Genomic DNA, 56,887 nt, shown 5'->3' on the forward strand with positions numbered 1-56,887 from the left:
GAGGCCAGGCCGCGCCGCACGGCGCCGACGTTCCCGGAGGCGGGGTCGAGGCGCGCGTGCAGCACCACCCCGTCGCACTCGCGCACCACGTGCACGGTGCGGCCGAGCGTCACCACGATGTCCTCCGGCCACTCGCCGCGCCCCCGCGCGAGGGCACCGGCGGCGCGGACGAGCTGCACGAGCGCGGGGACGTCGTCGCCGTCGGCGAGGCCGGCCTCCGCCAGCACCTCGACGCGCTCGACGTCCACGGCGTGCAGCGCCTGCGCTCCCGCCGCCCGCAGGAGCGCGGTCAGCTGGTGTGCGAGCGGTGGCGGGTCGGGCGGTGGATCGGGTGGCACCGCCTCTGGCGAGTGGGGGTCGCGGGGAGCGGGGAGCATCGCCGCAGCATCCCAGCGCCGCCACGGAGCAACCGCCGTCCACCCGCTCGGCGGTGCCCCCGCTGGGCCGACCGGCACCCGTCACCCCTCGTCGGGCGCGGCCGTCCGGCGGAGGCCCGGTCACGCAGGGTGCACGGATCGGCCCGCCGGACCGGACGGGGGTCACGCTGCGCACGCCCATCGGGTGATGTCGCGTCCGCCGCCACACCGCCCCCGCGGGAGCGCCCGTTGGACCCGACGTTCCCCCCGCCCGGCAGGGAGGACCGGCCAGGGGAGGTGGGACGCGTGCACGGAGCCCACCCGAAGCGCTCCACCCGATCCACCGAACCGGGGGTGCGGCGCGCGGGGTTGCCGGTGCAGCGGTCGCGGCGGGACGCCCGCCCATCGGGTGTCGGCTGGTGGCAGCCGCCGAAGCCGCAGCGGCACCGGGCCCATTCACGGACCAGTGCACACGGGCAGGCGCAGGCCAGGACGGGCGAGGACACGGCCCGCCACCGGGCACCGGACGCCACGGACGTGCTGCCGGTCGTCGACGCGCCGGCCCGCGCGGGCCGGCCGTCCCCGCAGGAGCAGCGGCACGCCCGCCGGGTGCGGCTGGCGCGGCGGGCGCTGTTCGGGACCGCGGCGGCCGTGGTGCTCGGGCCGGTGCTCGCGTTCGCGATCGGCTACCTCGTCTTCTCGGTCCCCAACCCGGACGAGGCGGTGAACAACCAGGTCGCGGTGGTCTCGTTCGCCGACGGGAGCCCGCTCACCCGCCTCGTGCCCGAGGAGGGCAACCGGACCAAGGTGCCGCTCGACCAGGTGCCGCTGCACGTGCGCCACGCCGTGCTCGCCGCCGAGGACCGGTCGTTCTACTCCAACCCCGGCTTCGATCTCACCGGCATCATGCGCGCCGCCTGGAACCAGCTGCGCGGCGGCGAGGGCGGCGGCTCGACGATCACGCAGCAGTTCGTCAAGAAGGCGCTCGTCGGCGACGAGCAGACGCTCTGGCGCAAGTACAAGGAGGTCATCCTCGCGGTCAAGATCTCCCAGGAGCGCACGAAGGACGAGATCCTCGCCGACTACCTGAACACGATCTACTTCGGGCGGGGCGCCTACGGCATCCAGTCCGCAGCCCAGGCCTACTTCGGCAAGGGTGCCCAGGACCTCACCCCGGCCGAGGGCGCGCTGCTCGCCGGGCTGATCCAGTCGCCGTCGCGGTGGGACCCGGCGGTGAGCCCGGAGCGGGCGGTCGAGCGCTGGAACTTCGTGCTCGACGGGATGGTCTCGCAGGGCTGGCTCACGCCGGCCGAGCGGGCGGGCGCCCACTTCCCCGAGACGCACGCCCGCCGTTCCCTCGCCCGGGGCGTGCCCACCGACAGCCGCGGCCACATCGTCAGCGCCGTGACCGCGGAGCTGGAGAACCTCGGGTTCACCGAGCAGGACGTCGCGCAGGAGGGCCTGCGGATCACCACGACGGTGGACCCCCGCCGCCAGCAGCAGGTGGTCGACTCGGCGCACGGCGCCCTCGACGGGCAGCCGGTGAACCTGCGCAGCGCGGTGGTGTCGATCGATCCGCAGACCGGGGGCGTGCTCGCCTACTACGGCGGCGACAACGGGCTGGGCCTGGACTACGCGCAGGTGCGCAAGCTCGCCGGGTCGACGTTCAAGCCGTTCGTCGTGCTCGCCGCGCTGCAGCGCGACCCGCCGGTCGGCCTCGGTGAGGTCTTCGACGGCCGGGAGATCCCCGGCCTGCGAAACGCCCCGGGGGCCGACTGCGACGAGTGCGACCTCAAGCAGGCCATGACGGTGTCGAACAACGTCGTCTTCCACAACCTCGCCAAGGAGATCGGGCCCGAGTCCGTCGCCGCCGCGGCGCGCGCCGCGGGCATCACGGCACCGCTGGACAACCCGACCGAGGGCATCGCGCTCGGCAACAAGGAGGTCTCGGCGCTCGAGCTGGCCTCGGCGTACGCGACGATCGCGGCCGGTGGGGTCTGGCGCCAGCCGCACCTCGTGTCGTCCGTCGTGACCGCCGACGACCGGGTGCTCTACCAGGCCTCGATCGAGGGCGAGCGCCGCTTCCCGGAACGGGTGGCGCGAAACGTCGTCGAGGCGATGCTGAACGTCGCCGAGCACGACCACCTCACCCTCCCGCAGGGGCGGCCCGTGGCGGCGAAGACCGGCACCGTCCAGTCCCGCTTCGAGGGCGAGAACAACGACGCCTGGATGGCCGGGTTCACCCCGTCGGTCAGCACCGCGGTGTGGATGGGCACCGACATGAACTCCCCGATCCGCACGGCCCGGGGCCGCCCGATCCAAGGCAGCAGCCTTCCCGGGGACGTCTGGCAGGAGGTCATGTCCGACGCCGTGGCGGGCACCCCCGTCGAGGACTTCCCCCAGTTCCGGCCGATCGGCGAGCCCCCGTCCCCGCTGGGGCCCAACGAGACGCCCGCACCGTCGGCGCCTCCCGCCCCGCCGCCGGAGCCACCCCCGGTCACCCCGGCGCCCACCCCGGCCCCGGACGAGCCGGACGTCACACCGGACGATCCCGAGCGCCCCGGGATCCTCGGCGATCCCGGGGTGGACCGGCCCTCCGACGACGAGGACTGCTCGGTCACACCTTGTGGCTGACGACGGCGGCGCGTTCCCGGGCTACCGTGGTCGGCGTGGCCGCGCACATCAGCGAGCGGACGTTCGAGGTGGTGGCCTGGCTCTCCGAACGGCACCTCGTGCTCTACGTGCCCGAGATCGAGGCAGCCACCACCGCCGCGGCGATGCCGGACGCCGAGGACGCCGCCCGGTCGCTGATCGTCGACCTCACCGGCCTCGACCCGGCGGCAGTGCGGTGCGAGATCCGGCTCGGCCGGGCGCGCGGAGGGCTCGGCGGGCCACCGATGCCGGCCGTCTAGTGCCCGGACACCGGTACACCCGGCCGGGTTAAGGTCGGCCCATGGCACAGGCAGTGACCGACGCGAGTCGCGAGGTGGCGGACCGGATGGCCGAGGCGGCCGCGGCGTGGCTCGACTCCCTCGACCCCACCCAGCGCGAGGTGGCCGCCGGCCCGCCGCCCGGCCGGGACGACGAGGCCGAGACCGAGCGCACGCGCTGGTTCTACACGCCGACCGACCACGGCGGCCTCACCTTCCACCAGCAGCGGCCCGCGCAGCACCGGCTCGTGATGCGGCTGCTCGCGAGCGGCCTGTCGGAGGCCGGGTACACCACCGTCGCCACGGTGCTCGGCCTGGAGAACGTGCTCGACCGCACCGAGGGCTTCACGGTCGACTTCGGGCGGGAGCGGGGCCGCGACCCGGGCCAGTACTACCTGCGGGTCTTCGGCGAGCCGGGTGGTCGGGACCCGTGGGGGTGGCGATTCGGGGGCCACCACGTGTCGCTGCACAACCTCGTGGTGGACGGGCGGGTGGCCGCCAGCACGCCGTGCTTCCTGGGCGCCGACCCCGCCGTGTCGCCGCTGCTCGGCGGAGCCGCGCTGCGGCCGCTCGGGGCGGCCGAGGACCTGGCCCGCGAGCTGGTGCGCTCGCTGCGCCCCGACCTGGCCGCGCGGGCGGTGCTGCTGTCCCGCGCCCCCGACGACATCGTGGGGGCCAACAGCCCCCGGATCGGCAACGGCGTGGACCGCAACGGGCTGTGGCGCCCCGGCCCGCACACGGACCCCCATGCGGCATCCCCGGCCACCGGCCTGCACGGGGCCGACCAGGAGGCCGTGGCGATCACCGCGGAGCCGAAGGGCGTGCCGGGCGCCGAGCTCGACGCCACGCAGCGGGAGCTCCTCCACGCGCTGCTCGGCACCTACCTCGACCGCGTCCCGCCCGGGGTCTCCCCGCTCCCCCGCTACGACGACCCGGCCGCCCTGGATGCCGTGCACGTCGCATGGGCCGGGTCCACCGCGCCGGGGGAGCCGCACTACTACCGGCTGCAGGGCCCACGGCTGCTCGTCGAGTGGGACAACACGCAGCGCAACGTCAACCACGCCCACGCGGTGTGGCGCGACCCGGAGTCGGACTTCGGCCGGGACGTGCTCGCCGCGCACCGCGCCGCCCATCACGCGTGAGAGTGACACCGGCCGGCCGGCGACTCCGGGAGTGAGCGTCCGGGCCGCGCTCGACCTGCGGCGTACCCCGAACGGTGCCTATACTGCGACGCCCCCGGTTCACGGGCAGTAACAGGGCGGCAAACAGGCGGCAAACAGGCGGCACTGTGCGCAATGTGGCGCATCGGAGGTGGCCCCATGGCGGAGCCCAGCACGCAACTGGCATCCGAACTCCCGAGCAGGTACCTGCCCGCGGTCCCGTACAGCGATCTCCCGGAGCCCCGCAGACTGCGGAACTACCTGGGGGCGAGCGTCATCCTCACCGCCACGGCGCTCGGGTCGGGCGAGCTGGTGCTCTGGCCCTACATCAGCACCCAGGTGGGCCTGGGCCTCGTGTGGCTGGCCGTCCTGGGCATCACGATGCAGTACTTCCTCAACATGGAGATCGAGCGCTACACGCTGATCACCGGGGAGACCGCCGTGACGGGCTTCTCCCGGCTGTGGCTGCCCTGGGGCGGGATCATGGTGCTCGGCGCGATCCTGCCCAACGTGTGGCCGGGCTGGGCCTCCAGCGCGGCCACCGAGTTCACGTTCATCTTCGACCTCGACGACTCGAACGTCCCCCTCATCACCACGATCTTCCTACTGGCCATCGGGCTGGCGGTGACCGTGTCGCCGGTGATCTACCAGACGCTCGAGAAGGTGCAGGGCGTGATGGTCGTCCTCATCCTGGTCTTCGTCGTCGCGGCGATCGTCGTCGCCACGAAGGGCAGCGCGTGGGCGAGCACCGTCACCAGCATCCCGCAGGGCGTGGGGGGCCTGCCCACCTCCATCGGCGTGGTGGGCGCGGCGGCGCTGTTCGGCGCGATCGTGTTCGCCGGGGCTGGTGGGGGCAACAACCTCGTGCAGAGCAACTACCTCCGGGACAAGGGGATGGGAATGGGGATCCGCATCCCCAACATCGTCTCGCCGATCACGGGTGAGGAGGTGGCGGCGCCGTCCCTCGGGTACATGACCCCCTCCACCCCGGAGAACGAGCGCCGGTGGCGGCGGTGGTGGGCCATCGCCAACCAGGAGCAACTCATCACGTTCTGGTTCATCGGGGCCCTGCTGCTGGTCGCGTTGCAGGTGCTCGTCGTCTCGATGCTCGGGGTGAACACGAGCCTCGGCACGGGACTGGGCTTCATCCACGCCGAGGGCCGCGAGCTCGCCCGGATCGTCGCCCCCTGGTTCGGCATCGCCTTCTACGTGGCCGGGTTCCTCATCCTGCTCTCCACCAACATCGGCGTGGTGGACTGGGTCAGCCGGCTCACCGCCGACTCGCTGAAGGTGACCTTCCTCAGGGACAGCGGCTTCTGGAGCGAGAGCAAGATCTACATCACCGTCGTGTGGCTGCTGATCATCGCAGGCTCCGGGATCATCTGGACGGGCATCAAGCCGGTCGCGCTGCTGGTCATCTCCGCGACGGGCGGCGGCTTCGTCATGGCCATCTACTCGGTGCTGCTCATCCTGCTCAACCGGAAGGCGCTGCCGGACTTCGCGCGGCTGAAGGGGTGGCGGCTCCCGATCATGGTGCTGATCGCGCTCTTCTACGTCGCCTTCTCGGTGTTCCTGATCTACGAGATGATCACCGCGGGCCCCGCCTCACTGGCGTAGGCGATGGGAACCGTCCGACGGCTCTGGCTGACGCTCCTGTTCGCGATGCTGATCTTCAGCGTGCTCACGTCGGTCGCGTGGGCGCTGGGGCTCCTGACGTAGCCTGGCCGCGTGGACGGGGAGTACGCCCTGGGGCGGCCGCATCCCGCGCTCGCCCGCTACGTGCTGCGCTACCTCGGCTACCGCGAGCAGAGCAGCACGCCGGTGCGCCGTCGGCAGGCGCCTGCGGCATCGTGCACGCTGATCGTCAGCCTCGGCCCGCAGATCCGCCTGCACGGCCCGGCGGGGCCGTCGGTGCCGGCGTCGTTCCTGGCCGGCATGCACGACGGTCCGGTCCTCACCGAGTTCACCGGCCGGCAGTACGGGCTGCAGGTCGACCTCAGCCCCCTCGGCGTCTTCGCGCTGCTCGGCAGGCCGATGCCCGAGCTCACGAACGTGGCCCCGCAGCTCACCGAGCTCGACGTGCCCGAGCTGGCCGGTCTCCCCGCGCGCCTCGCCGACGAGCCCGGCTGGCCCGGCCGCTTCGCACTGGTCGACGACGTGCTGCTGCGCCGGCTCGACGCCTCCGCCGCACGGGCGGACCCGGAGGTGGTGTGGGCGTGGCACCGGCTGCGCCGCAGCGCGGGCCGGGTCGGGGTGCAGGAACTGGCAGCGGGCACCGGCTGGAGCCGCCGCCACCTGCTCACCCGCTTCCGCGCGCAGGTCGGCCTCGGCCCGAAGACCACGGCGCGGGTGCTGCGGTTCCACCGGGCCACCCGGCTGCTGGCCCCGGCCGGCGTCTACGGCGGCCCGCCGCCGGTGGCCGCGCCGTCGATCTCGGACGTCGCCGCAGCCTGCGGGTACGCCGACCACGCCCACCTGGTGCGGGAGTTCCGCGCGCTCGCCGGATGCACGCCGAGCGAGTACCTGAGCGGGTGGAGCTGACCCACCCGTTCCCATTCGTCCAAGCCGCCGCCCGCGCCCGCTCCTACCGTTCTCCGCATGAGCATCTACGTCACGCTCCGCTACGACGACGCCCGCGCGGCGATCGCGTACCTCACCGGAACCCTCGGGCTCGTCGAGCAGCAGGTCCACCAGGCCGACGACGGCTCCGTCGGGCACGCGGAGCTGAGCTTCGGCGACGGCGTGGTCATGCTGGGCACCCGCCGGAGCCGCCCGGACGGCACCCCGGACCGGTTCGACACGGGTCGGGCGGTCGTCTACCTGGCCCTCGACTCCGCCGCCGCGGTCGACGCCCACCACGACCGGGCGGTCGCCGCCGGCGCCGAGGTCGTGCAGGAGCTGGTGGACCAGCCCTACGGGTCGCGGGAGTACGCCGTGCGCGATCCGGAGGGCAACGTCTGGTCGGTCGGCAGCTACCGGCCGGAGGTGAAGCCGTGACCGAGCGGGACCGGGTGGCGGGGCTGGTCTTCGGCTTCTTCCCGGCGCAGGTCGTGCAGACCCTCACCCGGCTCGGCGTGCCCGACGCGCTCGGCGACGGCGCGTTCGACCTCGACGCGCTCGCCGGCCACGCCGGCGCGCACCCGGACGCGCTCGCCCGGCTCCTGCGCGCGGCCGTCGGGCTGGACCTGGTGACCCGGACCGCGGACGGGGCCTACGCGCTCACCCCCGGTGGGCAGCTGCTGCGCACCGGTGTCCCCGGCTCCATCGGCAACCTGTCCCAGCTGTTCTGCGGCGACGCCGTGTGGCGGGCGTGGGGCGAGCTGGAGTGGAGCGTGCGCACCGGCGAGCCGTCGTTCGAGAAGATCACCGGCCGATCGGCCTTCGCGTACTTCGCCGACGAGCCGCGCATGAACGCCGTGTTCACCGAGGCGATGGCCGAGGGCACGCGGATGGCCGCGCCCGGCATCGTCGGCGCCTGCGACCTCACCGGCGTCACCACGCTCGCCGACATCGGCGGCGGCAACGGAACGCTGCTCGCTGCCTTCCTCGACGCGCACCCGCGGCTGCGGGGGATCCTCTTCGACTCCCCGTCCGGCGCCACCGCGACGGTCGTGGGCGAGCGCTGCGAGATCGTCACCGGCGACTTCTTCGCGTCGGTGCCGGCCGCGGACGCGTACGTCGTGAAGAGCGTGATCCACGACTGGGACGACGAGCGCAGCGTCACGATCCTCTCCCGCATCCGGGAGGCGATGCCGGCACCCGGGGTGGTGCTGCTGGTGGAGCCGATCCTCCGCGACGAGCCGGAGGCGCTGCGCGACCAGCGCATGCTCCTGATGAGCGACCTCAACATGCTCGTGGGCCCGGGCGGGCGCGAGCGCACGCAGGATCAGTTCGCGGACCTGCTCACGGCGGCCGGGTTGCGGCTCACGGACGTGACCCCGGCCGCCGGGTCGGGCTACTCGGTCATGCGGGCGGTCCCGGCGTGACGCCGCTGGAGCGGCTGCGCGCGATCTGCACGTCGCTCCCCGAGGTGACCGAGAAGCTGAGCCACGGGGAGCCGGCGTGGTTCGTGCGCAGGACGTTCGTGATGTTCGCCGACCACCACCACGACGACCGCCTCGCGTTCTGGTGCGCCGCGCCGCCCGGCGCCCAGGAGGAACTGGTGGCGGGCGAGCCGGCGCGGTTCTTCCGGCCGCCCTACGTCGGCGGCCGTGGGTGGCTCGGCGTGTACCTCGACGTGCCCGACGTGGACTGGACCGAGATCGAGGAGATCGTCACCGACGCCTACCGGCAGGTGGCCCCGAAGCGCCTGGCGGCCCGGCTCGACGAGCGCGGAGGCTAAGGTCCCTCGGGATGGACCTTCCGCTGGTCGACGTACCCGGGGGCCGCGTCGAGTACGACGACGTGCCCGGCGATCCCGCACTCGCCCCGCTCCTGTTCCTGCACGAGGGCCTCGGCTCGGTCCGGCTGTGGCGCGGCTTCCACCACCGGCTCGCCGCCGCCACCGGCCGCCGCGCGGTGGCGTTCTCCCGCCTCGGCCACGGCGGCTCGGACCTCCCGCCGGGCAAGCGGACCCCGCGGTACATGCACGACGAGGCGGGCGAGGTGGTCCCGGCGGTGCGCGCGGCGCTGGGGCTGGAGCGGGTGGTGCTCGTCGGGCACAGCGACGGCGGCTCCATCGGCCTGCTGCACGCGCGCACACCCGGCGTGGACGGGCTCGTCGTGCTCGCGCCCCACGTGTTCGTCGAGGAGGCCGGCCTGCGCGGGATCGAGCAGGCCCGCCGCGACTACGTCGAGGGCGACCTGCGCAGCCGGATGGCCCGCCACCACCGCGACCCCGACGTCACGTTCTGGAACTGGAACGACGGCTGGCTCGACGACGCCTTCCGGGACTGGGACATCCGCCCGGACCTGGGCGCGATCACCTGCCCGGTGCTGGGCGTGCAGGGCACGGCCGACCCGTACGGCACGGTGGTGCACGTGGAGGCGGTGCGCGATCGCGCAGCCGGGCCGGTGACGCTCTCGGTGCTCGACTGCGGCCACGTCCCGCACCTGGAACGGCCTGCGGAGGTCGATGCGGCGATCACGGAGTTCCTGAGGGGACTGCCCTAGGGACGCAGCGCGCGCAGGATCTCCACGGCCCGCTCGACGCCCGCCACGGGGTCGGCTCCCGGGCTCCCGATGGCGCGGTCGTAGTTCAGGTCGTAGAACAGCTCGGTGACGCCCTGCTCGGCCAGCCACGCCCCGTCCTCGCGGATCTTGTCGTAGGAGCCCGACAGCAGCCGGTCGGCCGGCCCGTCCACGCGTACGACCCCGCGGACGACCACGCGCACCGCGGACGCGTCCTTCCCCGCCTCCTCGGCGCCCGCGCGGACGAGCGCGACGTCGTCGGCGAGCCGGGTGAGGTCGGCGCCGCTGCTGCTGATCCAGCCGTCGGCGATGCGGCCCGCCCGGCGCAGCGCCGCGGGCACCCCGCCGCCGAGCAGCACGGGCGGGCCGGGCCGCTGCACCGGCTTGGGCAGCATCCGGCTCGGCGGCACCGTGTAGAACTCGCCGTCGAACTCGCTGACGTCGTCGGCCCAGAACGTGCGCAGGACGTCGACGTACTCCACGGTCCGCGGTCCCCTGCGCGCCGTGGACGCGCCGGAGGCGGCGAACTCCGCGGGCGACCAGCCCACCCCGAGGCCGAGGTCGAGCCGCCCACCCGAGAGCACGTCGAGGCTCGCCGCCTGCTTGGCCAGGTAGGCCGGCGGGACGAACGGGAGGTTGATCACCCCGATGCCCAGGCGGATCCGCGAGGTCCGGGCCGCGGCGAACGCGAGTGCCGCGACCGGGTCCAGCACGCTGGAGTAGACCGGGTGCAGGTCCTGGTCCACGGCGACGAGGAGCCGTTGCAGCGTCCAGAGGGACGCGTACCCGAGCTCCTCCGCCTCCCCCGCGACCCGCACGAGGTTCTCCGGGGTGGCCCACCCGCCGGAGATCGGGGCTCCCAGACCGATCCGCATGCCGATCACCCTAGGCCGGTGCCGGGGGCGAGCTCTGCCGCCGCCAGCAGGTCGAGCGCCGTCGCGACCGCTTCCGGGTGCGGCGGGAGCAGCGGCAGCCGCACGTCCGGCGCGGCGACCCGCCCCCGCGCGTGCAGCACGGCCTTGATCACCGACACCCGAGAGCTGCATGCCCGACAGCGTCACGGCCGGTCAGCGACGCGGCACGGTGCCGGTGGCGAGCAGAGCGGCCACCGCCGCAACACCCGCGAGCAGGACGAACACCGCGGGGTAGCCGCCGAGGACCTCGGACAGCGCGGCCCCCGCCCACGGCCCGAGCGCGGTGGCGACCATCGCGGGCGCGAGCAGCAGCCCGTTCAGGCGACCGTAGTGCGACGCGCCCCAGCGATCGCTGACGGCGGTGGCCTGCAGCAGCGTGAACACGCCGCGGGCCGCACCCGCGAGCATCGCGGCGGCGACCAGCACGACGGCGGGTCCGGGGAGCAGCGCGAGCAGCCCGGTGGCGGCCGCGAGGGCGCCGAGGACGAGTACCGAACGCGCCCGCACCCCGGTGCGGCCGGTCAGCGTCGTGTAGCCGAGCCGGCCCATCATCTGGCCGAGCCCGCCGAGCCCCAGCGCCCACGCCGCCTCCGTGGTGGACAGCCCGCGCTCGATGAGCAGCGGCACCTGGTTCACCACCACGGCGAACGCGGCGAACGTGCCGAGGGCGATCGCCGGGACGAGCAGCAGGAACGGCCGGCTGCGTGCGACGGCGTTCGGGGCGCGGTCGTGCGCGCCCGGCCCGCCGGAGGGTTCCGGCGCGGGCCACGGCCCACGCAGCCCGAACAGGTGCGCGGGCACCGTCACGACCGCGAGTACGGCGGCGAGGACGAGGTAGGACTGCCGCCAGCTCAGGTGCGCCACGAGCGCCGCGGTGACCGGCGCGAAGATCGTGCTCGCCAGGCCGGCCAGCAGGGTGAGCGCGGTCAGCGCGGTGACCCGGCGCGGCCCCCACCACCGGGTCAACGCGGCGAACGCGGGCGGGTAGAGCACGCCCGCCATGGCCAGCCCGGCGACCGTCCACGCCACGAAGAACCACCCGACCGTGGGTGCGGTGGCGATCCCGACCACGGCCGGCACGGCGATCACCGATCCGGCCGTCATCACCCGGCGCGGGCCGAACCGGTCCAGCCAGCGCCCCACGGGTATCCCCGCCAGCGCCGCGACCGTCAGCCCCAGGGAGAACGCCGCCGTCACCGTGCCGACGGACCAGCCGGTCTCGGCCACCATCGCCGGGGCGAGCACCGGGAACGCGTAGTAGAGCACCCCCCAGCTGACGATCTCGGTGCCGCACAGCACCGCCAGCACCCGGCGCAGCCCCCTCCTGCCGAGCGTGCCGGCGTCCGCAGTCACCCGTTCAGGCTGCACCGGCCGTCGGCGGCGTGCAGCGTGGACGTCGACCGGGTCGGAGGGGTTGCCGATCGTCGCCTCCGGCGGGGCCGGCCACGGGCGGTGTTCATGTCACGTTTTCGAGCTGATTGCCTTCCCCGCCGCGTTCCGCGGAACGCACCGGAGAGGACCGGGACCACGGAGCCGGCGTCACCCGAAATGCACACATCCGGTCGCTAACCGGCGGGCCGGCACGTCTGTAACGACTCCCCGACGGCACGCGAAGAAGCAGTCGGCTGCCACGTCAGGCACCCGCACCGAGGCCAGGCCACCGCATCGTCGGCCGGCCGCGCGCCGCCCCTTCCGGGCGGGACTCACCCCACTCCCGAGAATCGATGGATCGTGCCCAAGCCTGCGAAAATCGCGTTCAGCATCTTCGGAACAATCGTCGCGATCATCGTCATCGTCGGTATCGCCCAGCCCGGGGATACGGCCACGACCGCGGCTCCGGGCACGGTCACCTCGACGCGCGCGACCGCCACCCCGAGCGCCACGCCCGCTCCGACGACGACCGCCGCGCCCGTTCCCCTCGCTGGGGACGACCGCTTCGTGGCCGACGTGCTCGGCGCGGGCGAGCTTCTCGGCGTCGGCAACGCGATCTGCGAGTCGATCGGTGCGCCGGGCGTCACCCACGCGGGCCTCGTGGCGGAGCTCGGCACGCCGAAGTGGGGGACGGCGGTCGCCGAGGTCGTGGTCGCCGCGGCCGAGGCGGACCTGTGCCCGCAGCGGCGCTACGCGGTGCCGGCGGCCCCCCTGCCCCAGGTGGCACCGGCGCCGTCTGCCCCGGCGACTCCGGCGGCTCCGGCGGCTCCGGCGGCGGAGCCCGAACCGGCGCCGGCGCCGCGGCCGCAAGCCGTTGTGCAGCAGCCCGCACCGAGGAGCGAGCCCGTGCGGGAGGAGCCGTCGTCCGCCGCGTACTTCAAGAACTGCGCCGCGGCCCGGGCCGCAGGCGCCGCACCGCTGCACCGTGGCGACCCCGGGTACCGCGCCGGGCTCGACCGCGACGACGACGGCGTCGCCTGCGAGTGACGCCGACGGCCTGGGCGGGTGATCGGTCGCGTAACCCACCCGGCCCGGGGGTAGGCGACGGGCATGAACACCGCAGGCATCAACACCGCAGGCATCAACGCAACCGAGCCACCCCCGGTGCCACCGACCCCACCTCCCGGCCCGGAGCCCACGCCGCCGCTGCCAGGGCCGGAACCGGCGCCCAACCCGGCTCCGGACCCCGCCCCGCCGGTGCCCGGACCCCCGCCCGGCCCCGGCCCCGTCGACCCCAGCACGTAGGCGAGGCCGCCCTACCGTTGCTGCGCGAGCTGGCGGATGCGCCCGCCGGCCAGCACGGTCTCGACCTGACGTGGCGAGAGCCGGTGGGTCGCGGTGAAGGCGCGGTCGCCGCAGCGGACGGTCAGCCGTGCCGACCCCGGCAGCGTCGCGTGCAGGTCGCGCAGGTGCAGCACGTCGCCGGCGCGGATCGGCTCGAGGTCGGTTGCGTCGGCGGTGAGCGGCAGCACGCCGAAGTTCACCAGGTTCTGCCAGTGGATGCGCGCGAACGACTGCGCGATCACCACCGCCAGCCCCAGGTGGCGGGGCGTGATGGCGGCGTGCTCGCGTGACGAGCCCTGCCCGTAGTTGCGCCCGCCCACCACGGCGTGCGCGCCCACATCCCGGGCGCGGGCCGGGTAGCTCTCGTCGACCGGGGTGAACGCGAAGTCCGCGAGCTTCGGGATGTTGGAGCGGTAGGGCAGGGCGCGGGCCCCGGCCGGTGAGATCTCGTCGGTGGAGACGTCGTCGCCGAGCACGAGCACGACGGGCAGGTCCAGCGCGTCGGGCAGCGGCTCCAGCTCGGGCAGCGCGGAGATGTTGGGGCCGCGCACGAGCTCCACGGCGGCCGCCTGGTCGGCCGGCAGGGGTGCCACGAGCATCGCGGTGTTCACCGAGGCGCGTTCCGGAAGCCGCAGGTCCGGCCGCCCGAGGCCGTGCTCGCGGGCGAAGGCGCGGGGGTCGGTGATCACGCCGGTCAGGGCGGACGCGGCCGCCGTCTCCGGGGAGCACAGCCACACCGCGTCGTCGGCGGTGCCGGAGCGGCCCGGGAAGTTGCGGGGGAAGGTGCGCAGCGAGTTCTGCCCCGATGCCGGGGCCTGGCCCATCCCGATGCAGCCCAGGCACCCCGTCTGGTGGATCCGGGCGCCGGCCGCGATCAGCCGGAAGGTCGCGCCCGACCGGGTCAGGTCGGAGAAGATCTCCCGGGACGACGGGTTCACGTCGAAGCTCACCGACTCGGGCGTCTGCCGGCCGTCGACCATGGCGGCGGCGACCGCGTAGTCGCGCAGGCCCGGGTTGGCCGAGGACCCGATGACGACCTGGTGCACCGGCTCACCCTCGCACTCGCGCACCGGCACGACGTTGCCCGGCGAGGACGGGCGGGCGATCAACGGTTCGAGGCTCGAGAGGTCGATCTCGTCGGTGACGTCGTAGGTCGCTGCGGGGTCGGCGGAGATCGGGCGGAAGGCGTCCGCCCGCCCCTCGGAGCGCAGGAACGCCGCCACGGCATCGTCGGCGGGGAACACCGTGGTCGTGGCCCCGAGCTCGGCGCCCATGTTGGCGATGACGTGGCGGTCCATCGCCGAGAGCCCGGCGAGGCCCGGCCCGTGGTACTCGATCACGCGGTCCACGCCGCCGTCGACGCCGTGCCTGCGCAGCATCTCCAGCACCACGTCCTTCGCCGACACCCACTCGGGGAGCTCGCCCAGCAGCCGCACGCCCCAGATCTGCGGCATGCGGATGTAGAGCGGTTCGCCCGCGATCGCCATCGCCACCTCGAGCCCGCCGACGCCGATGGCCAGCATGCCCAGCGACCCCGCGGCGCAGGTGTGGGAGTCCGAGCCGACGAGGGTAGCACCGGGGACGCCGAAGCGCTGCATGTGGGTGGGGTGCGAGACCCCGTTGCCGGGCTTGGAGTACCACAGGCCGTAGCGGGCGGCGGCGGAGCGCAGGAACGCGTGGTCCTCGGCGTTGCGCTCGTCGGCCTGCAGAAGGTTGTGGTCGACGTACTGGACGCTCGCGTCGGTGCGCGCGCGGTCCAGCCCGATCGCCTCGAGCTCCTGCATCACCAGGGTGCCGGTGGCGTCCTGCGTCAGCGTCTGGTCGATGCGGAGCGCGATCTCCTCCCCTGCGACCGGATCGCCGTCGACCAGGTGATCGTCGATCAGCTTCCGGGCCACCGTCCGCGCCACCATGCCGCCCGCGTACCCGGTGGGCGCCGCCTCAGACGTGGCCGCGGGGCCGGTCGGTACCGTCCGACCTCGTGGAGGCCCCGCTGCCGACGATCGCGACCGCATGGCTGCCCGACGTCGACGTGCTGACCGACCGCCTCGTCACCGCGGTCTTCACCGACCACCCGGCGTGGACCGACTACCGCAGCGTGCCGCCCGAGGACCTGCGGGACGGGTGCCGCCGGTACCTCACGCGGGTGCTGCGCCTGCTCGCGGCGGGCCAGCCCGGCAACACGGAGGACGACCCGGTCGCCGCGGAGATCGGCCGGCAGCGGGCCGAGCAGGGCGTGCCGCTCGAGGTGATGCTGCGGACGTTCCGGCTGGGCGGCCGGGTCGTCTGGGAGGCGCTCCTCGAGCGCACCGACGGCGTGCCGCCCGCGGATCTCGGCGCCGCCGCCACCGCGATGTGGACGGTGGTGGACGGCCTGTCCTCGGCCCTGTCCACCTCCTACCGCCGGACCGAGGCCGACCAGCTGCGGCGCGACGACCAGCGCCGCCACGCGCTGCTGGAGGAGGTCGTGGCAGGCGGCACCACCGGGCAGCGGGTGGCCGACCGGCTCGACCTGCCGCTCGGCGGCGACTACCTCGTGGTGGTCACCGACCTCGAGCCGGACGGCGTGGCCGCGCTGCCCGGCCCGCAGACGGCGCTGTCCGCGCTCGGGGTCCGGTCGGTCTGGCACCTGCGCACCGACACCCTCGTCGGGCTGGTGCCCCTGGAGGGTCACGACGCGCGGTTCGTGCTCACCCGGCTCGACTCGCTCGCCCGGGGCCGGGCCGCGGCCGCCACCACCGCCGACGGCCTCGCCGGCGTGGCGACCGCCCACCGGCTCGCGGTGCTCGCCTTGGGCACCTTGCCCAGGGGTGCCGCCGCGGTCGTCCGGATCGAGGACCGCTACCCCGAGGCGCTGCTCATGCGGTCCCCCGAGCTGCGCAGGCGGCTCGTGGAAGGCTGGCTCGGACCTGTGCTGCGCCTGCCGGCGCGGGAGCGGGACGTGCTGCTCGAGACGCTGACGGCCTGGCTGGAAGCCGACCGGTCGGCCGGTGTCGCCGCGGAGCGGCTGTACTGCCACCGCAACACGGTGCTCAACCGGCTGCAGCGGGCCTCCGCGCTCGTCGGGCACCCGCTGACCGGGCGGCAGGCCTACGTCGAGCTGTCGCTCGCGCTCTCCGCGCTCGAGCTCCCGGACTGAATTGGGCAAAGTGCCCAACTCGAGGGGGCGGGTGCTGGGCGTCGGATCATGGTGCCGGGGTCCTCGCTCCGCGAGGCTGGCGGCGTGGCAGCAACGACGCCCAGGAGCAGAGCCGGCCGGGCCGGGAAGCAGGCGAGCCCGCTCGCCGCGGAGGACCCCGACGTGCTGCGGGACTGGTTCCGCCAGATGGTTCTCGTCCGCCGCTTCGAGGAGCGCGCATCCCAGGGGTACACGCGCGCGGAGATCGGCGGCTACTGCCACCTGAACCTCGGCGAGGAGGCCACCGTCGTCGGCCTGCTCGCCGCGATGCGCCCCGACGACTACCTGTTCACCAACTACCGCGAGCACGGCTACGCGATCGCGAAGGGCATCGCGCCCGGCCGGGTGATGGCCGAGCTCTACGGGCGCACCACCGGCACCTCCAAGGGCTGGGGCGGCTCGATGCACCTGTTCGACGCCGACGCGCGGATGCTCGGCGGGTACGGCATCGTCGGCGGCCAGGTCCCGCTCGCCACGGGCGCCGCGCTCGCGATCGACCACCGCGGCGGCGACGAGGTCGTGGTCTGCCAGATGGGCGACGGCACCACCAACATCGGGGCCTTCCACGAGTCGCTCAACATCGCCGCGCTGTGGAACCTGCCGATCGTCTACGTCGTGGTCAACAACGGCCTCGGCATGGGCACCACGGTCGAGAGGTCGTCGGCCGAGCCGGAGCTGCACAAGCGCGCGGCCGCCTACCGCATGCACGGCGAGCGCGTGGACGGCAACGACGTGCTCGCCGTGCGGGACGCCGCGCGCCGCCTCGTCGAGCGGGCGCGGATCGAGGGGAAGCCCGCCCTGCTGGAGTCGCTGAGCTCGCGCCTCAAGGGCCACTCGGTCGTCGATCCGGCGCGCTACCGCACGTCCTCCGACGTCGAGGCCGCCCGCGCCGCCGACCCGATCGCCCGGTTCCGCGCCGAGCTGCTCGCGGCCGGGATCGCCGACGAGGAAGGGCTCACGGCGCTGGAGGCGCAGGCCCGCACCGAGGCCGACGATGCGGTCACCTTCGCGGCCGCGAGCCCGCACCCGGACGTCTCGACGCTGTTCGACCACACCTACGCCACGCCGGTCGCGAACGAGTCGCGCCGGCTGCCGGCGGACGCCCTCTACCGCTGAGGAACCACACCGTGCCCGTCATGACCTACCGCGAGGCCCTGCGCAGCACCCTGCGCGAGGAGCTGCTGCGCGACGACGACGTCCTGCTCATCGGCGAGGAGATCGGCGTCTTCGAGGGTTCGTACAAGATCACCGCCGGGCTGCTCGGCGAGTTCGGCGAGAAGCGCGTGCGCGACACCCCGATCTCCGAGGAGGGCTTCGTCGGCGCCGCGATCGGCGCGGCGATGCTGGGGCTGCGCCCGGTCGTCGAGATCATGACGATCAACTTCTCGCTGGTCGCGCTGGACCAGATCGTCAACCACGCGGCCAAGATCTACGGGATGTTCGGCGGCCAGACGCCGGTGCCGATGGTCATCCGCACCCCCGGCGGGGGCGGCCAGCAGCTCGGCGCGACGCACTCGCAGAACATCGAGCTGTACTACGCGTTCGTACCCGGGCTCAAGGTGGTGGCGCCCAGCACGCCCGCGGACGCGAAGGCGCTGCTGCGCGCCGCCATCCGCGACGACGACCCGGTGCTGTTCCTGGAGAACCTGGCCCTCTACAACACCACGGGCGAGGTGCCCGACGACCTGCCGCCCGCCGAGATCGGCCGGGCCGCGGTGACGCGTGAAGGCAGCGACGTCACGATCGTCGGCTACTCGCGGATGGCCGCCGTGGCCGCGGACGTCGCCGACCGGCTGGCCGAGGAGGGGATCTCCGCCGAGGTCGTGGACCTGCGCAGCCTGCGGCCGCTCGACCGGGACACGATCGTGGCCTCGGTGCGCAGGACCGGCTGCGCCGTGGTGGCCGAGGACGACTGGCTCACCTACGGCATCGGCGCCGAGATCGCCGCGACGATCTCCGAGGGCGCGTTCGACCACCTCGACGCCCCCGTGCGCCGGGTGGCCGCCGCCGAGGTGCCGCTGCCGTACGCCAAGCCGCTCGAACAGGCCGCGCTGCCCTCGGCCGACTCGCTGCTGACCGCTGTGCGGGAGACCCTCGCCGCCGTCGGCCGGCTCCCCTGAGAAATCGGCCCGGGAGGACCACCGATGCCCGAGATCACCATGCCCCGCCTCTCCGACACGATGGAGTCGGGCGTCATCGCGGCATGGCACAAGCACGTCGGGGACCCCGTCACCGCGGGCGACGTCATCGCCGACATCGAGACCGACAAGGCGATCATGGAGCTGGAGGCGTACGACGACGGCGTGCTCGAGCGCATCATCGTGCCCGAGGGCGGGAGCGCCCCGATCGGCGCGCCCATCGGCCTGCTGGGGGACGGCACGGGCGCCCCGGAGCCGGTGGCCGAGGAGCCCCCTGCCCCCGCCGCCGCGCCGGAGCGGGCCCCGGCCCCCGGCGCGCCGCCCATCCCGCCCCGCGAGGGGCGCCCGCCGGCCTCCCCGCTGGCCCGCAGGCTCGCCCGCGACCTCGGCGTCGACCTGGGAGGCGTGCAGGGCAGCGGTCCGAACGGCCGGATCATCCGCGCCGACATCGAGGCGGCCGCCGCGTCCGCGGAGCCCGCGCCGGCACCGGCAGCGCCCCCGGCCGCCGAAACCGAGGACGTCGCGACCGAGGACGTCGCGACCGAGGACGTCGAGGTGCTGCCGCTGCCGCGGATGCAGCGGGTCGCCGCCGAGCGCCTCACGCGCAGCAAGCAGGAGGCGCCGCACATCTACCTGACGCGCTCCGTCGACGTCACCGACCTGCTCGCGCTGCGCGCCACCCTCAACGAGGCCATGGTCGCCGCGGGCGGGCCGAAGGTCAGCGTGAACGACCTCGTCGTCAAGGCGGTGGCCGGCGCGCTGCGCGGCCATCCCGAGATCAACGTCTCCTACGCGGGCGACACGGTGCGCCGGCACCGCCGGGTGCACGTGGGGGTGGCCGTGGCGGTCGAGTCGGGCCTGCTCGTGCCGGTCGTGCACGACGCCGACCGCATGAGCGTCTCGGAGATCGCCGCGCGGACGCGCGAGCTGTCGGTCAAGGCGCGGGAGCGCAAGCTCCGGCCCGAGGAGATGAGCGGCGGCACGTTCACGGTCTCGAACCTCGGGATGTACGGCATCGAGCAGTTCACGGCCGTCATCAACCCGCCGGAGGCGGCCATCCTCGCCGTCGGCGCCGCCACGGAGGAGCTGCGGCCCCGGGACGGCGTCCCGGTCGTGCGGTCGATCATGCGGGTGACGATGTCCTGCGACCACCGCGTCGTCGACGGCGCCACCGGCGCCCGCTTCCTGCAGGCCCTGACGGCGCTGCTGGAGGCCCCGCTGCGCATCCTGGCCTGACCGCCCGGCGGGATGGCCCGGCGGGATGGCACTGCCGAACCGCGCGCACCGCCGTACCCTGGTCGAACCGATCCAGCGACCCGACGGAGTGTCCGGTGGCGACCCAGACGCGATGGCTCCTGGTCGACGACATCGACGGGAGCCGCCCGGCCACCACGGTCGAGTTCGGCCTCGACGGGGAGTCCTACGCGGTCGACCTCTCGGCGGAGCACGCCGCCGAGCTCCGCTCGGTGCTCGGCGAGTTCATCGCGGCGGCCCGCGCGCGGCACGAGGAGCGGACGCCGGCCCTGCGGCACGCGCCGGACCCCCGGACCACCGTGACCGCTCCCGTGGCATCGGCGGATCCCCCCGCACCGCCGGCGCCGCACGGGGGGCTCACGGACGTCCTGCGGGACCTGCGGGCGGAGGTGCGGCGCGCGCTGTTCGAGATCCTCACGGCGCTGCTCGACATCCTGCGCCGACGGCTCGACGCCCGCCGCGTCAGCCGCGGCGCCACCAGCGCCGGCGTCGGCGGGGCGTGAGCTGCCGGCGCCAGCGGCGCGCCTCCTTCTCCACCCCCTTCTTGACGTCCCGGGCGCGCGGCAGGGCCAGCCGCAGCCCGAGCCGGTAGAGCCGCACCGCCACGTAACCGAGCAGCAGCCCGACCGGCAACAGCACGAGCGTGAGGCTCACCACCACGGCGAGCACCAGCAGCACCGTGGCCACCAGCCAGGCCAGGCAAGCCCCTGCCGTCCGCACCACCCGCATCGGTGACACCGCCCCTCCGATGAGACCTCACTCAGGGAGTCCGGGCATCATCGTTGCGGAGCGCGTGCGTTCGAGCACGCCCGAGTGAACGGGGATTCAGTGGTCCAGGTCCGCAACTCGCCGCCCACCGCGCCGGCCCGGCAGTCCCGCTTGTGGCGCAACCTGGCGCTGGGTGCCGCACTGGCCGCCGCGGTGCTCGTCGTCGTGCTGCTGGTGCTCACGCCCGGATCCACGCCGCCACCACCCGGGCCGACCCCACCCCCTCCGGTCGCCGCCGGGCCGCAGTTCTACGTCGACCCCGCCGGGAACGACTCCAACGACGGTTCCGCGGGCGCCCCGTTCCAGACGATCCAGGCGGCCCTGGACGAGGCCCAGCCCGGTACGACGATCAACCTGGCGCCCGGCGAGTACCACGAGCAGCTCGCCACGCAGCGCGACGGCGCGCCCGGCGCGCCCATCACGATCAAGGGCCCGGAGACCGGCCAGGACCGGTCCGGCCGCTACCAGGCCACGCTGTACGGCACCGACCGCGTCGTCAGCGTCGACCACAGCTACTACGTCTTCGAGGGCTTCACGATCGACGGCCAGGAGAAGCTCAAGGGACGGCAGTTCCCCGAGAACCTGTCGGCGATCACCGCCTTCAAGCAGAGCGTCGCCAAGGACGTCGAGGACGGCCGGCTGGTGTACATCGGTGCGTCCGACGCCTCGCGCGACATCACGGGCATCGAGATCCGCAACATGTTCCTCAACGGTGCGGGCGGCGAGTGCATCCGGTTGCGCAACAACGCCCACGACAACGTCATCGCCGACTCGGTGATCCAGTACTGCGGCCTGTTCGGCAAGAAGAGCGGGGACGGGGGCCGGTTCGAGTTCCACAACGGCGAGGGTGTCTACATCGGCACCAGCCCGAAGTCCGACGGCCAGCCGATGGCCGAGAACGACACGAGCTCCGGCAACCGGGTCACCGGCAACATCATCCGCACGTTCGGCTCGGAGTGCTTCAACGTCAAGGAGAACGCGCACGACAACGTGTTCGAGAACAACCAGTGCTCCGGGAACGTCGAGTCCACCGAGTTCGACGGCAGCAACATCGAGCTGCGCGGGCACGACAACATCGTGCGCAACAACACGATCTCCGGCTCCGAGGGCGTCGGCATCAAGATCAAGAGCGACGGCGAGGAGTACGACAAGGGCGGCAACGTCGTCGAGGGCAACCAGATCTCCGACGTCGCGGGCGAAGCGTTCCAGGTGGAGTCGGACGCCCAGCAGGGGCAGATGTGCGGCAACCAGGTCCAGGCGGCGTCGCTCGGCGAGGACGCGCCCCCGGGGGTCGGCCAGCCCTGCTGAGGCGTGATCGACACAGGTAGTCACGGGATGTGACATCGGGCGTATCTCGTTCGCCCGTTCGGGTGTTGTACGGGCGTGAGAGAACGCACCGGCGGGGCCGCCCGCCTACCGATCGTCGCCGCACTGGTCGCCGTGGCGTGCACGGTGCCCGCCACGGCAGCCCACGCCGCGACGTCCGCAGACGAGATCGACACCGTCGTCGCGCTGGTCAACCAGGAGCGCGCGGAAGCGGGCTGCGACCCCGTCAGCGTCGACGCCCACCTCACCGACGCCGCCGAGGGGCACTCGCAGGACCAGTCGGACATGGGGAAGATGACCCACACCGGCTCCGACGGCTCCTCCGTGGGCGACCGCGCCACGAAGGCCGGCTACGCGTGGCGCAAGGTCGGGGAGAACGTCGCATCGGGCACGACGTCGCCCGAGCGGGTCATGTCGCTCTGGATGAACAGCGAGGCCCACCGGGAGAACATCCTCAACTGCGCCTACGAGGACATCGGCGTGGCCCGTGTCGGCGGCTACTGGACGCAGGACTTCGGCACGCCCGAGTAGACCGCGCCGGGGCGCTCGTGGCCTAGACTCGCCGGTCGTGAGCGCCCCGACCCGCCGGGCCCCGAACGACCTGCTGGTGCACCTGCGCCGGGCCCGCGACCACGTCGACCGCCACTACACCGAACCCCTCGACCTCGAGGCGATCGCCGCGGTCGCCGGTATCAGCAAGTACCACTTCCAGCGGCTGTTCACCGCCACCTACGGGGTCTCCCCGGCGGCGCACCTGTCCCGCCGGAGGGTGGAGCGGGCGCAGGACCTCCTGCGGGCCACCAACCTCACCGTCACCGAGGTCTGCCACGCCGTCGGCTTCTCCAGCCTCGGCTCGTTCAGCAGCCGGTTCCGCGAGCTGGTCGGCGAGTCACCCAGCGAGTTCCAGCGCCGCTGGGCCGGAACCGGCGCCCCGCACATCCCGGGGTGCTTCGTGTTCATGTGGGGCCTGGCCGAGCGGCGCTCCGCAAGCCAGGAGAAGCCACCGGAGGCGCCGGGCTCCTAGGCTTCTCCGCATGATCACAGCCGTCTCCATCGCCAGCGTGTTCGTGAAGGACGTCGACGCCTCCAAGGCCTTCTACATCGACGTGCTCGGCTTCCAGGAGCACACCGACATCACCCTCGGCGAGGGCTACCGGTGGTGCACCGTGAAGAGCCCCACCCAGCCGGACCTCCAGATCCACCTCACGGTGCCCGGCCCGCCGATCCCGGACGACATGGTGGCCTCGATCAACCGCGCGCTCGACGCCGGCAACATGTTCGGCATCGGCGTGAACGTGGACGACTGCCGCAAGACCTACGAGGACCTGCAGGCCAAGGGCGTGGAGTTCATCCAGCCGCCGGAGGAGCGCCCGTACGGCGTGGAGGCCGTCGCCCGCGACAACTCCGGCAACTGGATGGTGCTGGTCGAGCCGAAGGCCTACAGCGCCGCCGACTTCGCGTAGCCCCGCCATGGGCCGGCCGCCCGGCCCGGCGGGGCGTGATCACCGGCGCGTTCCCGCGGCGAGGTCGGCGGCCGCGCGGGCGCGCAGCTCGACCCGCCGGACCTTGCCGGTGGCGTTGCGGGGCAGCGCGTCCGTCCGCACGAGGTACTTCGGGATCTTGTAGCGGGCGAGGTGCGCCTCCAGGTGGGAGCGCAGGTCATCGTCGGTGGGGTCGGCGCCCTCCCGCAGCTGGACGTACGCCGCGCCGACCTCACCCCACCTCTCGTCCGGGACGGCGACGACCGCGGCGTCGGCCACAGCGTCCAGCCGCACCAGCACGGCCTCGACCTCGGCCGGGTACACGTTCTCGCCGCCGGAGATGATCACGTCCTTCTGGCGGTCGACGACGTCGGCCCACCCGTCCGGGCCCACCCGGAGCACGTCGCCGGTGCGGAACCAGTCGCCGTCGACGAACGCATCGGCCGACTCGGCCGGGCGGTTCCAGTAGCCGGCGAACACGTGCGGCCCGCGCACGAGCAGCTCGGCGGGCTCCGCGCCGACCGGCACGCGGGCGCCGTCGCGCAGCATGGCGACCTCGGTGGCGAAGTGCGGGACACCCACGGAGACCGGACGGTCCAGGTCGCCACCACGCGGCACCATGTACACCCCCGGGGCCGCCTCCGTCATGCCGTAGCCCTGTTGGACCTGCACGCCGCGCTCGAGCCACGCCCGCGCGACGCGCTCCTGCACCGGCGAGCCCCCGTAGAGGACGGTGTGCAGCGTGTCGAGCTTCGCACCCTCCCAGCCGGGGTGCTCCACCATCATCTGCAGCATCGTGGGCACCGCGGAGAAGCTGGTGACGCCGACCTCGCCGATCCGGGCGAGCACCGCACCCGCGTCGAAGGCGGCGAGTGGCTCGACGCAGCCCCCCTTGAACAGGGTCGGCAGCGTGACCTGACCGAGCCCGACGCAGTGGAAGAGCGGGGAGATGCAGAGCGCCCGGTCGGTGCTGAGCACGTCGACGTGCGCGAGCTGGTTGATGGTGTTCCAGGTGAGGTTGCCGTGGGTGAGCACGGCCGCCTTGGGCCGCCCGGTCGTGCCGGAGGTGTAGAGCAGGATCGCCGGGTCGTCGAGCGTGACGGCCGGCGGCTCGGCGAGCGGGTCCGCGGCCACGACGGCGGCCTCGTACTCCGGGCCGACCCTCAGGACGGGCGCGGCGAGACCGGTCGCACCGGCCAGGGCGTCGGTGTCGGCGCTGTGCACCAGGAGCGCGGCGCCCGAGTCCTCGAGCATGTACCGGATCTCGGCGGCGGCGAGCCGGTAGTTCAGCGGGACCGCGATCGCACCCAGGAGCCAGGTGGCGAAGTACGTCTCGAACACGCTGATCGCGTTGACGCCGAGGTAGGCGACGCGGTCGCCCGGCCGGACCCCCCGCCCGGCCAGAACGCTCGCGAGCCGTGCGGTGCGGTCGGCGAGCTCGGCGTAGGTGACGGTGCGCTCGCCCTCCACCAGCGCCGGGCGGTCGGGCGCGATCCGGGCGCGCCGCGTCGGCCAGCTGCCGACCGCCGGCGCCGCCGCGTGCCGCAACGCCGCGGTGTCCACGAGGCCTCCCGAATGACAGGCTTCCTGATATCGGGGGCAGCCTAACGTCATCCCGCGGGCGGAACCAGGCCCTCCCGGATCGCCAGCAACGCCGCCTGGGTGCGCGAGGCGAGCCCGAGCTTGCCGAGCAGGTTGCTCACGTGCGTGCGGGCCGTGCGCTCGCTGATCACCAGCTCGGCGGCGATCTCCTTGTTGGACCGGCCCTCCGCCACGAGGCGCAGGATCTCGCGCTCCCGGGCCGTGAGGGCGCGCAGCCCGCTGCGGGGAGCCCGGATCTCCTGGGCGAGGCGGCGGGCGACGGCCGCGTCCAGGAACACCTCCCCACCGGCGGCGGCGTGCAGCGCGGCCGCGATCTCGCCCGGCCCCGCGTCCTTCAGCAGGTAGCCGGCCGCGCCCTCGTGCAGTGCGGCGTGCACGCGCTCGATCTCCCCGAAGCTGGTGAGCACCACGACCTGCACCGACGGGAAGCGGCGCCGGATCTCCGCGATCGCGGCGACGCCGTCCATGCCCGGCATCTGCAGGTCCATGAGCGCCACGTCGGGCAGCCTGCCGTGCGCCGCGAGGTCCGCGAGCACGTCCAGGGCGCCGGCGCCGTCAGCGGCCTCGCCCGCCACCTCGACGTCGTCGAGCACGGCGAGGTAGGCGATCACGCCCCGCCGGACCACCGCGTGGTCGTCGACGACCAGCACTCGCAGGTCCCTGTCCACCGGCCCATCATTCAGGTACGTCAAATGACGCGCCCACCGACGTTGCGGTGGCCGCCCCGGTCGCGCCATTTCCCCGTATCCGCGCAGGTACGCGCGTTCATAGCGTGACTTCGGACGAACGCATCGACCGGCTAGGAAGGCACGCATGAGCGCGAAGAACCTGCAGGACGTCTTGGACCAGGCAGGAGACACCGTCGACCTGCTGCGGAACTCACAGCTGGGCGCCTACATCTACCCGGTCGTGCCGGCCGAGTTCACCAACTTCCGGCGCGAGGTCATCGCCTGGCGCGAGTCGGCCGTGCTGTTCGACCAGAGCCACCACATGGTCAACCTCTTCATCTCCGGCCGCGACGCGCTGAAGTTGATCACCGACAACGGGATCAACAGCACCGCGAAGTTCCGGGTGGACACCGCCAAGCAGTTCGTGCCGGTGTCGCCGGAGGGCGGCGTGATCGGTGACGGCATCCTCTTCCGGCTGGCCGAGGACCAGTTCATCTACGTCGGCCGAGCGCCGGTGGCCAACTACCTGCAGTTCCGGGCCACGCAGGGCTACGACGTCGACATCAAGGTCGACCAGCGCTCCCCCATGCGGCCCTACGGCAAGGCCGTCACGCGCGACCTGTGGCGGTTCCAGATCCAGGGACCGCGCGCCTGGGACGTCATCGAGAAGCTCAACGGCAGCCCCGTCGAGCAGACCCGGTTCTTCACCCTCGGCCACATGAAGATCGGCGGCGAGGACGTCCGCACCCTGCGCCACGGCATGGCCGGCGCCCCCGGCCTGGAGATCTGGGGTCCGTACGACAGCTACGACCGGGTGCGCGAGACCATCCTGGAGGCGGGCCGCGAGTTCGGCCTGGAGCCCTGCGGCTCGCGCGCGTACGCGTGCAACACGCTCGAGTCGGGCTGGATCCCCTCGCCGCTGCCCGCCATCTACTCGAGCGACGGGCTGCGCGACTACCGCGAGTGGCTCGGCCCCGACAGCTACGAGGCCACCAATGCCATCGCCGGCAGCTACGTGTCGGACAAGATCGAGGACTACTACCTCAACCCGTGGGAGATGGGCTACGGGTCGTTCGTGAAGTTCGACCACGACTTCGTCGGCCGCGACGCGCTCGCCGCGATCGAGCCGGAGAAGCAGCGCCGCAAGGTCACGCTCGCCTGGAACGCCGAGGACGTCGCCAAGCTGCTGGCCTCGCCGGTCACCGACGGCCCGGACTACCAGTTCTTCGACCTGCCGAACGCGAACTACGGGCCGTCCAACTTCGACTCGGTGGTCGACTCCGACGGCACCCTGGTCGGGCTCTCGCTCTTCACCGGCTTCAGCGCCAACGAGCGCAAGGTGCTCTCGCTGGCCACCGTCGCCCCCGACGTGCCGCTCGGCGCCGAGGTGCAGGTGATCTGGGGCGAGCCGGACGGCGGCACCCGCAAGCCCACCGTTCAGCCGCACGAGCAGCTCGCGGTGCGCGCCGTCGTGAGCCCGGCCCCGTACGCGGACATCGTCCGCGAGAGCTACCAGCCGGGCTGGCGGTCGAAGGCCGCCTCGGTCTAGACAGCCGCGGTCTGGACAGCCGGGGTCTGGACAGCCGGGGTCTGGACAGGCGGGGTCTGGACAGGCGCAAATCCGGACGCCGTCGGCGGGGTCGCGCACGAGCCGACCCCGCCGACGGGTTTCACCGACGACCGGGAACACGGAGGATCGGGTTGTGGCCACCGTTCGGAGCACCGTTCACGACCTTCTGCGTTCCTGGGACCTGACCACGGTCTTCGGCAACCCCGGCTCGAACGAGCTGCCGTTCCTCGACGGCTTCCCGCCCGACTTCCGCTACGTCCTCGGCCTCCAGGAGGCCGCCGTCCTCGCGATGGCCGACGGGTACGCCCAGGCCACCGGCCGCCCGGCGCTCGTGAACCTGCACTCGGCCGCCGGACTCGGCCACGCCGTGGGCAACCTCGCGAACGCACGCGCGAGCCACACACCGCTCGTGGTCACAGCGGGCCAGCAGAACCGCTCGATGATCGGTCTGAACGCCGTGCTGGGCGAGGCCGACATGGTGCGGGTGCCGGAGCCGCAGGTGAAGTGGGCGTACGAGCCCGCGACGGCCCAGGACGTGCCGCGGGCGCTGTCCGAGGCGTTCCACCGGGCCGCGTTGCCGCCGGCCGGGCCGGTGTTCGTCTCGCTGCCGATGGACGACTGGGGACAGCCCGCCGATCCGGACGTGGCGGCCCTCCTGCCGGGGCGGCGGGTGCGGTGGGCGGGCGCGGCCGACCCGGACGTGGTCGCCGAGCTGGCCCGGCGGATGGCGGCGGCGCGCACGCCCGCGCTCGTCGTCGGGCCCGAGGCGGACGACGAGCGGGCCTTCGGCCGGGTGGTCGCCCTCGCCGAGCGCTGGCGGGCCGCGGTGTGGACCGCACCGACGGCCCCGCGCTGCCCGTTCCCCACCCGGCACCCGCAGTGGCGCGGCCTGCTGCCGCCCAGCATCGCCGGGGTGGCCGAGCACCTCGCGGGCCACGACTTCGTGCTGGTGCTGGGTGCACCGGTGTTCCGCTACCACGCCCACCGGCCCGGCCGGTGGCTCCCCGAGGGCACCGAGCTGGTGGCCGTGGGCTCCGACCCCGGGGCGGCTGCCCGCACCCCGTTCGGGGACGCGCTGGTGGGCGACGTCGCCGCCATCGCCGGACAGCTGCTGCCGGCGCTCCCCGACGACGCGGACCGCGCCCTCCCGGAGCCGCGCACGGTCCCCCACGCCGTACTGCCCGACGACGGCCCGTTCCCCGCCGACGCGCTCTTCGCCGCGCTCACCGAGGCGCTGCCGGCGCGCGCGCGCCTCGTCAACGAGTCCACCGCGAACACCAGCCAGTTCTGGACGCACCTCGACCTGCGCACACCCCGCTCGCTGCTCTTCCCCGCTGCGGGTGGCCTCGGCTTCGGCCTCCCCGCCGCCGTCGGCATGGCACTGGCCGACCCCGAGCGGCCCGTCGTGGCCGTGCTCGGCGACGGCGCCGCGCAGTACGGCATCACCGGGCTCTGGACGGCCGCGCAGCACCGGCTCCCGATCACCTTCCTCGTGCTGCGCAACGGCGGCTACGGCGCCCTGCGCGGCTTCGTCGACAGCCTCGGCGTCCAGAACGCCCCCGGACTGGACCTGCCCGACCTGGACGCCGTGCGCATCGCAGAGGGCTACGGCGTCCCCGCCTGCCGGGTGACGACCGCCCGCGACCTGAAGGCCGCCCTGGCCGAGGTGGCGACGGCCTCCGGCCCGCGGCTGGTGGAGATCCCGGTACCGACGGAGCTGCGGCGGCTGGGGTGACGAGCGGCACCAGCGGGTCCCACTGCTGCCCACCTCCAGGATGATCCCCGGGCACTTCGCGCATCCAGCATGGACTTCGCACAAAGCCGGCCTTGTGCGAAGTGCGTGCTGGGTGTGCGAAGTCGGGCCTCGGTGTCCGGGGCGGCGGCCCCCCAGCTCAGCCGTCGCTCGCCGCGGGCAGCGCCTCGGTGTCCGGGGCGGCGTGGCTCGGCACCCGCAGGACCAAGGTGGCCAGGAGGCTGACGAGGCAGATGGCGCTGAGGTACAGGGCGATCGCGGTGGACGAGCCGTACGCGGCGAAGAGCGCGGTGGCCGCGATGGGCGTGATCGCCCCGCCGATCATGCCACCGATCTGGTAGGCGATGGAGGCGCCGCTGTAGCGCACGCGCACGTCGAAGATCTCGGTGAACAGGCGCCCCTGCGCACCGACGATGAGGCCCTGCACGAGCGCCGCCACGCAGAATGCGACGAAGGCGAGCCCGGCGTTGCCGGTGTCCACCATCGCGAACATCGGCAGTGGCCACACGACGGCCGTGATGGCCCCGATCACGTAGATCGGCTTGGCGCCGTACCGGTCGGCGAGGACGGCCGACAGCACGATCACGGCGATCCACACCACGGTGGAGAGCAGGATGAGCGTGAGCAGCAGGGGTCGCGGGTAGCCGACGACCTGCGTGCCGTACGTGAGCATGTAGACGATCACGGAGTAGCCGATCGCCGGTGGGGCGATGGCGGCGAGGCTCGCGAGCGCCAGCGTCAGCGGGTCGCGCCGGAAGAGCTCGGCCACGGGGACCTTGCTCACCGCCCGGTCCTTCTTGAGCCGTTCGAACTCGGGGGCGTCCTGCAGGCGCCTGCGCACGAGGACCCCGACGATCACGAGCAGCAGGCTGGCGAGGAAGGGCAACCGCCAGCCCCACTCCAGGAACTGCTCGTTCGACAGCGGAGCGACGGCGAGGAAGGCGAGGTTGGACGTCAGCACGCCCATGGGCACCCCGAACTGCGCGAAGCTGCCGTACATGGCCCGCTTGCGCGGTGGGGCGTGTTCGGTGGCGATGAGCACCGCGCCGCCCCACTCGCCGCCGACGCCGAAGCCCTGCGCGACCCGCAGGACCACGAGCAGGAGCGGGGCGGCGATGCCGATGGCTGCGTACGTCGGCAGCACGCCGATCAGGAACGTGGAGCCCCCGGTCAGGACCAGGGTGAGCACCAGCATCGACTTGCGGCCGAGCCGGTCGCCGAAGTGGCCGATCACGGCCGCCCCCAGCGGGCGGGCGATGAACCCGACGGCGAAGGTCCCGAACGCGGCGAGGGTGCCGGCGGCCGGGGAGAACGAGGGGTAGAACAGCTGGCCGAACACGAGCGCGGCCGCCGTGCCGAAGATGTAGTAGTCGTACCACTCGATCGATGTGCCGATGAAGCTCGCCACGAAGATGCTTCTCCGCGACGGGCTGGTGGCAGGTCTGGACGCGGGTGCTGTCACGGCTGCGCACTCCTTCGGACGCCATGTGCTGGGGTGATCCAAGCAAAGCGGGGGGCCGGCCGCACCCGTGCGGGGACGCGTGCCGGATACGTCATCTGTCCCATTCGGGCCTCCCCTCAGGCCTCCCCTCAGGCCTCGCTGTCGGCCAGCCACACGTCGGCGAGGCGGCGGCCCTGGTAGATGGGGCTCGGCCACAGGTCCTGCACCCGCTCGTTCGCGATCGCGTAGTCGTACTTCTGGATCGGGTAGAACGCCTGCCGGATCTGGGACTCCATCCGCACCTGCATCTGCCGGTAGATCTCGTTGCGGGCGGCGTCGTCGACGGTCGCGCGCGACTCGTCGACCATCCGGTTCAGCTCGGGGTCGTCGACGAGGGCGTAGTTCTCGATCGAGTCCGGCTCGAAGTCGCGCCACACCTGGTCGGGCAGGTGGACGCCGCGCAGCGCCTTGGTGATCGCGAAGTCGTGGTTGCGGCGCCGGTCGATCCCGGTGGCCGGGTCCACGATCTCGATCTCGGCATTGATGCCCACTTCGGCGAGGTCGGCCTGCATCCACTGCGCCTCGCGCACGTCCTCGTCGTCGACGCGCTGCACGAGCAGCGAGGTGGAGAACCCGTTCGGCAGGCCCGCCTCCGCGAGCAGCGCCCGCGCGTGCGCGGGGTCGAACGGGCGCAGGCGGAGGACCTCGTCGCGGGTCAGCGCGGCCGGGCTGGTGTCCGGTCGCAGCAGGGAGGTCAGGTTGAAGTGGCCGCGGATGTTCTCGCCCATGCCGACCCAGTCGACCGCCTCCATCACGGCCTGCCGCACCCGGACGTCGTCGAGCGGCTTCACCCTCGGGTTGAGGTAGATGCTGATCGGCGCGCCCGGCGTCTCGGTGACCGTGAAGCCACCGCGCGACCGGAACTCGTCGGCCACGTTCACGTCGCTCGTGACACCGGCGTCGAGCCGGCCGCTGCGCAGGGCGGCGGTGATCGCCGCGGTGTCGGAGAGGATCGGGCGGCGGATCTCGTCGAGGTAGGGCCGGCCGGGGACGAAGTAGTCCGGGTTGCGCTTGAGCACCCATTCCACATCGGGCGTGTGCGAGTCGAGCAGGAACGGCCCGGTGCCGATCGCCTGGGTCTCCAGGTCGTACCGCCCCTCGATCCCCTCCCTGGGCACGACCATGTTGAAGTGGTACGCCAGGTACTCCAGCAGCGGGGCGTACGGCCGCTCCAGGGTGAACACGGCCGTGTGCTCGTCGGGCGCGGTGATGCTCGTGACCGGCTCGAACATCCAGGCGTACTGGGCGGGCGTCCGCTTCACCGCCTCGAACGTGGCCACCACGTCATCGGACGTGAACGGGCGCCCGTTCACCGGCGGGACGTTCTGCCAGCGCACGTCGTCGCGGAGCCGGAACGTGTAGGTCAGCCCATCGGGCGAGATCTCCCACGACTCGGCCAGGTCCGGCACGATCTCGAGCGTGTCCACGTCCGCGCCGGTCCGGAACTCCAGGAGCTTGCTGTAGACGGTGCCCGAGATGACCCCCATCGCCGCCGGGTCGGTCTGGAGCAGCGGATGGATGCTGGTGCTGATCTCAGAGGTCATCTGCACGACGAGACTCCCGCCGGGTCGGGGGTCGCCCACCGGTCCCGACCGGCTGCTCCGCCCACCGCCGCCGCACGCCGAGAGCCCCAGTGCGCCCGACGCCGCGAGGGTGGCCAGCAGGAACGTCCGGCGGTCGACGGGCCTCATGCCAGCTCCCCGTCCATCTCGCCGGTGACGTCCAGCGGGATGAGCGGCAGCGGCCCGGCGAGCTCGGACGCGGGTGCGGGCGCGTAGGCGAAGTTCTTGGCCCGCGCGCCACCGTCGACCACGAAGTCGCAGCCGGTGATCAGGCGGGCGTAGTCGGAGCAGAGCCAGGCGACGGCGTGGCCGATGTCGGTCGGGGTGCCGGTGGTCCCCATGGGTACGAGCGGGGCCCGCTGCCCGGTGAAGCGGGACGGGCGGCGCCACTCCTCGTCGCCGGTCGCGCCCCCGATCCCGTGGGTGCGCGGCCGGTCCAGCACGCCGCCCGCACCGCGTTCCTTGATCAGCTCCGGGTTGTCCGGGGTGGGTGCGGTGGGCGTGAAGCTGTTGACGCGGATGCCGTAGGGAGCGAGGTCCATGGCCGCGGCTCGGACGAAGTTGTTCACCCCGCCCTTGTGGAAGGCGTAGGCGATCACGCCGGCCGAGCCGGACCAGCCGTTGGACGAGGAGATCGCGACGATGGAGCCGCGGATGCCGCGCTCGGCCATGTGCCGGCCGACGTGCTTCGTGTTGAGGAAGTTGCCCAGGCCCGCCACCCGCACGGCGCGGTCGAAGAACTCGGCGCTCTCGTCGAGCACTCCCTTGCCGCCGAGCAGCGCGGCGTTGTTGACGAGCACGTCGATCTGCCCGAACTCGTCGATCACCCGCGCGATGTAGCCGGTGACCTGCTCCTCGTCGGTCACGTCGCCGGGCACCGCGATCGCCGTGCCTCCGTTGCGCTCGATCCGGTCCACCGCGGTCTTCGCGGCCGCGGGGTCGATGTCGTTGCACGCGACCTTCGCGCCGTAGCGCGCGAGCGCCAGCGCGATGCCGCTGCCGATGTTCGGGCCCGCCCCGGTGACCAGGGCGACCTTGCCCTCCAGCGAGATCTCCACGTTGCTCCCCTCTTCAGTTGTCGGCTGGGTCGGCGCTGCGTGCGAGGCTGGGTGCGAGCGCGGCGGGCGGGCGGCCGCCCCTCCACCAGCGGCGGGCGGCCCGGTCGACCACGGGCCGCTGCAGGCGCGGATCGAGGTGGTCGCGCAGGGCGTCCCCGAGCAGGTTGAAGCTGAACACCGCGAGCGACAGCAGTGCGGCCGGCACGAGGATGATCCAGGGCGCGCGCTCGACGTACCGGACCCCTTCGGAGAGCATCGCGCCCCACGACGGGGTGGGCGGCGGGGCGCCGATGCCGAGGAACGACAGCGCCGACTCGGCGATGATCACGCCGGCGAAGATCAGGCTGCCCAGCGTGAGCACCGACGCGACGAGGTTGGGCAGCACGTGCCGCAGGAGGATCCGCGGCACGCCCGCACCGGTCGCGCGGGCGGCCTCGACGTAGCGCTCCTCGCGGATGCGCAGCGTCTCTCCGCGGGCGATCCGGTTGAACGACGGCGTGATCACCACGGTCAGCGCGATCACGGTGTTGCGCACCGACGGCCCCAGCACCACCGCGATGAAGAGCAGCAGCACGATGCCCGGCACGGCCTGCACGGCGTCCATCACGCGCTGCAGCACGACGTCGACGACCCGGCCGAAGTAGCCCGAGACCACGCCGACGGTGGTGCCGAGCACGAGGCTCGCCGCCGTGGTCGCGACGCCCACCAGCAGCGACGTGCGCGCGCCGTGGATCGCGCGGCTGAGCACGTCGCGGCCCAGGTCGTCGGTGCCCAGCGGGAACCGCGCCGACGGCTCCTCGAGGATGTCGCGGCGGAACTGCTCGAGGGGGTCGTGCGGGGCGAGCCACGGCGCGAACAGCGCGGCGAGCACGAACACGGTGATCAGCACGAGTGCGATCGCACCGAGTGGCTGCGCCCGGACGAACACCCGCAGTCGGTCGGTCACGAGAGCGCCCTTCCCGTCCGGATCCGGGGGTCGACCAGCGCGTAGAGCAGGTCGATCACGATGATCGTGATGACGAAGAGGCCGGCGTAGAAAATCGTGCAGGCCACCACGACGGGGTAGTCGCGGTCGAGGACCGCCTGGTAGATGAGCTGTCCCGTGCCGGGGATGGCGAACATCTGCTCGAGGATCACCGTGCCGCCCAGCACGGTGGCCAGCTCGAGGCCGAGCAGCGTGAGCACCGCGATCGTCGAGTTGCGCAGTGCGTGCTTGAACACGACCGTGCGGTGGCGGGCGCCCTTGGCGTGCACGGTGCGGATGTAGTCCGAGCCCAGCGACTCCAGCATCGACGAGCGGGTCATGCGTGCGATCGCGGCCATGCCGCCGGTACCGAGCGCGAGCACGGGGATGGCGATCTGCTGCAGCCAGCCGGCGAAGTCCTCCCCCGGGCCCGCGTAGACGATCGGCGGCGACCACGCGAACCACAGCGCGAGGAACGTGAGCACGAGCAGCCCGACCACGAAGTTGGGCACCGACAGGAACGCCACCGCGAAGACGCGCACGGCGGCGTCCACCGCGGTGCCGCGCGTGACGGCGGCGACGATGCCGAACCCGACCCCGAGCAGGGCGCCGATCACGATGGCGAGCAGTCCCAGCTGCAGCGTGACCGGGACGCGGGCCATGAACAGCTCGGTCACCGGCTCGCCGCCGTAGAACGAGGTGCCGAGGTCCCCCTGCACGGCGCCGGCCAGCCACGACCCGAGCTGCGCCCACACCGGCTGGTCGAGGCCGAACTGCGCCCGCAGCGCCTCGGCCTCCTCCGCGCTCACGCCGGTCTCCTGCAGCTGCAGCGACACCGCGTCGCCGGGCACGAGCCGCATGACCACGAAGACGAACACGGTGACCAGCACCATCACGACCAGGCCGTAGCCCAGCCTGCGGAGCGTGTAGCCGATCACGACGCCTCCCGGCCGGGGAGACTGCGCACCGCGCCCACGAGCGTCTTCGTGTACGCGTGCTGCGGGTCGGCGAACAGGACGTCGCCGTCGCCGCGTTCGACGATCTCCCCGAGGTGCATCACGCAGACCTCGTCGGCCATGTACCGCACGACGTTCAGGTCGTGCGCGATGAACAGGTAGGACAACCCCAGCTCGGCCTGCAGCCGCTTGAGCAGGTTCAGCACCTGGGCCTGCACCGAGACGTCGAGCGCCGACACGGCCTCGTCGCACACGATCAGATCCGGCCCGGTGGCGAGCGCTCGGGCGATGCCGATCCGCTGCGCCTGACCGCCGGAGAACTGGTGGGCGTACTTGTGCAGGTCGCGGGCGCCCAGCCCGACCCGCTCGAGGAGCTCCACCACCCGGTCGGTGCGCTCCCGGCCCCGCGCGAGCCGGTGCACCGCGAGGGGCTCGCCCACGGCCTCGACCACGCGCATCCGCGGGTTGAGCGAGCCGAACGGATCCTGGAAGACGATCTGCATCCGCCGCCGGAGCGCCCGCACCTCGCGGCGGGAGGCGCGCAGCAGGTCGACGCCGTCGAACGAGAGCCGGCCCGACGTCGGGTCGAGCAGGCGCAGCGCGAGCCGCGCCACCGTCGACTTGCCGGAGCCGGACTCCCCGACCAGGCCCACGGTGCGCCCACGCGGGATCGTGAGCGAGACACCGTTCACGGCCTTGACGACGGCGCGGCGCATCCGGAAGTGCTTGACGAGGTCGTGCGCCTCGAACAGCGGGTCACCCGGCACGGGCCACCTCCCCCGCGCTCACGTGCTGCCAGCACCGGCTCGTGCGGCCCGGTCCCAGGTCGTGCAGGGGCGGTTCGTCGGTCGCGCACCGGTCCAGCACCGACGGGCAGCGCGGGTGGAACCGGCAGCCGCCGGGCAGGTCCGACGGATGCGGGACGTTGCCCGCGATCGCCGGCATCGGCAGGTCCCGGGGCGTGGTCGGCGTCGGGATCGACCCGATCAGCGCCCGGGTGTAGGGGTTGCGCGGGTCGCGCAGCACGTCGTCCACCGCGCCCTGCTCCACGACCCGCCCCGCGTACATCACGAGCACCCGGTCGGCCATCTCCGCGACCACCCCCATGTCGTGGGTGACGAAGAGCAGCGCGGTGCCGTGGTCGCGCTGCATGCGGCGCAGCAGCTCGAGGATCTGCGCCTCGACGGTGACGTCCAGTGCGGTGGTGGGCTCGTCGGCGATGAGCAGGGCGGGCTCGCAGGCCAGCGCCATCGCGATCATCACGCGCTGCTGCTGCCCGCCGGACAGCTCGTGCGGGTAGGACCGCACGCGCCGCGCCGGGTCCGGGAGCCCGACCTCGGTGAGCAGCTCGACGGCTCGGCGGCGGGCATCGCGGCGGGAGACCGGGCGGTGGATCCGCAGTGCCTCCGCGATCTGGTCCCCGACGGTGAAGAGCGGGTCGAGGGAGCTCATCGGGTTCTGGAAGATCATGGCGATCTCGGCGCCGCGCAGGCGGCGCAGCCGCTCCGCGCCGGCGCCGACGAGCTCCTCGCCCTGGAACCGGATGGACCCGGCGGTCACCCGGCCGCCGCCGAGCAGCCCGAGCACCGCGAGCGACGACACGCTCTTCCCCGAGCCCGACTCCCCGACGACGGCCAGGGTCTCGCCCGCCGTCACGCGGAACGACACCCCGGACACGGCCTCGATGGGCCCGGACGGCGTCGGGAACCGCACGGACAGGTCGTGCACGTCGAGCAGCGGCGGCGACATGGTCAGCTCGCGTCCGCCGGGTACGTCAGCACGATCGACTCCTCGGGCACCCCGAGCGCCGCGTGCAGGATGTTGCGCATGATCGGCTTCGGGACCAGGCAGTCCTCGCAGGCCTGCGGGCCCGCGGTGATCGTCACCTCGACGCCGTCGCCCGCCTCGGCGACCGCCATCCGGTAGTCGTCCGCCTCCAGGGTGCTGCGCAGTCCGGACAGGGCGTTCTCGTCGATGCTCACGTGCTGACACCTCCTGTGGCGGGGCGGATCGGGTGGGCGGTGCGCGACCAGCCGCCGAAGCCGAACGGGCGCACGACCATCGACATCGCCGCGTTGCGCGCCCCGGCGACGACGATCGGGATCTGGTCGGGGTCGGGCACGACGTGCAGGCCGTGCTCGTCGATGCCCGGCCCCTCCTGCCCGGCGAGGCTCTTGCCGGCGAGCTGCATCTCCGTGTGGGTGCGGAAGGCGTGCTCGGAGATCCACCGCTGCACGTCGGCCTTGGAGAAGCCGCCGTCGGCGAGCAGCTGGGCGTGTTCGACGCCCAGCACGAGGCCCGCCGAGGAATGCCGCCCGATCGCGGCGCCGGTGCGGGCCACCGTGTCCGCGATGTCCCAGAGCACCTGCTCGGGGTCGGAGGTGTGGCGGTTGTCGATGAACTCGCAGGTGCGCAGCAGCAGTGCGGACACCGCGTCGGTGCCGGGCGCCAGCCCCAGCTCGGTGGCGAGGGGCTCCCAGGGGCTCTCGTCCTCGTTCTCGCCGATGCACAGCGTGAACCGCCCGGGGAGCCCCTGGGTCGACTGCTCGAGCTCCTGCGGCCGGATCCCGAAGACGTTGCGCACGACGAGCCCGACGGCGCGCGCGATCGTCGCGTTGGCCCGGAAGCCGGGCCCGAGGACCCCGCCGCCGGAGTTGATGGACAGCTCGGCGCGGATCGGGCCGTTGACGATGATCAGCGGTGCCGGCCCGCTGGTGCTCTGCCAGCCTCCGCCGGTCACCACGCGCTGGTTCATCAGCGCGTCCCACGCGGCCAGCACCACGGGCAGGTACTCGGGCCGGCAGCCCGCCATCGCGGCGTTGACCGCGGCCTGTTCCACGGTGCACTCGCGGCCGAGGTGCGGCACCGCGGCCACGACCTCGTCGCGCGGCCGGGGCGTGGCGGCGAGGAACTCCTCCACCACCTCCGCGGTGACGGGCACGACCGGCAGTCCGTCGGTCCAGCCCTGCGCGTAGGCGTGCTCGATGGCGGCGCGGGCGTAGTGGAGCCGCTCGGTGTCCTCCTTCAGGGCGTCCTCCTTCAGGGCGTCCTCCTTCAGGGCGTCCTCGTGGAGTGCCGTCATCGGGCCACCGCTGGGACGGGCGCCTCGGTGAGCAGCCCCACCAGTTCCGGGAGGGCGAGCCGGGCGCGCTCGCGCACGCCGCCGGCGTCGAGCGGGGCCACCGGGTGCGGCGTGGTGACGTACGGGTAGCCGGGGCTGCCCTGCAGCCTCGCCATCGCGTCGGCGCTCACGCGGAACGCGTCGCTGCAGATCACCGCGGCGGGCACGCCCGCGGCCTCGAACGCGATCCCGTCGGCCACCGCGGCCGCGCTGCACGAGCCGCAGTCGCCCACGCCGATGAGCACGACGTCGCAGCGCTGCACCAGCTCGTCGAGGGTGTCCGGCGGGATCGGGTCGGTGATGCTGGTCTTGCGGGTGCGCACCACGTCCGCGGTGCCGTGCTCGGCGGCGAGCAGCTCGCCGACGGCGTCGAGGAACGGCTCCGCGTTCTTCTTCGGGTTGGCCACCAGGCCGACGACGAGGCCGTCGAGCCGGGCGGGACGCGCGGCGAGCCGCGGCCCGTCCGCGCCGGCCGACGGGACGCCGGTGGGATCGATCATCGCTTCGAACATGGGACCCCCTCGAGGCTGTCGGCTGCGATGGCCCGGCCGAGATGTCGGCCGGACGGGGAGTTGACGCGCATCGGGGGAACCCACTCTCTGACGGCGACGATGCCGGATGTCCGTTTTGAGATGCCCTTCTTGTGTGAGGTCATGAACGCCCGGGCAGCGGCTCGACCTGCAGATGTCCGCCCGGTCCGGCCGCGTCGTCGGACGCGGGGCGGGTCAGATGTCGCGGTTCCCGGCCGGCCGCCGCGGCCCCGTCCACCGTCTCGTCCAGCGGGAAGTGGCATGCCACGCTGTGCCCCGGCGAGCGCTCCCGCAGCGCCGGTTCCCCGGTGGCGCACCGCTCCCGGGCGCGGGGGCAGCGGGTGCGGAAACGGCAGCCGCTGGGCGGGTCGAGCGGCGAGGGCGGCTCCCCGCGCAGCGGAACGGGGCGCCGGGCCCGTCCCGTGGCCGGGTCGAGGCCGGGGACGGACGCGAGCAGGGCGGCCGTGTACGGGTGCAGGGGGCCGCGATACAGCGCGTCGGCCGGTCCGACCTCGGCGAGCTGCCCGAGGTGCATCACCGCCACGCGGTCGCTCACCTGCTTCACCAGGGCGAGGTCGTGCGCGATGAACAGGTAGGACAGCCCCAGGTCGGTCCGCAGCCGTTCGAACAGGTTGAGTACCTGGGCCTGGATCAGCACGTCGAGCGAGGACACCGCCTCGTCGCAGATCACCAGCGCCGGGTCCAGTACGATCGCACGGGCGATGGCCACGCGCTGGCACTGCCCCCCGGACAGCTCCCGCGGCCTGCGCCTCCCGTACACCGAGGGGTCGAGGCCGACGAGGTCGAGCAGCTCGCCGACCCGCCGCCGCCGCCGCTCGGCGCCCTTCACGCCGTACCCCAGCAGCGGCTCCTCGACCAGCTCGGTCACGCGCCAGCGCGGGTTCAGCGAACCGAACGGGTCCTGGTAGACCATCTGCACGTGGCGCCGGGCGGCCACGAGCCTGCGGCGGCGCAGCCGCACGAGGTCCTCCCCCTGGAACAGGACCTCGCCGGACTTCGGCCGGGGAGCCTGGATCAGCGAGCGCGCCAGGGTCGACTTCCCGGAGCCGGTCTCGCCGACGACGCCGAGGGTCTCCCCCGGCTGCACGTCGAACGACACGTCCGACACCGCGTGCACCACCCCGCCACGCAGGCCCCCGGCGCCGCGCACCGGGAACTCCTGGACGATGTTGCGGGCCCGCAGCAGCGGTTCCTTCACCGCACTCATGCCCCCACCTCCGGGTGCCAGCAGGCCCACCAGTGCCCCGGCTCGTGCTCGGTGAAATCCGGTGCCGTCGCGCACTCGTCGGTGGCCGAGCCGCAGCGCGGCCGGAACGGGCAGCCGGCGGGCAGCGCCGCCGGATCCGGCGGCTGCCCCGCCACCACCGGAAGCTCGGTGTGCGCGGGCCGCTCCAGCAGCGGGATCGCGCCCAGCAGCGCGCGGGTGTAGGGCATCCGGACCGACGCGAACAGCGTGGCCGCCGACGCCCGTTCGACGGCCCGCCCGCCGTACATGACGACGACGTCGTCGGCGTAGCTCGCCGCCAGCGCGAGGTCGTGGCTGATCAGGATGACCGCCATGCCCAGCCGCTCCTGGAGCTCGACGAGCAGCTCCATGATCTGCGCCTGGGTGGTGACGTCCAGCGCGGTGGTGGCCTCGTCGGCGATGAGCAGCCGCGGCCGTCCCGCGAGCGCGATCGCGATCATCACGCGCTGCCGCATCCCGCCGGAGAGCTGGTGCGGGTACTCGTGGAAGCGCCGTTCCGGCGCGGGCAGCCGCACCAGCTGCAGCAGCTCGATCGCGCGCACCTTCGCCGCGTTGCGGTCCAGCTGTGCGTGGGCCCGGACGGCCTCGGTGATCTGCACGCCGACCCGCATCGTCGGGTTGAGGGAACGGGCCGGGTCCTGGAACACCATCGCGATGTCGGCGCCGCGGCGGCGGCGCATCTCCCGCTCCGGCAGGCCCACCAGCTCGGTGCCGTCGAACCGGGCCGAGCCGCTCACGCGGGCGGTCGGGGGCAGCAGCCCCATCAACGCCCGCGAGCTCACGCTCTTGCCGGACCCGGACTCGCCGATGATCGCGAGCATCCGGCCCGGCGCGAGGGAGTAGGACAGGCCGTTCACCGCGTGCACCGCGCGTCCGGCGCGGGTGAAGCGCACCCGCAGGTCGGTCACCTCGAGCAGCGGAGCGCTCCCGTGCCCGTCCACGGTCGGCCCGGCGCCGGCCGCCACCCTTCCGGCGGTCACCGGCCGCTCCAGCGCGCGCGGAGGGTCTCGCCGAGCAGGTTGAAGGCGAGCACGGTGACGAACAGCGCCGCGCACGGCCAGACCACGAGCATCGGCGTGGCCGACAGGCTCTGCTGGCCCTGCGCGATCATGTTGCCCCAGCTGGGGGCCGGTGGCGGGATGCCGAGGCCGAGGAACGACAGCGCGCCCTCGATGACCATGACGATCCCCATGCCCAGCATCCCGAAGGTGATCAGCTGCGGGGTGATGTTCGGGGCGATGTGGCGCAGCAGGATCCGCCATCCCGGCGTTCCCGCGAGCTGCGCGGCGGCCATGAAGGGCAACTCCCGCAGCCGCAGCGTCGCGGCCCGGGAGATCCGCGCGAACGCGGGCACCGAGAAGAAGGCGAGCGCGAGGATCGTGTTGGTCTGGCTCGCGCCGAGGCTCTGCGCCACGGCCAGGGTGAGCACCAGCGACGGGAACGCGATGAGCACGTCGAGCACGCGCATGATCACCGTGTCGACGGCCCCCCCGACGTAGCCGGACAGCGCGCCGAGCGTCCCGCCGACGAGCAGCCCGAGCACGTTCACCGCGACCGCCACCACCAGCGAGGACCGCCCGCCGTGCAGGATCCGGGACAGGATGTCGTTGCCGTTGGGGTCGGTGCCCAGCAGGTGCCCCGGCGAGCCGGCGTCGAGGTAGGAGTCGAGCACGCTCCCGCCGACCGGGGGCGGCACCGGCAGCACCAGCGGGCCGAGGAAGCACCCGGCCGCGATGACCACCAGCACCGCGGCGGGCAGCACGACCTCCAGGTTGCGCGCGACGCTCCGCGGCCGCCCGGCCGCATCGGCCTCGGCGCGCGCGGGCACGGCCTCAGCGACTGCCATAGCGGATCCTCGGGTCGAGCACGGCGTAGAGCAGGTCGGCGACGAGGTTGGCGAGCACGGCCACCACGGCGAACACCACGACACAGCCCTGCACGACGGTGGCGTCCCGGGTGTTGATCGCCTGGAGCATCAGCTGCCCCATCCCGGGCAGGGCGAAGATCTGCTCGACGATCACGGTGCCGCCGAGCAGCGTGCCGAGGTTCAGCCCCACCACCGTGATCAGGCCGAACGCGGAGTTGCGGAAGGCGTGGCGCAGGAGCACCTGCCACGGCCCGATGCCCTTCGCCCGCGCCGTCGTGATGTAGTCCTCGCCCTGCAGCTGGTCGACCAGGTCGCCGCGCAGGAAGCGCGTGTAGAAGCAGAACAGCGGGAAGGAGATCGCCGCGGCGGGCAGCGCCATCGAGTGCAGGTTGGCCGCCACGCCCTCGGCCAGCGGCACGAACCCGATCGCCGGGAACAGCGTGAGCTGCACCGCGAAGACCAGTACCAACAGCAGCGCGAGGACGTAGTTGGCCACCGACAGGCCGGTGATGCTGACGAGCATGCTCACCCGGTCGAAGAGGCGGTTCGGCCGGTACGCGGCGAGCAGCGCGACCGGCACGGCCAGCCCGAGGGAGACGACGAACGCGAGCGCCACCAGCTCGCCGGTGACGGCCATCCGTTCCGCGATCTGGCCGGTCACCGGCTGGTTGTTCACCAGCGACGTGCCGAGGTCGCCGGTGACCGCCCCACCGAGCCAGTCGAGGTAGCGCAGCACCGCGGGCCGGTCGAGGCCCATCTCGACCTCGAGCGCCCGGATCTGCTCGGGTGTGGCCTCCGGCCCCAGCAGCTGCTGCGCGGCGTTGCCCGGGATCAGGGCGAGCACCCAGAAGGTCAGGACGCTCACGCCGAGGATGATCGGGACCACCATCAGCAGGCGCCTGCCCACCAGCCGCACGCTCGGCGGCGCGGACCACCGGGCGGGGCGGGACGTGGATACGGCGGTCGCGCTCGTGGTCACTGCTGCTGCACCCTCCACACCTCGTCCCACAGGACTCCGGTGTTGACCACGATCGGGGGGATCTTGGTGGTCAGCCCGGGCCCGTACACCCCCTCCGTCGCGAGGTTGGCCGGCGCGAACGCCAGCCCGAACGGCGCGTAGGCGTGGTCGGCGATGTAGCGGCCGGCGTCGACGTAGAGCCGCTCCCGCTCCGCCGGGTCGACGGTGGACTCGGCGGTGTCGAGCATCGTGTCCAGCTCCGGGTCGTGCACGCCGGTGAACGGCGAGTCGGAGGAGAAGCGGAAGCCCACACCGACGCCACCGGCCGGGTCCCACGCCCCCGCGGTCTGCAGCATCGACTGCCACTCCCCCGAGTTGAACTGCTGCACCAGCGTCGACAGCTCGTAGGTCTCGATCTGGACCTGGATGCCGGCCTGCTGCCACTGGGTCTGCAGTGCGGTCATCACCTGCTCGGCCACGTAGCCGCGCAGCGTCCCGAGGCGGACGGTGAGCCCGCCGAGCTCCGCCACGAGCTGCTTGGCGCGCTCCAGGTCGAACGCCGGGTAGCCCTCGACGGTCTCGTGGTGGAACAGGCCACCGGGCCCGGTGAACGACTGGCTCACCGGGTAGCGGCCGCGGAACACCCCCTGAGCGATCGCCCCGAAGTCGGTGGCGCGGTAGACGGCCTCGCGCGCCCGCTGGTCGTCGAACGGGGCGCGCTGCGTGTTCAGCTGCACGACGTAGGGCGACGTGGCCGGCTGCGCGGTGACCGTGAGCCGGCCCGCCTCCTGGGCCTGCTCGAGCAGCGGCGTCGTGTTGAGGCCCTCGTAGGCCTGCGCCTGCCCGGCGAGCAGCGCCTGGTAGGCGGGCTGGTCACCGCCGATCGACTGGAACGTGAGCCGGTCGAGGTAGGGCCGCCCCTCCTTGAAGTAGTCCGGGTTGCGTGCGAGCTCGAGCTTCGAGCTGAGCTGGTTGGACACGACCGTGAACGGGCCCGCCCCGACCGGCTTCAGCGCGAACTGCTCCTCGCCCATCTGCTGCACCGCGGTGGGCGAGGCGATCCAGTTGACGTTGCTGGCCGGGAACGCGTTGATCACCGCGGCGAACGGGCGGGTGAAGGTGAGCACGACCGTGCGCGGCCCGTCGGTGGTGATCCCGTTCTCGGCCAGCGGCCACGTCGGCGAGCACGTGCACGGGGAGTCGACGTCGCGGCGGAAGTTGAACGCCACCGCCTCGGCGTCGAACGGGGTGCCGTCGGTGAACCGGAGGCCGTCGCGGATGGTGATGCGCACCGTCCTGCCGCCGTCGAGCAGCTCGTAGCCCTCGGCCTGGTGCGGGACGACCTTCGCATCCGACCCGTCGTCGGCGGCCTCCAGCCGGAAGAGCCCGCCGTAGATCGCGCTCATCTGCGAGATGTTGGCGCCGCCCGTGGTGTTCGTGGCCGGGTCGAGCCCGGTCGGCCAGCCGCCCGCGAACGACGCGCTCTCCAGCACCGTGAGCTCGCCGCCCCGCTGCGGTGGCCCGGCGGGCGCGGCCGGGCCCGCCGCCCGGCCACCGCCCCCGCACCCGGCGAGGACGAGGAGCGCGGCGAGCAGGAGCGGCACCACGTGCGTGCGTCGTCTCACCGTGCGTCGTCTCACAAGGACTCCCGTTCGATAGCGGGCAGGACCAGCCACCGCGCGGTGACCGGGCTCACCCCAGGCGCCCGCTCAGCGTCGGGGAGGGGCGATGCGGGGGTGCAGGGAGGTTTCGCGGGACGGAAGAGATGTTCTCCCCGCTGCCGGCACCCCTGTCCCGTCCCCGTCGGGCCTCGGACATATGTCGTAGGCCGCATGAGCGGTCGCGGACGACCTGCGCACAAGGCGCCGCAACCCTTGTGACCCGGCTCCCGCAATGGTGAGACTGGACCCGATCTCCATGACGCAGACGAAGGGGTCGGCGTGGCGAAAGTGCTCACGCGCGAGGAGCGCGTCGCGGCGGGCTCGAGGTGCCCGGAATGCGGGGGTGCGCTCGAGCCGGGGCCGGGGTCCGCGCAGAGCCCGGATCCCGGACGCGAGGACGAGCGGCGCGGGCAGCGCAGGCTCGCGGCCATCGCTCGGGCGGCGTCCAGCGTCGCCGACGCGGCGTCGCTGTCCGTCACCCTCGACGTCGTCGCGAACGAGGTGGTGCAGGCCGAGCACATCGCGGCCGTGCAGATCCTGCGGGTCGAGGGCGGCACGATGCGGGTGGTCGGCAAGGCCGGCTTCACCGACGCGGAGGACTTCACCGACCGGTTCGAGGAGTGCAAGCGCCTCGGCGCGCGGATGATGTTCGTGGAGGCGTTCGAGACCTGCCGCCGCGTCGTCGTCCCGAACCGCAAGGCCGCCGTGATGGCAGACCCGGCGTGGGGCCCCCTGCACCGGATCATGGGCGCCCCCGAGTGGGATGCCTTCGCCGCCGTGCCGCTCGTGGTGCGCGGCCGCGCCGTCGGCGTGCTCAACGCCTTCTACAAGCCCGGCGAGCCCCCCGGCCCCGCGGCGCTCGAGTTCCTCGAGGCGATCGCCGACCAGGCCGCCACCGCCGTGGACTCCGCCGACCTGCTCGCCCGATCCCGCCACGACGCCCAGCTCGCCGAGCGGGCCCGGCTCGCCCGCGAGCTGCACGACTCGGTCGTCCAGCAGGTGTTCTCCATGCGCATGCAGGCCAAGGCGCTGCAGGCCCAGGTCGCGCCGGGCCGCACCGTCCGCACCGAGCGCGTGCGGGCGGTGGCCGACGAGCTGCTCGACCTCGCGCAGACCGCGCTCGCCGACCTGCGCGGCCTCGTGCTCCAGCTGCACCCGGTGGAGCTCGTGGAGCGCGGGCTCGCCGGCGCGGTACGCAGCCACGCGGAGTCGGTGCGGGGCACGTCCGGCCTGGACATCGACGTGGCCGTCGACCTCAGCCCCGACGTCGGCGACCTGCCGGTCGAGCTGCAGGAGGACCTCTACCGGGTGGTGCAGGAGGCGCTGCACAACGTCGTGAAGCACGCGGGCGCGACCCGGGTGTCGGTGCACATCAGCACCAGCGGGCCACCGGACCGGGTGGTGGTCGAGATCAGTGACGACGGGAGCGGGCTGACCGCCCAGGTGCGGGCCGGCGCGCTCGGCCTGGTGTCGATGCGGGAGCGGGCGGAGCGATGGGGCGGATCGATCGAGATCGCCAACACGGGTGGTCGGGAGGGCGGCCGGGGCTGTCGCGTACGGGTCTGCGTACCGGTGGCCGGACCGGCCCCGGCCCGGTGAGGGGCGCCACGGTGAACGGCACGTCGCCGGAGCCGAGTGCCACCGGCGACATCGGTGTGCTCGTCGTCGACGACCACGCGGTGGTGCGCCGTGGGCTCGCCGCCTACCTGGAGAGCGCCGAGGGCATCGAGGTGCTCGCCGAGGCCGTGGACGGCAAGGACGCGCTCGACCAGCTGCACCGCCTCGCCACCGAGGGCAGGCTCCCGCAGGTCGTGCTCATGGACGTGCTGATGCCGCGGATGGACGGGATCGCCGCCATCCGGGCGATGCTCGGCGCGCACCCCGCCGTGCGGGTCGTCGTGCTCACCAGCTTCGGCGAGCTGGAACGCGTGCACGCCGCCCTGGAGGCGGGCGCGTCCGGGTACCTGCTGAAGGACGCCGACCCGGACGAGGTCGCCGCCGCGATCCGCTCGGCCGACCGGGGCGAGGTGCACCTCGACCCCACCGTCGCGGGCCGCCTCACCCGCCGGCTCGTCTCGCCGCCCACCGGGCTCGCCGCCCTCACCGCGCGCGAGCGTTCGATCCTCGCGCTGGTGGCGCGCGGCATGTCGAACCACCAGATCGCGGCGGAGCTCTACATCAGCGAACGCACCGCACGCACCCACGTCAGCCACATCCTCGCGAAGCTGCAGCTGACGTCCCGCACGCAGGCGGCACTGGTCGCCATCCGGGAAGGACTCGTCACCCCACCCAACCCGTGAATCCGACCCACACCGATCCCGACCCTCGCGGAGGTGCGACATGACGCTGAGCCCGGACGTCCCGGCGGCGGCACCGCGGGCCGCAGTGCGGCGCCGTGGCCCGGGGACGGCACGGCCCACCGCGGCCGGGCGCGCCCTGTCGGTGCTCGACGCGTTCGGGCCGCGGCACCGCTGCCTGTCCCTCTCCGAGATCGCCCGCCGCGCCGGGTTGACCCTGCCCACCGCACACCGCCTCACCCGCGAGCTCGTGGACTGGGGCGCGCTCGAACGCGACAGCGCCGGCCGCTACTCGGTGGGCCTGCGCCTCCTGGAGCTGTCCGCGCTGGCCCCCCGCGGCCTGGAGCTGCGCGAGGCGGCGTTCCCGCACGTCGAGGACCTGCACCAGATCACCCGCGGCAACGTGCAGCTGGCCGTCCGGGACGGCATGCAGGTCGTGTACGTCGAGGCGATCCGCGCCCGGGTGCGCAACCCCGTGACCAGCCGCGTCGGCGACCGCTGGCCGATGCACGCCACCGGCACCGGGCTCGTGCTCCTCGCCTTCTCCGAGCCCGACTTCCAGGAGGCGGTGCTGCGCTCGCCGCTGGAGCGGTTCAACCCGATGACGGTGACCGACCCCAACGAGCTGCGCCGCACCCTCGCCCACATCCGCCAGACCGGGGTGGCGGTGGCGCGCGGCCAGATCACGATGCCCGACCTGGTGGTCGCGGTGCCCGTCCTCGATCCGGCAGGCGAGGTCACGGCCGCCATCAGCGTCGTCGTCGAGACGGAGGGCGCCCGCCCGAGAGAACTGGCGGCGGTCCTGAAACAGGCGAGCCGCGCGATCACGCGAGCCCTCTCCCCGCGCCGATAGCGACTTCGCAAATCCAGTACCGACCGCATTCTGCCGGCCCCTCCGCGGCCACTTCGCACACCCGGCCGCCACTTCGCACAGAGCCCGCCTCATGCGAAGGTCGGGCCCGATGTGCTGAGTGGGCTACGAGACCGCCGCCGGTGGCGCCCCGCGCCCAGGGGGCAGGCCCCCGGCCTGCCCGCAATGCATGCCCGCACAATGCGCGACGGCACCGGCGGCCTATCCAGCAGCCGGGGGATCGATTCCCAGCCAGTTCCACGCGTTGTTCCACGTGATCTGCTCCAGCACCTCCGGTTCCAGGTCCAGGGAGCGCAGGGTGCGGCCGGCGGGCTCCTCGCGGGGCATGGCGGGGAAGTCGGAGCCGACGAGCAGGCGGTCGGCGCCGAGCAGGTCCACGAGGTACCGCAGGGCGCGGCGGTCGAACACCATCGTGTCGTAGTAGAAGCGGCGGGCGTACTCCAGCGGCGACGGGCCGTCGGTGTGCGCGATCGCACGTTCCGGCACGGCGGGCTCCTCGTTCCAGGTGCCGCCCCAGAAGTACTGCGCCCTCGGCACCATCAGGGGGAAGCCGCCCGCGGCGTGGCTGAACGAGATCCGCAGGTCGGGGCAGGCGGCCGCGGTGCCGCCCGCGATGATCGACGCCGCGGCCATGGCGCCTTCCAGGCCCACGACGTAGGTGCCCGCGGCCGATCGGGGCAGCCGGTCGGTGGCGGCGGGCATCGCGTGCACGAACACCGCCAGCTCGAGGCGCTGGGCCTCGGTGAAGAACGGGAGGAACCGCTCGTCCCCGATCGAGGCGCCGAGCACGTTGGAGGCGATCTCCACGCCGCGCAGACCCTGGTCCCGCACGGCCTTCAGCTCGGCCGCCGCGGCGTCCGGGTCCTGCATCGGCACCATCCCGAGCCCGACGAGCCGGTCCGGCGCTGCGGCGCACAGCTGCGCGGCGAACTCGTTGACGTGCCGGGCGAGCGTGAGCCCGTCGGCGGCCGGCAGGTCGTAGCGCAGGAGCGGCGGCATCGGGCTGAGCACCTCGGCGTCGACGCCCGAGCGGTCCTGCTCCTCGATGCGGCGCTCGGCGTCGAAGAACGCGTCCCGCGCGCGGAACCGCGTCGCGCCGAACAGCAGCAGCCGGGCGGTGTCGCCGTCGATCGCCGCCATCCGGGGGAAGCACTCGGGAGCGTCGGCCGGGTAGTCGGGGGGCAGCAGGTGGGCGTGGGCATCGACCAGCAACTCGGGCACTCCTGTCACAGGTGGGGGTGGACCGACACGTGCACCGCGGACTCGCCCTGCACCTCGCCGCCGAGCGTCTCGATGGCGAGCGCCGTGTCCTCCAGGCCGAACGTGTGGGTGTGCAGCTTCTCGAGGGGGAACCGCCGCGACTCGATGATCGCGATGGCCTCGGCGTAGCCCCGGGCGTCCACCCCGTAGGCGCCGCGCACGGTGAGCGCCCGGTTGATGATCAGGTCGGTCTTCAGCGGCACCTCGGCGCCGCCCTTCAGCCCGGCGAGCACCACCCGGCCGCCGTGCTTGGCGGCCAGCAGGGCGTGCGTGACCGGCGCGGCGGCCATCGGGGTCAGCTCCAGCACGACGTCGGCCATCGCCCCGTCGGTGATCTCGCGGACGCGCTCGACGGTGTCCTCGGCGTCCGGACCGTCGACGACGACCGTGTGGTCCGCGCCGAACTCCTTCGCGAGGGCCAGCTTGTGGGCGTCGGCCTCCAGGCCGGTGATGATGATCGTCCCGGCGCCCGCCGCCCTGGCCGCGATCACCGCGGCGAGTCCGCGCTGCCCGGCGCCGAGCACGAGCAGCGTGTCGCCCAGCCCGACCTCGCCGAGGTGCACCGCCCAGCGGACGCCGGCGCCGAGCGGGTTGAACATCACCGCGAGCTCGGGCGGCAGGGTCTTGTCCACCTTGTGCAGGACGGCGCCGGGCGTCAGGTACAGGTGCTCGGCGAACCCGCCCCACAGCGAAGGGGCCACGTCGATCCCGGTGACGCCGTGGCCGTACCTGCGGTTGCGGCAGGACTGGTAGCGCCCGGTCAGGCAGTCGTGGCACGACCGGCACGGGACGATCACCTCGAGGGCCACCCGGTCCCCCGGCTGCACCCCCCAGCGCTCGGCGGCCCGGTCGCCGATCTCCTCGATGATGCCCATGGGCTCGTGTCCCGGGATGGTCGGCCCGCGGCCCATGCCCAGGTGCCCGCGGTAGGACTCGACGTCGCTGCCGCAGATCCCGTTCGCCTCGACGCGCAGCAGCCCGTCGTCGGCGCCGATCGCCGGGCGCGGGAACTCGCGCAGCTCGATCTGCCGCGGCGCCACCTGCACGGCCGCGCGCACCATGTCAGTCATCAGCAAGCTCCTTCTTCTCGACCGGCACCGCGGTCGCGGACCAGTCGCTGAACAGGCGCACCACCATCGAGATCCCGGCGTTGCGGGCCCCGGCGACGGCGATCAGCAGGTGGTTGCGCTCGCCGTCGGCGAGCAGGAGGTCGAACCCGTCGGGGCGCTCACCGCTCGCGTGCCGGACGCCGTTGTCGCCCAGGCCGTCCTTCCCGACGTCCGCGAGGTCGCCGACCGTCCGCCCGCACCGCTCGGCGAGCCACGCCCGGACCTTCGCCCGGTCGAACCCGGCCCCGGCGAGCAGCTGGGCGTGCTCCGGGCAGAACACGATCCCGGCCGAGGCGTGCCGGAAGATCCAGGCGCCGGTGCGGGAGATCGTGTCGGCGAAGTCGGCGAGCAGCTGCTCGGCGTCGCCGGTGTGCCGGTTGTCCACGAACTCGGACGTGCGCAGCAGCGTGGCCGACACCGCCGACGTGCCGGCGGGCAGCCCGGCCTCGACCGCGAGGGGCTCCCAGGGGCTCTCCTCCTCGTTCTCGGCCACGCAGATGGACCATCGCCCGGGCAGCCCCTGCGTGGCCTGCTCGAACACGTGCGGGCGGATGCCCAGCGCATTGCGGACGATCAGCCCGATCGCCCGCGGGACGGTCGCGTTGGCCCGGAACCCCGGCCCGAACACACCACCGGCCTTGTTGAACCCCAGCTCGTCGCGCACCGGCCCGTTGACGACGATCAGGGGCGCCGGCCCGCTCGTCGACTGCCAGCCCCCTCCCCTGGTGGCCCGCTCCCGCATCAACGCGTCCCACGCCGCGAGCACGACCGGGAAGTACTCCGGCCGGCAGCCCGCCATGGCGGCGTTGATCGCGGCGAGCTCGACGGTCACCTCGCGGTCGACCTGGGCGAGCCGCCCGATCACCTCCTCCGGCGCCCGGGACGTGGTGGCGAGGAACCGGTCCACGAGCGGCCGCGACGCGGGCACCAGCGGCAGCCCGTCCGACCACCCCTGCTCGTAGCAGTGCTCGATCGCCGCCTGCGCACCGTCCGGGTCGAGCGCGGTGCCGGGCCCGGTCATGCGGTCTTCCCGGTGAGCAGGGCGGCCACGTCCGCAGCGAGCTGCGCCGCCCGCTCCCGCACCTGGTCCGGGGTGAGGATCGCGACCGGGTGCGGCGTGGTGAGGTACCGGTAGCCGGGCGCCCCCCGCAGCGCGGCCATCGCGTCGGCGGTGGCCACGAAGGCGTCGCTGCAGATCACCGCCGCCGGCAGGCCCGCCCGCTCGAACGCCACGCCGTCGGCCGCGGCCGAGGCGCTGCACGAGCCGCAGTCGCCCACGCCGGTGACCACCACGTCGCACTCGCGGGCGTACTCGGCCACGAGCTCGTCGGAAGCCGGCAGGGCGAACGCGGTCTTGGTGCGCCGGAGCGTCACCGCGGCGGCGCCGTGCTCGGCGACCAGCAGCGTGCCGAGCTCGTCGAGCAGCAGGGCGGCGTTCTGCTTGGTGTTCTCCAGCAGGCCGATGCGGGCGCCTGCGAGGTCGCGCCTGCGGGGCGCGAGCGCGAACGGGGCGGCGACGGCGGCCGCGCCGCCGGTGGGGTCGAGGATCGCGTTCGGCCCGGCGATGGGCATGGTCGTCCCTTCGATCTCAGCTGGCGAGGCGGGTGAGCCGGGACTTCATCTCGGAGCGTTCGAGCGAGCCGGGCGGCACGAGCGTGACGGTCGCGCGCACCGAGAGCCGGCTGCGGATGAGCGCCTCGACGTCGCGGGCGAGCTGCTCGCGGTCGCCGGGCTGCTCCCCCCACTCGACCTCCACCGGCAGCGGCGGCTCGACCCGCGGCCCCGCCTGCGGCAGGACGATCTGCACGGCCCCGGTCGTGCGCGGGTGCAGGGTCTGCACGAGGTCGCGCACGGCGGAGGGGAAGACGTTCACGCCCAGCACGATCAGCATGTCGTCGGTGCGCCCGACGCAGCGGATCAGCGGTGCCCCGTCCGCGGCCCGCCCGGTGACGACGACGCGGTCGCGGGTGCGGAAGCGCACCAGCGGGCAGCACTCGCGGTCCACCGAGGTGTAGACGAGCTCGCCGGTGGCGCCCGGCTCGGCGCCCACGGGTTCGCCGCTGTCGGGGTCGATCAGCTCGACGACGACGTGCCGGCCGCCGGTGAACCGCATCCCGCCGCTGCCTGGTGCCTCGCCGAAGAGGACGGGTGCCATGTCGGCGTTGCCGAGCCCTTCGGTGACGGGGGCGCCCCACTCGCTCTCGACGTGCGCGCGGAACGCCGGCTCGCCGCCCCCTGGCTCGCCGCCCACGAACACCTTGCGGAGCCCGAACTCCTTCGGGTCCCGCCCGAGCCCCCGGATGTGCTCGGCGAGGTAGCGCGCGTAGGACGGGGTGGAGTGCAGCGCGGTGACCCCGAGGGTCTCGAGCGCCAGCACCGCCTTCTCCGACGCCCCGGTGCCGATGGGCACGAGCGTGGAGCCGATCCGTTCGAGGGCGTCGCGGATCGGGAGGCCGCCGACGAAGAGCGTGAGCCCGGCACAGTGCAGGACGACGTCCTCGCGGGTGGCGCCCATAGTGCGGAACGCGCGGGCCACCATGTCGGTCCAGGCCGCGGCGTCGCGGCGGGTGACCCCCACCCAGCTGGGCCGCCCGGTGGTGCCGGTCGAGGCGTGGACCCGGACGACCTCGCTCATCGCCACGCCCGCGTGCCGGCCCAGCGGAGGAGCGGCGGCCTGGGAGTCGCGCAGCATCTGCTTGGTGGTGAAGGGGAACTTGCGCAGGTCCTCGAGCGAGGCGAAGGCCGCTGCCGTGACGCCGTGCTCGGCGAGGTGGTCGGCGTAGAGCGGCGAGCGCGCGGGCAGCCCTTCCAGCTGCGCGCGCAGCAGCTCGGTGACGGCGTCGACGTCGTCGGGCGCAACGAGCCCGGTCACCGCTTCAGCCATCGTGGACCACGACGCCGCGGATGTTCTTGCCATCCGTCATGTCCTGGTAGCCCTGGTTGATCTCGTCGAGCGAGTAGCGCCGGGTGACCAGCTCGTCGAGCTTGAGGTCTCCGGAGCGGTAGAGCCCGAGCAGCTTGGGCACGTCGTAGAGCGGGTTGCAGTCGCCGAAGAGCGCCCCGCGGACCTGCCGCTGGTAGCTGATCATCTGCCCGGCGTGCACGGTGACGGCGTTCTCGCCCAGCTTGCCGACGGCGGTGATCGTCACCTTGCCGCCCTTGCCGACGACCTGCACGGCGGCGCTCACGACGTCGGCGGTCAGCACCCCGGGGGTGCAGATCGCGTGGTCGGCCAGCTGGCCCCAGGTCGTCTCCACCACGAAGTCGTGCGCGGCCTTCGCGTCGGCGAACGTGTGGGTGGCCCCGAACACCTTGGCCATGTCCCGCTTGAACTCCACCGGGTCCACCACGACCACGTTCTTCGCGCCCGCGTACCGGGCGCCCTGCACCGCGTTGCTGCCCACACCGCCCGCGCCGTAGATCACCACGGTGTCGCCCGCCCGCACGCCCGCCGCGTGCACGGCCGAGCCCCAGCCGGTGGGCACGCCGCACCCGACGAGGGCGCCGATCTCGAACGGGATGTCGTCGGGCAGCGGGATGCACGCCCACTCCGACACCACCGCGTACTGGGAGAACGAGCCGACGGTGCAGAACCCGCCCAGGTCCTCGTCGCCGAGGTGGAAGCGGAAGGTGCCGTCGAGGAACATCCCGGTCCCGGCGTTGAGGCCCTTCACGCACATGTTCTGGTGCCCGGTCGAACACGGCCGGCAGGCCCCGCACGCCGGGATGTAGGAGCAGACGATCCGGTCGCCCGCCTTCACCCGCCGCACGTCCGGCCCGACCGACTCCACCACGCCCGCGCCCTCGTGCCCGCCGACGATCGGCAGCCGGACCGGGGCATCGCCCTGGGTGATGTGGTCGTCGGAGTGGCAGAGGCCGGCGGCGGCGAACCTGACGCGCACCTCGTGCGCCTTCGGCTCGTCCAGCTGGAGCTCGACGAGCTCCCACCCGGTGCGAGGTTGCCGCGCGATCGCCGCGCGCGTCGTGATGCTCATGCAGGGGCTCCCGTTCGGGTCGGCGCGACGTGCGGCAGCACCTCGGCACCGATCAGCGCGATGTGGTCGAGGTCGTGGATGTCGTAGACGTGCAGGTAGACGGTGTCGGCGCCGGCCTCGGCGAGCTCGCCGATCCGCTCGGTCACCTCGGCGGGCGACCCGATCGCCGCATTGGACCGCATCAGGTCCGACCCGATCACGGCCGCGCGCCGCTCGGTCTCGGCCGGGGTGGCGCCGCACGCGACGGGCAGCACCGCGGAACGGCGCGCGCCCGCCGGGTCGCGCCCGATCGCCTCGCACGCCCGGGCGAAGTTCGCGAACCGTTCCCGCAGCGCGGCGGCGCCACCCCCGAGGGTCAGCGCCGCGTTGAACTCCGTCGCGTACCGGGCGGCGATCGCCGGCGTCCGCCTCGGGCCGCTGCCGCCGACGATGACCGGCGGGTGCGGGCTCTGCGTCGGCCGCGGCGGCGTGCGGTTGTCCGCGACGCGGTAGTGCGTGCCGGCGAAGGAGAACCCGGGCCCCGCCCACAGCCCGGTGATCACCGCGAGCTGCTCCTCCATCCGGTCGAACCGCTCGCGCCGGGGCGGGAACGGGATCCCGAACGCGTGGTGCTCGCGCTCGTACCAGCCGGTGCCCAGCCCCAGCTCGGCGCGCCCCCCGCTCATCTCGTCCACCGACGCGACGATCGCCGCGAGCAGGCCCGGCTCGCGGAACGTCGCCGCGGTCACCAGCGCGCCCAGCCGCACCCTGCTGGTGTCACGGGCCAGCCCGCCGAGCGTCGTCCAGCACTCGGTGGGGCGGTAGTCCGGGTCGTTCGGGTCGACGCCCATCAGGTGGTCGGAGCGGAAGAACGCGTCGAACCCGGCCTCCTCGGTGGCCAGCGCGAGCGCCAGGATCTCCTCGTACCGGGCGCCGTGGCGTGGCTCCATCAGCACCCGGAGGCGAACCGCGGTCATCGCGCGCCCTCAGCGCTCGTGGACGATGACGCCGCGGATGTTCTTGCCGTCGAGCATGTCCTGGTAGCCCTCGTTGACCTGGTCGAGCCGGTAGCGGCGGGTGATCAGCTCGTCGAGCTTGAGGTCGCCGGAGCGGTAGAGCCCCAGCAGCCGCGGGACGTCGTGCAGCGGGTTGCAGGCGCCGAAGATCGCGCCCTGCACGCGCCGCTGGTAGCCGATCAGCATGCCGGCCGGGGCGACCAGGGAGCCGTTGCCGACGGCGGTGATCGTGACCTGCCCGGTCTTGCCCACCACCTTGAGCGCGTTCGCGATGACCTCGTCGTGCAGCACGCCGACCGTGATGATCGCGTGGTCGGCGAGCTCACCCCACGTCGTGTCCACCACGAACTCGTGCGCGGCCGCCGCGTCGCCGAACGTGTGCGTGGCCCCGAAGACCTTCGCCATGTCCTGCTTGAACGGCACCGGGTCCACGACCACCACGTTCTTGGCGCCGGCGTACCGCGCGCCCTGCACGGCGTTGCTGCCCACACCACCCGCGCCGTAGATCACCACGGTGTCGCCCGCCCGCACCCCCGCCGCGTGGACGGCCGAGCCCCATCCGGTCGGCACCCCGCAGCTCACCAGCGCTGCGACGTCGAACGGGATGTCGTCCTGGATGGGGATGCACGAGAACTCCGACACCACCGCGCGCTCGGCGAACGTGCCGAGCACGCACAGCCCGCCGAGGTCCTCCCCGTCGAGGTGGAACCGGAAGGTCCCGTCGGGGAACTCGCCGGTGGCCGCGTTCTTGCCCGCGTCGCACAGGTTCTGCCGCCCCGTCGAGCAGTACCGGCAGGACCCGCAGGCCGGGATGAACGAGCAGACGACGTGATCGCCCACGGCGACCCGGGTCACCCCCTCGCCGACGGCCTCGACCACGCCGGCGCCCTCGTGGCCGCCGACCACCGGGAACCGCATCCGGGCATCGCCCTTCTGGATGTGGTCGTCGGAGTGGCACAGCCCGGCGGCGTGGAAGCGGATGCGCACCTCGTTCGCGCGCGGGTCGTCGAGCTCGACGTCGATGATCTCCCACGGCCTGCGGGGCTCCCGGCAGATCGCGGCGCGGGTGGTCATGCTCATGCCTGTCACGATGCCCGGGCGGGCCCACCGCCTCGACGGGCCTTTCGCAACGTGGAAGCTCGGCCCCGCCCGGTCAGCGCACCGCGGGTTCCGCGGCCTGCAGCGACCCGTCGGCGTCCGTAGACAGCCCCTTCTGGACGCGTCCGAGCACCACCAGCAGCACCACCATGGCGACCGGGAAGAACCCGAACACGAAGAAGGTGCCGCGGGCGTCGAGCCCGTGGTCCATGACGAACCCGGCCAGCCACGGGCCGAGCATCGCGCCGAACTTGGCGACGGACGTCGCCCAGCCCGCACCGTTGGCGCGGATCGCGGGGCGGTAGAAGATCCCGCAGATCGAGATGATGCCGCCGTGCCCGCCGATCACGAAGATGTGGGCCAGGATGATCACGGCGACGTACGTGGCCGCGTTCAGGGGGACGAGCCCGATGAGCATGAGGCAGGGCACCGCGAGCAGCGGCATCCACGCGATCGTCCCGGCGCCGCGGTGGTCGATGAACCGCCCGATCAGCAGCTGCCCCGCCGCCCCGGCGACGGCGGTCCACGCGGCGAGGGTCGCCGCGGCGGACACGCTGAACCCGATCCGCTCGTTGAGGATCGGCCCCCAGAACGCCAGGTAGAACACGATGGCCGACGAGCACATGTACGCCAGCCACACCAGCGGGGTGATCAGCGCGAGCCGGCCGCCGCGGAACAGGTCGGCCGGCCGGAACGGGGCGCGGTCGCGCCCTCCGGTGCCGACGACGAACCGGGCGCCCGCCGGCAGCGTGACGCCCGGCAGCGCGCGCCGCAGGATCGCGCCGATGCGGTGCTGGTGCAGGTCCCTCTGGGCCAGGAACTTGACCGACTCCGGCAGGAACAGCGCCACCGGGACGGCGGCGAGGAGCGACAC

The 56,887-nt window shown here is 73.5% G+C and carries 57 protein-coding genes (1 of these 57 cut by a window edge); 24 read left to right on the forward strand and 33 right to left on the reverse strand.

Annotation, left to right across the window (positions count from 1 at the left end):
* Window positions 1–377 (reverse strand): hypothetical protein (locus ABEA81_RS35635; RefSeq protein WP_345611391.1); only part of this gene is annotated, 377 nt, incomplete at its 3' end.
* 285 nt (window positions 378–662) lie between these two features.
* Between ABEA81_RS35635 and ABEA81_RS35640 the strand changes: the two genes are divergently transcribed.
* The 9 genes from ABEA81_RS35640 (at window position 663) to ABEA81_RS35680 (ending at window position 9,558) form a co-directional block, all read left to right on the forward strand.
* Window positions 663–2,990 carry a transglycosylase domain-containing protein gene (locus ABEA81_RS35640; RefSeq protein ID WP_345611393.1) on the forward strand — a complete coding sequence of 776 codons (2,328 nt, stop codon included), beginning with the start codon at window positions 663–665 and terminating at the stop codon, window positions 2,988–2,990.
* 35 nt (window positions 2,991–3,025) lie between these two features.
* Window positions 3,026–3,268, forward strand: coding sequence for a hypothetical protein (locus ABEA81_RS35645; RefSeq protein ID WP_345611395.1), 243 nt, complete (start codon window positions 3,026–3,028; stop codon window positions 3,266–3,268).
* Between the two features lie 41 nt (window positions 3,269–3,309).
* On the forward strand, window positions 3,310–4,428 hold the full coding sequence (locus ABEA81_RS35650) for a DUF3500 domain-containing protein (RefSeq protein WP_345611397.1): 1,119 nt from the start codon (window positions 3,310–3,312) through the stop codon (window positions 4,426–4,428).
* Between the two features lie 177 nt (window positions 4,429–4,605).
* Window positions 4,606–6,063 carry an Nramp family divalent metal transporter gene (locus tag ABEA81_RS35655; RefSeq protein WP_345611399.1) on the forward strand — a complete coding sequence of 486 codons (1,458 nt, stop codon included), beginning with the start codon at window positions 4,606–4,608 and terminating at the stop codon, window positions 6,061–6,063.
* A 111-nt stretch (window positions 6,064–6,174) separates the two neighbouring features.
* Entirely contained in the window at window positions 6,175–6,987 is an 813-nt protein-coding gene (locus ABEA81_RS35660; RefSeq protein ID WP_345611400.1) for a helix-turn-helix domain-containing protein, read from the forward strand.
* Window positions 6,988–7,044: 57 nt separating this feature from the next.
* Window positions 7,045–7,443, forward strand: a complete 399-nt coding sequence (locus ABEA81_RS35665) for a VOC family protein (protein ID WP_345611402.1) — start codon at window positions 7,045–7,047, stop codon at window positions 7,441–7,443.
* The gene (locus ABEA81_RS35670) at window positions 7,440–8,432 is read left to right on the forward strand and encodes a methyltransferase (RefSeq protein ID WP_345611403.1); all 993 of its coding nucleotides are present in this window, start codon (window positions 7,440–7,442) and stop codon (window positions 8,430–8,432) included. The genes ABEA81_RS35665 and ABEA81_RS35670 overlap by 4 nt, the downstream gene beginning before the upstream one ends.
* Complete coding sequence (locus tag ABEA81_RS35675; protein ID WP_345611405.1) at window positions 8,429–8,788, forward strand: MmcQ/YjbR family DNA-binding protein; 360 nt, start codon at window positions 8,429–8,431, stop codon at window positions 8,786–8,788. The genes ABEA81_RS35670 and ABEA81_RS35675 overlap by 4 nt, the downstream gene beginning before the upstream one ends.
* A gap of 11 nt (window positions 8,789–8,799) precedes the next feature.
* Entirely contained in the window at window positions 8,800–9,558 is a 759-nt protein-coding gene (locus ABEA81_RS35680; RefSeq protein ID WP_345611407.1) for an alpha/beta fold hydrolase, read from the forward strand.
* Here the strand turns inward: ABEA81_RS35680 and ABEA81_RS35685 are convergent.
* The 4 genes from ABEA81_RS35685 to ABEA81_RS35700 form a co-directional block, all read right to left on the reverse strand.
* Window positions 9,555–10,451, reverse strand: coding sequence for a TIGR03619 family F420-dependent LLM class oxidoreductase (locus ABEA81_RS35685; protein WP_345611409.1), 897 nt, complete (start codon window positions 10,449–10,451; stop codon window positions 9,555–9,557). The genes ABEA81_RS35680 and ABEA81_RS35685 overlap by 4 nt on opposite strands.
* A gap of 5 nt (window positions 10,452–10,456) precedes the next feature.
* The gene (locus ABEA81_RS35690; RefSeq protein ID WP_345611411.1) at window positions 10,457–10,609 is read right to left on the reverse strand and encodes a hypothetical protein; all 153 of its coding nucleotides are present in this window, start codon (window positions 10,607–10,609) and stop codon (window positions 10,457–10,459) included.
* 34 nt (window positions 10,610–10,643) lie between these two features.
* A complete protein-coding gene (locus ABEA81_RS35695) occupies window positions 10,644–11,843 on the reverse strand; it encodes an MFS transporter (RefSeq protein WP_345611412.1) in 1,200 nt (399 codons plus the stop codon).
* A gap of 350 nt (window positions 11,844–12,193) precedes the next feature.
* On the reverse strand, window positions 12,194–12,373 hold the full coding sequence (locus ABEA81_RS35700; RefSeq protein WP_345611414.1) for a hypothetical protein: 180 nt from the start codon (window positions 12,371–12,373) through the stop codon (window positions 12,194–12,196).
* A gap of 55 nt (window positions 12,374–12,428) precedes the next feature.
* On the opposite strand from ABEA81_RS35700, the gene ABEA81_RS35705 reads away from it, so the two are divergent.
* On the forward strand, window positions 12,429–12,908 hold the full coding sequence (locus ABEA81_RS35705) for an excalibur calcium-binding domain-containing protein (RefSeq protein ID WP_345611416.1): 480 nt from the start codon (window positions 12,429–12,431) through the stop codon (window positions 12,906–12,908).
* Window positions 12,909–13,177: 269 nt separating this feature from the next.
* On the opposite strand, the gene ABEA81_RS35710 is transcribed toward ABEA81_RS35705, so the two are convergent.
* Complete coding sequence (locus tag ABEA81_RS35710) at window positions 13,178–15,115, reverse strand: aconitate hydratase (protein WP_345611526.1); 1,938 nt, start codon at window positions 15,113–15,115, stop codon at window positions 13,178–13,180.
* Between the two features lie 71 nt (window positions 15,116–15,186).
* Between ABEA81_RS35710 and ABEA81_RS35715 the strand changes: the two genes are divergently transcribed.
* The 5 genes from ABEA81_RS35715 to ABEA81_RS35735 all read left to right on the forward strand — a co-directional run bounded on the left by ABEA81_RS35715 (window position 15,187) and on the right by ABEA81_RS35735 (window position 20,278).
* Window positions 15,187–16,344, forward strand: a complete 1,158-nt coding sequence (locus ABEA81_RS35715) for a PucR family transcriptional regulator (RefSeq protein WP_345611417.1) — start codon at window positions 15,187–15,189, stop codon at window positions 16,342–16,344.
* A gap of 84 nt (window positions 16,345–16,428) precedes the next feature.
* A complete protein-coding gene (gene pdhA / locus ABEA81_RS35720; RefSeq protein WP_345611419.1) occupies window positions 16,429–17,499 on the forward strand; it encodes a pyruvate dehydrogenase (acetyl-transferring) E1 component subunit alpha in 1,071 nt (356 codons plus the stop codon).
* Between the two features lie 20 nt (window positions 17,500–17,519).
* Entirely contained in the window at window positions 17,520–18,503 is a 984-nt protein-coding gene (locus ABEA81_RS35725; protein ID WP_425570799.1) for an alpha-ketoacid dehydrogenase subunit beta, read from the forward strand.
* Window positions 18,504–18,527: 24 nt separating this feature from the next.
* The gene (locus ABEA81_RS35730) at window positions 18,528–19,757 is read left to right on the forward strand and encodes a dihydrolipoamide acetyltransferase family protein (RefSeq protein WP_345611422.1); all 1,230 of its coding nucleotides are present in this window, start codon (window positions 18,528–18,530) and stop codon (window positions 19,755–19,757) included.
* A gap of 95 nt (window positions 19,758–19,852) precedes the next feature.
* Window positions 19,853–20,278, forward strand: a complete 426-nt coding sequence (locus ABEA81_RS35735) for an Lsr2 dimerization domain-containing protein (RefSeq protein WP_345611423.1) — start codon at window positions 19,853–19,855, stop codon at window positions 20,276–20,278.
* On the opposite strand, the gene ABEA81_RS35740 is transcribed toward ABEA81_RS35735, so the two are convergent.
* Entirely contained in the window at window positions 20,238–20,504 is a 267-nt protein-coding gene (locus tag ABEA81_RS35740) for a hypothetical protein (RefSeq protein WP_345611424.1), read from the reverse strand. The genes ABEA81_RS35735 and ABEA81_RS35740 overlap by 41 nt on opposite strands.
* An 84-nt stretch (window positions 20,505–20,588) precedes the next feature.
* Here ABEA81_RS35740 and ABEA81_RS35745 point away from each other — a divergent pair, with 84 nt between their 5' ends.
* The 4 genes from ABEA81_RS35745 (at window position 20,589) to ABEA81_RS35760 (ending at window position 23,332) form a co-directional block, all read left to right on the forward strand.
* A complete protein-coding gene (locus ABEA81_RS35745; protein ID WP_345611425.1) occupies window positions 20,589–21,851 on the forward strand; it encodes a DUF1565 domain-containing protein in 1,263 nt (420 codons plus the stop codon).
* Between the two features lie 75 nt (window positions 21,852–21,926).
* Entirely contained in the window at window positions 21,927–22,400 is a 474-nt protein-coding gene (locus ABEA81_RS35750) for a CAP domain-containing protein (protein WP_345611428.1), read from the forward strand.
* A 37-nt stretch (window positions 22,401–22,437) separates the two neighbouring features.
* On the forward strand, window positions 22,438–22,893 hold the full coding sequence (locus ABEA81_RS35755; RefSeq protein ID WP_345611430.1) for an AraC family transcriptional regulator: 456 nt from the start codon (window positions 22,438–22,440) through the stop codon (window positions 22,891–22,893).
* A 10-nt stretch (window positions 22,894–22,903) separates the two neighbouring features.
* On the forward strand, window positions 22,904–23,332 hold the full coding sequence (locus ABEA81_RS35760) for a VOC family protein (protein WP_345611431.1): 429 nt from the start codon (window positions 22,904–22,906) through the stop codon (window positions 23,330–23,332).
* 39 nt (window positions 23,333–23,371) lie between these two features.
* Here ABEA81_RS35760 and ABEA81_RS35765 read toward each other — a convergent pair whose 3' ends face one another.
* Complete coding sequence (locus tag ABEA81_RS35765) at window positions 23,372–24,913, reverse strand: acyl-CoA synthetase (RefSeq protein WP_345611433.1); 1,542 nt, start codon at window positions 24,911–24,913, stop codon at window positions 23,372–23,374.
* Window positions 24,914–24,960: 47 nt separating this feature from the next.
* Window positions 24,961–25,620 (reverse strand): response regulator transcription factor, encoded by a 660-nt coding sequence (locus ABEA81_RS35770; RefSeq protein ID WP_345611435.1) that lies wholly within the window; start codon window positions 25,618–25,620, stop codon window positions 24,961–24,963.
* A 145-nt stretch (window positions 25,621–25,765) separates the two neighbouring features.
* On the opposite strand from ABEA81_RS35770, the gene ligM reads away from it, so the two are divergent.
* A complete protein-coding gene (gene ligM / locus ABEA81_RS35775) occupies window positions 25,766–27,169 on the forward strand; it encodes a vanillate/3-O-methylgallate O-demethylase (RefSeq protein WP_345611436.1) in 1,404 nt (467 codons plus the stop codon).
* 154 nt (window positions 27,170–27,323) lie between these two features.
* Window positions 27,324–28,925, forward strand: coding sequence for a benzoylformate decarboxylase (mdlC, locus tag ABEA81_RS35780; protein WP_345611437.1), 1,602 nt, complete (start codon window positions 27,324–27,326; stop codon window positions 28,923–28,925).
* A 157-nt stretch (window positions 28,926–29,082) separates the two neighbouring features.
* Here the strand turns inward: mdlC and ABEA81_RS35785 are convergent, their stop codons facing one another.
* From ABEA81_RS35785 to ABEA81_RS35855, 15 genes are all read right to left on the reverse strand, one after another.
* Window positions 29,083–30,351 (reverse strand): MFS transporter, encoded by a 1,269-nt coding sequence (locus ABEA81_RS35785; protein WP_345611440.1) that lies wholly within the window; start codon window positions 30,349–30,351, stop codon window positions 29,083–29,085.
* 182 nt (window positions 30,352–30,533) lie between these two features.
* Window positions 30,534–32,135, reverse strand: coding sequence for an ABC transporter substrate-binding protein (locus ABEA81_RS35790; protein WP_345611441.1), 1,602 nt, complete (start codon window positions 32,133–32,135; stop codon window positions 30,534–30,536).
* On the reverse strand, window positions 32,132–33,064 hold the full coding sequence (locus ABEA81_RS35795) for an SDR family NAD(P)-dependent oxidoreductase (protein WP_345611443.1): 933 nt from the start codon (window positions 33,062–33,064) through the stop codon (window positions 32,132–32,134). The genes ABEA81_RS35790 and ABEA81_RS35795 overlap by 4 nt, the downstream gene beginning before the upstream one ends.
* 13 nt (window positions 33,065–33,077) lie before the next feature.
* A complete protein-coding gene (locus tag ABEA81_RS35800; protein ID WP_345611444.1) occupies window positions 33,078–34,010 on the reverse strand; it encodes an ABC transporter permease in 933 nt (310 codons plus the stop codon).
* Window positions 34,007–34,966, reverse strand: a complete 960-nt coding sequence (locus ABEA81_RS35805; RefSeq protein ID WP_345611446.1) for an ABC transporter permease — start codon at window positions 34,964–34,966, stop codon at window positions 34,007–34,009. The genes ABEA81_RS35800 and ABEA81_RS35805 overlap by 4 nt, the downstream gene beginning before the upstream one ends.
* Window positions 34,963–35,751 (reverse strand): ATP-binding cassette domain-containing protein, encoded by a 789-nt coding sequence (locus tag ABEA81_RS35810; protein WP_345611447.1) that lies wholly within the window; start codon window positions 35,749–35,751, stop codon window positions 34,963–34,965. Before ABEA81_RS35810 ends, ABEA81_RS35805 begins: the two co-directional genes overlap by 4 nt.
* On the reverse strand, window positions 35,741–36,733 hold the full coding sequence (locus tag ABEA81_RS35815; RefSeq protein WP_345611448.1) for an ABC transporter ATP-binding protein: 993 nt from the start codon (window positions 36,731–36,733) through the stop codon (window positions 35,741–35,743). The genes ABEA81_RS35810 and ABEA81_RS35815 overlap by 11 nt, the downstream gene beginning before the upstream one ends.
* A gap of 2 nt (window positions 36,734–36,735) precedes the next feature.
* Complete coding sequence (locus ABEA81_RS35820; RefSeq protein WP_345611450.1) at window positions 36,736–36,966, reverse strand: hypothetical protein; 231 nt, start codon at window positions 36,964–36,966, stop codon at window positions 36,736–36,738.
* A complete protein-coding gene (locus ABEA81_RS35825; protein WP_345611451.1) occupies window positions 36,963–38,066 on the reverse strand; it encodes a hypothetical protein in 1,104 nt (367 codons plus the stop codon). Before ABEA81_RS35825 ends, ABEA81_RS35820 begins: the two co-directional genes overlap by 4 nt.
* Window positions 38,063–38,605: a UGSC family (seleno)protein gene (locus ABEA81_RS35830; RefSeq protein ID WP_345611452.1), complete on the reverse strand. Its 543-nt coding sequence runs from the start codon at window positions 38,603–38,605 to the stop codon at window positions 38,063–38,065. The genes ABEA81_RS35825 and ABEA81_RS35830 overlap by 4 nt, the downstream gene beginning before the upstream one ends.
* Window positions 38,606–38,756: 151 nt before the next feature.
* Entirely contained in the window at window positions 38,757–39,863 is a 1,107-nt protein-coding gene (locus ABEA81_RS35835; RefSeq protein ID WP_345611454.1) for an ABC transporter ATP-binding protein, read from the reverse strand.
* A complete protein-coding gene (locus tag ABEA81_RS35840) occupies window positions 39,860–40,882 on the reverse strand; it encodes an ABC transporter ATP-binding protein (RefSeq protein WP_345611455.1) in 1,023 nt (340 codons plus the stop codon). The genes ABEA81_RS35835 and ABEA81_RS35840 overlap by 4 nt, the downstream gene beginning before the upstream one ends.
* Complete coding sequence (locus ABEA81_RS35845) at window positions 40,879–41,748, reverse strand: ABC transporter permease (protein ID WP_345611456.1); 870 nt, start codon at window positions 41,746–41,748, stop codon at window positions 40,879–40,881. Before ABEA81_RS35845 ends, ABEA81_RS35840 begins: the two co-directional genes overlap by 4 nt.
* Window positions 41,735–42,748, reverse strand: coding sequence for an ABC transporter permease (locus ABEA81_RS35850; RefSeq protein WP_345611458.1), 1,014 nt, complete (start codon window positions 42,746–42,748; stop codon window positions 41,735–41,737). The genes ABEA81_RS35845 and ABEA81_RS35850 overlap by 14 nt, the downstream gene beginning before the upstream one ends.
* Window positions 42,745–44,352 carry an ABC transporter substrate-binding protein gene (locus tag ABEA81_RS35855; RefSeq protein WP_345611460.1) on the reverse strand — a complete coding sequence of 536 codons (1,608 nt, stop codon included), beginning with the start codon at window positions 44,350–44,352 and terminating at the stop codon, window positions 42,745–42,747. Before ABEA81_RS35855 ends, ABEA81_RS35850 begins: the two co-directional genes overlap by 4 nt.
* Before the next feature lie 315 nt (window positions 44,353–44,667).
* On the opposite strand from ABEA81_RS35855, the gene ABEA81_RS35860 reads away from it, so the two are divergent.
* From ABEA81_RS35860 to ABEA81_RS35870, 3 genes are read left to right on the forward strand one after another with little or no spacing between them, the layout of a single operon-like run.
* Complete coding sequence (locus ABEA81_RS35860; RefSeq protein ID WP_345611462.1) at window positions 44,668–45,987, forward strand: GAF domain-containing sensor histidine kinase; 1,320 nt, start codon at window positions 44,668–44,670, stop codon at window positions 45,985–45,987.
* Window positions 45,988–45,998: 11 nt separating this feature from the next.
* Window positions 45,999–46,688: a response regulator transcription factor gene (locus ABEA81_RS35865; RefSeq protein WP_345611464.1), complete on the forward strand. Its 690-nt coding sequence runs from the start codon at window positions 45,999–46,001 to the stop codon at window positions 46,686–46,688.
* A gap of 40 nt (window positions 46,689–46,728) precedes the next feature.
* Window positions 46,729–47,538 carry an IclR family transcriptional regulator gene (locus ABEA81_RS35870; RefSeq protein WP_345611465.1) on the forward strand — a complete coding sequence of 270 codons (810 nt, stop codon included), beginning with the start codon at window positions 46,729–46,731 and terminating at the stop codon, window positions 47,536–47,538.
* Window positions 47,539–47,757: 219 nt separating this feature from the next.
* Here ABEA81_RS35870 and ABEA81_RS35875 read toward each other — a convergent pair whose 3' ends face one another.
* From ABEA81_RS35875 to ABEA81_RS35915, 9 genes are all read right to left on the reverse strand, one after another.
* Window positions 47,758–48,768, reverse strand: coding sequence for an amidohydrolase family protein (locus tag ABEA81_RS35875; protein WP_345611467.1), 1,011 nt, complete (start codon window positions 48,766–48,768; stop codon window positions 47,758–47,760).
* A 14-nt stretch (window positions 48,769–48,782) separates the two neighbouring features.
* A complete protein-coding gene (locus ABEA81_RS35880; protein WP_345611469.1) occupies window positions 48,783–49,886 on the reverse strand; it encodes a zinc-dependent alcohol dehydrogenase in 1,104 nt (367 codons plus the stop codon).
* Window positions 49,879–50,946 carry a hypothetical protein gene (locus tag ABEA81_RS35885; RefSeq protein ID WP_345611470.1) on the reverse strand — a complete coding sequence of 356 codons (1,068 nt, stop codon included), beginning with the start codon at window positions 50,944–50,946 and terminating at the stop codon, window positions 49,879–49,881. Before ABEA81_RS35885 ends, ABEA81_RS35880 begins: the two co-directional genes overlap by 8 nt.
* On the reverse strand, window positions 50,943–51,497 hold the full coding sequence (locus ABEA81_RS35890; RefSeq protein WP_345611472.1) for a UGSC family (seleno)protein: 555 nt from the start codon (window positions 51,495–51,497) through the stop codon (window positions 50,943–50,945). The genes ABEA81_RS35885 and ABEA81_RS35890 overlap by 4 nt, the downstream gene beginning before the upstream one ends.
* A gap of 16 nt (window positions 51,498–51,513) precedes the next feature.
* A complete protein-coding gene (locus ABEA81_RS35895) occupies window positions 51,514–52,797 on the reverse strand; it encodes a phenylacetate--CoA ligase family protein (RefSeq protein WP_345611474.1) in 1,284 nt (427 codons plus the stop codon).
* A gap of 4 nt (window positions 52,798–52,801) precedes the next feature.
* Window positions 52,802–53,920 (reverse strand): NDMA-dependent alcohol dehydrogenase, encoded by a 1,119-nt coding sequence (locus ABEA81_RS35900; protein ID WP_345611476.1) that lies wholly within the window; start codon window positions 53,918–53,920, stop codon window positions 52,802–52,804.
* Complete coding sequence (locus tag ABEA81_RS35905; protein ID WP_345611478.1) at window positions 53,917–54,876, reverse strand: TIGR03560 family F420-dependent LLM class oxidoreductase; 960 nt, start codon at window positions 54,874–54,876, stop codon at window positions 53,917–53,919. Before ABEA81_RS35905 ends, ABEA81_RS35900 begins: the two co-directional genes overlap by 4 nt.
* Window positions 54,877–54,885: 9 nt before the next feature.
* On the reverse strand, window positions 54,886–55,995 hold the full coding sequence (locus tag ABEA81_RS35910) for an NDMA-dependent alcohol dehydrogenase (protein WP_345611480.1): 1,110 nt from the start codon (window positions 55,993–55,995) through the stop codon (window positions 54,886–54,888).
* A gap of 73 nt (window positions 55,996–56,068) precedes the next feature.
* Window positions 56,069–56,887, reverse strand: partial view of an MFS transporter gene (locus tag ABEA81_RS35915; RefSeq protein ID WP_345611482.1) — the 3' portion only. Its footprint extends 570 nt past the window's final position; only the last 819 of its 1,389 coding nucleotides appear in the window; its start codon lies beyond the right edge, outside the window; it ends in the stop codon at window positions 56,069–56,071.

It is taken from the genome of Pseudonocardia adelaidensis (genome assembly GCF_039543345.1).
GTDB classification, from domain to species: Bacteria; Actinomycetota; Actinomycetes; order Mycobacteriales; family Pseudonocardiaceae; genus Pseudonocardia; species Pseudonocardia adelaidensis.

Excerpts from the sequence above, each read along its gene's own strand:
- ABEA81_RS35650 (WP_345611397.1), top strand. The coding sequence starts at position 3,310 with ATGGCACAGGCAGTGACCGACGCGAGTCGCGAGGTGGCGGACCGGATG.
- ABEA81_RS35655 (WP_345611399.1), top strand. The coding sequence starts at position 4,606 with ATGGCGGAGCCCAGCACGCAACTGGCATCCGAACTCCCGAGCAGGTAC.
- ABEA81_RS35665 (WP_345611402.1), top strand. The coding sequence starts at position 7,045 with ATGAGCATCTACGTCACGCTCCGCTACGACGACGCCCGCGCGGCGATC.
- ABEA81_RS35680 (WP_345611407.1), top strand. The coding sequence starts at position 8,800 with ATGGACCTTCCGCTGGTCGACGTACCCGGGGGCCGCGTCGAGTACGAC.
- ABEA81_RS35685 (WP_345611409.1), bottom strand. The coding sequence starts at position 10,451 with ATGCGGATCGGTCTGGGAGCCCCGATCTCCGGCGGGTGGGCCACCCCG.
- ABEA81_RS35725 (WP_425570799.1), top strand. The coding sequence starts at position 17,520 with ATGACCTACCGCGAGGCCCTGCGCAGCACCCTGCGCGAGGAGCTGCTG.
- ABEA81_RS35730 (WP_345611422.1), top strand. The coding sequence starts at position 18,528 with ATGCCCGAGATCACCATGCCCCGCCTCTCCGACACGATGGAGTCGGGC.
- ABEA81_RS35740 (WP_345611424.1), bottom strand. The coding sequence starts at position 20,504 with ATGCGGGTGGTGCGGACGGCAGGGGCTTGCCTGGCCTGGCTGGTGGCC.
- ABEA81_RS35760 (WP_345611431.1), top strand. The coding sequence starts at position 22,904 with ATGATCACAGCCGTCTCCATCGCCAGCGTGTTCGTGAAGGACGTCGAC.
- ligM (WP_345611436.1), top strand. The coding sequence starts at position 25,766 with ATGAGCGCGAAGAACCTGCAGGACGTCTTGGACCAGGCAGGAGACACC.
- ABEA81_RS35790 (WP_345611441.1), bottom strand. The coding sequence starts at position 32,135 with ATGAGGCCCGTCGACCGCCGGACGTTCCTGCTGGCCACCCTCGCGGCG.
- ABEA81_RS35815 (WP_345611448.1), bottom strand. The coding sequence starts at position 36,733 with ATGTCGCCGCCGCTGCTCGACGTGCACGACCTGTCCGTGCGGTTCCCG.
- ABEA81_RS35825 (WP_345611451.1), bottom strand. The coding sequence starts at position 38,066 with ATGACGGCACTCCACGAGGACGCCCTGAAGGAGGACGCCCTGAAGGAG.
- ABEA81_RS35830 (WP_345611452.1), bottom strand. The coding sequence starts at position 38,605 with ATGATCGATCCCACCGGCGTCCCGTCGGCCGGCGCGGACGGGCCGCGG.
- ABEA81_RS35835 (WP_345611454.1), bottom strand. The coding sequence starts at position 39,863 with ATGAGTGCGGTGAAGGAACCGCTGCTGCGGGCCCGCAACATCGTCCAG.
- ABEA81_RS35845 (WP_345611456.1), bottom strand. The coding sequence starts at position 41,748 with ATGGCAGTCGCTGAGGCCGTGCCCGCGCGCGCCGAGGCCGATGCGGCC.
- ABEA81_RS35870 (WP_345611465.1), top strand. The coding sequence starts at position 46,729 with ATGACGCTGAGCCCGGACGTCCCGGCGGCGGCACCGCGGGCCGCAGTG.
- ABEA81_RS35880 (WP_345611469.1), bottom strand. The coding sequence starts at position 49,886 with ATGACTGACATGGTGCGCGCGGCCGTGCAGGTGGCGCCGCGGCAGATC.
- ABEA81_RS35885 (WP_345611470.1), bottom strand. The coding sequence starts at position 50,946 with ATGACCGGGCCCGGCACCGCGCTCGACCCGGACGGTGCGCAGGCGGCG.
- ABEA81_RS35890 (WP_345611472.1), bottom strand. The coding sequence starts at position 51,497 with ATGCCCATCGCCGGGCCGAACGCGATCCTCGACCCCACCGGCGGCGCG.
- ABEA81_RS35900 (WP_345611476.1), bottom strand. The coding sequence starts at position 53,920 with ATGAGCATCACGACGCGCGCGGCGATCGCGCGGCAACCTCGCACCGGG.
- ABEA81_RS35905 (WP_345611478.1), bottom strand. The coding sequence starts at position 54,876 with ATGACCGCGGTTCGCCTCCGGGTGCTGATGGAGCCACGCCACGGCGCC.
- ABEA81_RS35910 (WP_345611480.1), bottom strand. The coding sequence starts at position 55,995 with ATGAGCATGACCACCCGCGCCGCGATCTGCCGGGAGCCCCGCAGGCCG.